At 56.7% G+C, this 56,057-nt stretch carries 58 protein-coding genes and 1 pseudogene (2 of these 59 cut by a window edge); 19 read left to right on the forward strand and 40 right to left on the reverse strand.

Annotation, left to right across the window (positions count from 1 at the left end; all coding sequences use genetic code 11):
• The 3 genes in view from KO1_RS17825 to KO1_RS17835 are tightly spaced (at most 22 nt apart) and all read right to left on the reverse strand, a layout consistent with a single transcriptional unit that may run on beyond the window.
• A protein-coding gene (locus KO1_RS17825) for a FecCD family ABC transporter permease (protein ID WP_004102247.1) crosses the window boundary here: on the reverse strand, positions 1-701 show its 5' portion. It extends 307 nt beyond the left edge of the window; the window shows 701 of its 1,008 coding nt (coding positions 1-701); it begins with the start codon at positions 699-701; its stop codon lies beyond the left edge, outside the window.
• The gene (locus tag KO1_RS17830) at positions 698-1,654 is read right to left on the reverse strand and encodes an ABC transporter substrate-binding protein (RefSeq protein WP_024274207.1); all 957 of its coding nucleotides are present in this window, start codon (positions 1,652-1,654) and stop codon (positions 698-700) included. Before KO1_RS17830 ends, KO1_RS17825 begins: the two co-directional genes overlap by 4 nt.
• Before the next feature lie 22 nt (positions 1,655-1,676).
• Positions 1,677-2,486: an ABC transporter ATP-binding protein gene (locus KO1_RS17835; RefSeq protein WP_004102250.1), complete on the reverse strand. Its 810-nt coding sequence runs from the start codon at positions 2,484-2,486 to the stop codon at positions 1,677-1,679.
• A gap of 289 nt (positions 2,487-2,775) precedes the next feature.
• Here KO1_RS17835 and KO1_RS17840 point away from each other — a divergent pair, with 289 nt between their 5' ends.
• Complete coding sequence (locus tag KO1_RS17840) at positions 2,776-3,069, forward strand: NIPSNAP family protein (protein WP_064407075.1); 294 nt, start codon at positions 2,776-2,778, stop codon at positions 3,067-3,069.
• A gap of 142 nt (positions 3,070-3,211) precedes the next feature.
• Here the strand turns inward: KO1_RS17840 and KO1_RS17845 are convergent, their stop codons facing one another.
• Positions 3,212-4,033: a hypothetical protein gene (locus KO1_RS17845; RefSeq protein WP_024274208.1), complete on the reverse strand. Its 822-nt coding sequence runs from the start codon at positions 4,031-4,033 to the stop codon at positions 3,212-3,214.
• A 154-nt stretch (positions 4,034-4,187) separates the two neighbouring features.
• On the opposite strand from KO1_RS17845, the gene celB reads away from it, so the two are divergent.
• From celB to KO1_RS17860, 3 genes are read left to right on the forward strand one after another with little or no spacing between them, the layout of a single operon-like run.
• Entirely contained in the window at positions 4,188-5,507 is a 1,320-nt protein-coding gene (gene celB, locus KO1_RS17850; protein WP_024274209.1) for a PTS cellobiose transporter subunit IIC, read from the forward strand.
• Positions 5,508-5,511: 4 nt separating this feature from the next.
• A complete protein-coding gene (locus tag KO1_RS17855) occupies positions 5,512-6,465 on the forward strand; it encodes a glycosylasparaginase (protein WP_024274210.1) in 954 nt (317 codons plus the stop codon).
• A 2-nt stretch (positions 6,466-6,467) separates the two neighbouring features.
• The gene (locus KO1_RS17860) at positions 6,468-7,925 is read left to right on the forward strand and encodes a leucyl aminopeptidase family protein (RefSeq protein ID WP_024274211.1); all 1,458 of its coding nucleotides are present in this window, start codon (positions 6,468-6,470) and stop codon (positions 7,923-7,925) included.
• Positions 7,926-8,214: 289 nt separating this feature from the next.
• Here the strand turns inward: KO1_RS17860 and KO1_RS17865 are convergent, their stop codons facing one another.
• Positions 8,215-9,414, reverse strand: coding sequence for an MFS transporter (locus tag KO1_RS17865; RefSeq protein ID WP_024274212.1), 1,200 nt, complete (start codon positions 9,412-9,414; stop codon positions 8,215-8,217).
• Positions 9,415-9,522: 108 nt separating this feature from the next.
• Between KO1_RS17865 and KO1_RS17870 the strand changes: the two genes are divergently transcribed.
• Entirely contained in the window at positions 9,523-10,479 is a 957-nt protein-coding gene (locus KO1_RS17870; RefSeq protein WP_024274213.1) for an AraC family transcriptional regulator, read from the forward strand.
• Here KO1_RS17870 and KO1_RS17875 read toward each other — a convergent pair.
• The 7 genes and pseudogenes from KO1_RS17875 to KO1_RS17900 form a co-directional block, all read right to left on the reverse strand.
• Positions 10,476-11,264: a pyrroline-5-carboxylate reductase family protein gene (locus KO1_RS17875; RefSeq protein WP_016807429.1), complete on the reverse strand. Its 789-nt coding sequence runs from the start codon at positions 11,262-11,264 to the stop codon at positions 10,476-10,478. The two genes, KO1_RS17870 and KO1_RS17875, sit on opposite strands and share 4 nt — an antisense overlap.
• Positions 11,265-11,276: 12 nt before the next feature.
• Positions 11,277-11,706, reverse strand: a pseudogene (locus KO1_RS28265) (VOC family protein).
• Positions 11,694-12,233, reverse strand: a complete 540-nt coding sequence (locus tag KO1_RS17880) for an L-2-amino-thiazoline-4-carboxylic acid hydrolase (protein ID WP_004102260.1) — start codon at positions 12,231-12,233, stop codon at positions 11,694-11,696. The pseudogene KO1_RS28265 and the gene KO1_RS17880 overlap by 13 nt, the downstream one beginning before the upstream one ends.
• 4 nt (positions 12,234-12,237) lie before the next feature.
• Entirely contained in the window at positions 12,238-13,080 is an 843-nt protein-coding gene (locus tag KO1_RS17885; protein ID WP_004102261.1) for a transporter substrate-binding domain-containing protein, read from the reverse strand.
• On the reverse strand, positions 13,070-13,822 hold the full coding sequence (locus tag KO1_RS17890) for an amino acid ABC transporter permease (protein WP_004102262.1): 753 nt from the start codon (positions 13,820-13,822) through the stop codon (positions 13,070-13,072). The genes KO1_RS17885 and KO1_RS17890 overlap by 11 nt, the downstream gene beginning before the upstream one ends.
• Positions 13,823-13,831: 9 nt before the next feature.
• Complete coding sequence (locus KO1_RS17895) at positions 13,832-14,530, reverse strand: amino acid ABC transporter permease (RefSeq protein ID WP_004102263.1); 699 nt, start codon at positions 14,528-14,530, stop codon at positions 13,832-13,834.
• A gap of 8 nt (positions 14,531-14,538) precedes the next feature.
• A complete protein-coding gene (locus KO1_RS17900) occupies positions 14,539-15,279 on the reverse strand; it encodes an amino acid ABC transporter ATP-binding protein (RefSeq protein ID WP_004102264.1) in 741 nt (246 codons plus the stop codon).
• A 333-nt stretch (positions 15,280-15,612) separates the two neighbouring features.
• Between KO1_RS17900 and KO1_RS17905 the strand changes: the two genes are divergently transcribed.
• Positions 15,613-15,822: a YdgH/BhsA/McbA-like domain containing protein gene (locus KO1_RS17905; RefSeq protein WP_004102265.1), complete on the forward strand. Its 210-nt coding sequence runs from the start codon at positions 15,613-15,615 to the stop codon at positions 15,820-15,822.
• Positions 15,823-15,893: 71 nt separating this feature from the next.
• The gene (locus KO1_RS17910) at positions 15,894-16,082 is read left to right on the forward strand and encodes a hypothetical protein (protein ID WP_004113223.1); all 189 of its coding nucleotides are present in this window, start codon (positions 15,894-15,896) and stop codon (positions 16,080-16,082) included.
• Positions 16,083-16,123: 41 nt separating this feature from the next.
• On the opposite strand, the gene KO1_RS17915 is transcribed toward KO1_RS17910, so the two are convergent.
• Positions 16,124-16,399 (reverse strand): VF530 family protein, encoded by a 276-nt coding sequence (locus KO1_RS17915; protein WP_004102267.1) that lies wholly within the window; start codon positions 16,397-16,399, stop codon positions 16,124-16,126.
• A gap of 271 nt (positions 16,400-16,670) precedes the next feature.
• Between KO1_RS17915 and KO1_RS17920 the strand changes: the two genes are divergently transcribed.
• The 4 genes from KO1_RS17920 to KO1_RS17935 are packed head-to-tail and all read left to right on the forward strand — an operon-like array spanning position 16,671 to position 19,979.
• A complete protein-coding gene (locus tag KO1_RS17920; protein ID WP_064407076.1) occupies positions 16,671-17,699 on the forward strand; it encodes an isopenicillin N synthase family dioxygenase in 1,029 nt (342 codons plus the stop codon).
• Positions 17,700-17,728: 29 nt separating this feature from the next.
• Positions 17,729-18,535: a MetQ/NlpA family ABC transporter substrate-binding protein gene (locus tag KO1_RS17925; protein ID WP_004134110.1), complete on the forward strand. Its 807-nt coding sequence runs from the start codon at positions 17,729-17,731 to the stop codon at positions 18,533-18,535.
• Positions 18,532-19,323 carry a methionine ABC transporter ATP-binding protein gene (locus KO1_RS17930; RefSeq protein ID WP_073971820.1) on the forward strand — a complete coding sequence of 264 codons (792 nt, stop codon included), beginning with the start codon at positions 18,532-18,534 and terminating at the stop codon, positions 19,321-19,323. The genes KO1_RS17925 and KO1_RS17930 overlap by 4 nt, the downstream gene beginning before the upstream one ends.
• Positions 19,320-19,979, forward strand: coding sequence for a methionine ABC transporter permease (locus KO1_RS17935; RefSeq protein ID WP_163561152.1), 660 nt, complete (start codon positions 19,320-19,322; stop codon positions 19,977-19,979). Before KO1_RS17930 ends, KO1_RS17935 begins: the two co-directional genes overlap by 4 nt.
• 31 nt (positions 19,980-20,010) lie before the next feature.
• Here KO1_RS17935 and KO1_RS17940 read toward each other — a convergent pair whose 3' ends face one another.
• The gene (locus KO1_RS17940; protein ID WP_047719811.1) at positions 20,011-21,057 is read right to left on the reverse strand and encodes an NAD(P)H-dependent flavin oxidoreductase; all 1,047 of its coding nucleotides are present in this window, start codon (positions 21,055-21,057) and stop codon (positions 20,011-20,013) included.
• 91 nt (positions 21,058-21,148) lie between these two features.
• Here KO1_RS17940 and KO1_RS17945 point away from each other — a divergent pair, with 91 nt between their 5' ends.
• Positions 21,149-21,985 carry a LysR family transcriptional regulator gene (locus KO1_RS17945; RefSeq protein ID WP_047719810.1) on the forward strand — a complete coding sequence of 279 codons (837 nt, stop codon included), beginning with the start codon at positions 21,149-21,151 and terminating at the stop codon, positions 21,983-21,985.
• Here KO1_RS17945 and KO1_RS17950 read toward each other — a convergent pair.
• The 7 genes from KO1_RS17950 to KO1_RS17980 form a co-directional block, all read right to left on the reverse strand.
• A complete protein-coding gene (locus KO1_RS17950) occupies positions 21,968-23,155 on the reverse strand; it encodes a YbfB/YjiJ family MFS transporter (protein WP_064407077.1) in 1,188 nt (395 codons plus the stop codon). The genes KO1_RS17945 and KO1_RS17950 overlap by 18 nt on opposite strands.
• Positions 23,156-23,363: 208 nt before the next feature.
• Entirely contained in the window at positions 23,364-23,984 is a 621-nt protein-coding gene (locus tag KO1_RS17955; protein ID WP_047719809.1) for a LysE family translocator, read from the reverse strand.
• Positions 23,985-24,099: 115 nt separating this feature from the next.
• A complete protein-coding gene (locus tag KO1_RS17960; RefSeq protein ID WP_016807421.1) occupies positions 24,100-24,621 on the reverse strand; it encodes a hypothetical protein in 522 nt (173 codons plus the stop codon).
• A 22-nt stretch (positions 24,622-24,643) separates the two neighbouring features.
• The gene (locus KO1_RS17965) at positions 24,644-25,696 is read right to left on the reverse strand and encodes a fimbrial protein (RefSeq protein ID WP_016807420.1); all 1,053 of its coding nucleotides are present in this window, start codon (positions 25,694-25,696) and stop codon (positions 24,644-24,646) included.
• Between the two features lie 20 nt (positions 25,697-25,716).
• Entirely contained in the window at positions 25,717-28,209 is a 2,493-nt protein-coding gene (locus KO1_RS17970) for a fimbria/pilus outer membrane usher protein (protein ID WP_047719808.1), read from the reverse strand.
• Between the two features lie 35 nt (positions 28,210-28,244).
• On the reverse strand, positions 28,245-28,958 hold the full coding sequence (locus tag KO1_RS17975; RefSeq protein WP_004102279.1) for a fimbrial biogenesis chaperone: 714 nt from the start codon (positions 28,956-28,958) through the stop codon (positions 28,245-28,247).
• A 55-nt stretch (positions 28,959-29,013) separates the two neighbouring features.
• Positions 29,014-29,565 (reverse strand): fimbrial protein, encoded by a 552-nt coding sequence (locus KO1_RS17980; RefSeq protein ID WP_004102280.1) that lies wholly within the window; start codon positions 29,563-29,565, stop codon positions 29,014-29,016.
• Between the two features lie 715 nt (positions 29,566-30,280).
• Here KO1_RS17980 and KO1_RS17985 point away from each other — a divergent pair.
• Complete coding sequence (locus KO1_RS17985; RefSeq protein WP_004102281.1) at positions 30,281-30,670, forward strand: VOC family protein; 390 nt, start codon at positions 30,281-30,283, stop codon at positions 30,668-30,670.
• 3 nt (positions 30,671-30,673) lie between these two features.
• Here the strand turns inward: KO1_RS17985 and KO1_RS17990 are convergent, their stop codons facing one another.
• Together KO1_RS17990 and KO1_RS17995 are read right to left on the reverse strand one after the other, a co-directional pair.
• Positions 30,674-30,892: a DUF7661 family protein gene (locus KO1_RS17990; RefSeq protein WP_004113236.1), complete on the reverse strand. Its 219-nt coding sequence runs from the start codon at positions 30,890-30,892 to the stop codon at positions 30,674-30,676.
• A gap of 57 nt (positions 30,893-30,949) precedes the next feature.
• Positions 30,950-31,396, reverse strand: coding sequence for a VOC family protein (locus KO1_RS17995; RefSeq protein WP_004102284.1), 447 nt, complete (start codon positions 31,394-31,396; stop codon positions 30,950-30,952).
• Positions 31,397-31,591: 195 nt separating this feature from the next.
• Here KO1_RS17995 and KO1_RS18000 point away from each other — a divergent pair, with 195 nt between their 5' ends.
• On the forward strand, positions 31,592-32,782 hold the full coding sequence (locus KO1_RS18000; protein ID WP_016807413.1) for an MFS transporter: 1,191 nt from the start codon (positions 31,592-31,594) through the stop codon (positions 32,780-32,782).
• Between the two features lie 193 nt (positions 32,783-32,975).
• Positions 32,976-33,266, forward strand: a complete 291-nt coding sequence (locus KO1_RS18005; protein WP_026055937.1) for a hypothetical protein — start codon at positions 32,976-32,978, stop codon at positions 33,264-33,266.
• 35 nt (positions 33,267-33,301) lie between these two features.
• Here the strand turns inward: KO1_RS18005 and KO1_RS18010 are convergent, their stop codons facing one another.
• From KO1_RS18010 to KO1_RS18035, 6 genes are all read right to left on the reverse strand, one after another.
• Positions 33,302-36,415, reverse strand: a complete 3,114-nt coding sequence (locus tag KO1_RS18010; protein WP_023329756.1) for an efflux RND transporter permease subunit — start codon at positions 36,413-36,415, stop codon at positions 33,302-33,304.
• Positions 36,412-37,881: an efflux RND transporter periplasmic adaptor subunit gene (locus KO1_RS18015; protein WP_023329757.1), complete on the reverse strand. Its 1,470-nt coding sequence runs from the start codon at positions 37,879-37,881 to the stop codon at positions 36,412-36,414. Before KO1_RS18015 ends, KO1_RS18010 begins: the two co-directional genes overlap by 4 nt.
• Complete coding sequence (locus KO1_RS18020) at positions 37,881-39,128, reverse strand: TolC family protein (RefSeq protein ID WP_023329758.1); 1,248 nt, start codon at positions 39,126-39,128, stop codon at positions 37,881-37,883. The genes KO1_RS18015 and KO1_RS18020 overlap by 1 nt, the downstream gene beginning before the upstream one ends.
• Before the next feature lie 13 nt (positions 39,129-39,141).
• Complete coding sequence (locus tag KO1_RS18025) at positions 39,142-39,510, reverse strand: copper-binding protein (protein WP_004113246.1); 369 nt, start codon at positions 39,508-39,510, stop codon at positions 39,142-39,144.
• A gap of 73 nt (positions 39,511-39,583) precedes the next feature.
• On the reverse strand, positions 39,584-40,003 hold the full coding sequence (locus tag KO1_RS18030; RefSeq protein ID WP_004102297.1) for a hypothetical protein: 420 nt from the start codon (positions 40,001-40,003) through the stop codon (positions 39,584-39,586).
• A gap of 234 nt (positions 40,004-40,237) precedes the next feature.
• Positions 40,238-41,044, reverse strand: coding sequence for an MBL fold metallo-hydrolase (locus KO1_RS18035; protein ID WP_016808762.1), 807 nt, complete (start codon positions 41,042-41,044; stop codon positions 40,238-40,240).
• Between the two features lie 183 nt (positions 41,045-41,227).
• Here KO1_RS18035 and tam point away from each other — a divergent pair, with 183 nt between their 5' ends.
• Positions 41,228-41,980: a trans-aconitate 2-methyltransferase gene (tam, locus tag KO1_RS18040; RefSeq protein WP_004102301.1), complete on the forward strand. Its 753-nt coding sequence runs from the start codon at positions 41,228-41,230 to the stop codon at positions 41,978-41,980.
• 249 nt (positions 41,981-42,229) lie between these two features.
• On the opposite strand, the gene KO1_RS18045 is transcribed toward tam, so the two are convergent.
• The 7 genes from KO1_RS18045 to sad form a co-directional block, all read right to left on the reverse strand.
• Positions 42,230-42,670 carry a GNAT family N-acetyltransferase gene (locus KO1_RS18045; protein WP_004102305.1) on the reverse strand — a complete coding sequence of 147 codons (441 nt, stop codon included), beginning with the start codon at positions 42,668-42,670 and terminating at the stop codon, positions 42,230-42,232.
• A 325-nt stretch (positions 42,671-42,995) separates the two neighbouring features.
• Positions 42,996-44,447: a tagaturonate reductase gene (locus tag KO1_RS18050; RefSeq protein ID WP_023329759.1), complete on the reverse strand. Its 1,452-nt coding sequence runs from the start codon at positions 44,445-44,447 to the stop codon at positions 42,996-42,998.
• A 292-nt stretch (positions 44,448-44,739) separates the two neighbouring features.
• Entirely contained in the window at positions 44,740-45,267 is a 528-nt protein-coding gene (locus KO1_RS18055) for a GNAT family N-acetyltransferase (protein ID WP_016808765.1), read from the reverse strand.
• Between the two features lie 91 nt (positions 45,268-45,358).
• The gene (locus KO1_RS18060; protein WP_016808766.1) at positions 45,359-46,771 is read right to left on the reverse strand and encodes a GGDEF domain-containing protein; all 1,413 of its coding nucleotides are present in this window, start codon (positions 46,769-46,771) and stop codon (positions 45,359-45,361) included.
• A 107-nt stretch (positions 46,772-46,878) separates the two neighbouring features.
• The gene (locus KO1_RS18065) at positions 46,879-47,253 is read right to left on the reverse strand and encodes a DUF4186 domain-containing protein (RefSeq protein ID WP_004102313.1); all 375 of its coding nucleotides are present in this window, start codon (positions 47,251-47,253) and stop codon (positions 46,879-46,881) included.
• Positions 47,253-48,179, reverse strand: coding sequence for a glutaminase B (gene glsB, locus KO1_RS18070; RefSeq protein ID WP_023329760.1), 927 nt, complete (start codon positions 48,177-48,179; stop codon positions 47,253-47,255). Before glsB ends, KO1_RS18065 begins: the two co-directional genes overlap by 1 nt.
• Positions 48,180-48,381: 202 nt before the next feature.
• Positions 48,382-49,767 (reverse strand): succinate-semialdehyde dehydrogenase, encoded by a 1,386-nt coding sequence (gene sad / locus KO1_RS18075; RefSeq protein WP_064407078.1) that lies wholly within the window; start codon positions 49,765-49,767, stop codon positions 48,382-48,384.
• 105 nt (positions 49,768-49,872) lie between these two features.
• Here sad and ptrR point away from each other — a divergent pair, with 105 nt between their 5' ends.
• Entirely contained in the window at positions 49,873-50,751 is an 879-nt protein-coding gene (gene ptrR / locus KO1_RS18080) for a putrescine utilization regulator PtrR (RefSeq protein WP_004102317.1), read from the forward strand.
• Here ptrR and KO1_RS18085 read toward each other — a convergent pair.
• A complete protein-coding gene (locus tag KO1_RS18085) occupies positions 50,705-51,187 on the reverse strand; it encodes a GNAT family N-acetyltransferase (RefSeq protein ID WP_004113275.1) in 483 nt (160 codons plus the stop codon). The two genes, ptrR and KO1_RS18085, sit on opposite strands and share 47 nt — an antisense overlap.
• Before the next feature lie 144 nt (positions 51,188-51,331).
• Here KO1_RS18085 and KO1_RS18090 point away from each other — a divergent pair, with 144 nt between their 5' ends.
• Positions 51,332-52,276 carry an L-lactate dehydrogenase gene (locus KO1_RS18090; RefSeq protein ID WP_004102319.1) on the forward strand — a complete coding sequence of 315 codons (945 nt, stop codon included), beginning with the start codon at positions 51,332-51,334 and terminating at the stop codon, positions 52,274-52,276.
• 13 nt (positions 52,277-52,289) lie between these two features.
• Here the strand turns inward: KO1_RS18090 and KO1_RS18095 are convergent, their stop codons facing one another.
• Genes KO1_RS18095 through dtnK form a run of 3 tightly spaced genes read right to left on the reverse strand, consistent with a single transcriptional unit; the run spans position 52,290 to position 55,270 of the window.
• Entirely contained in the window at positions 52,290-53,051 is a 762-nt protein-coding gene (locus tag KO1_RS18095; RefSeq protein ID WP_004102327.1) for a DeoR/GlpR family DNA-binding transcription regulator, read from the reverse strand.
• A 1-nt stretch (position 53,052) separates the two neighbouring features.
• Complete coding sequence (locus KO1_RS18100; RefSeq protein ID WP_004113279.1) at positions 53,053-54,039, reverse strand: D-threonate 4-phosphate dehydrogenase; 987 nt, start codon at positions 54,037-54,039, stop codon at positions 53,053-53,055.
• Complete coding sequence (dtnK, locus tag KO1_RS18105) at positions 54,032-55,270, reverse strand: D-threonate kinase (protein WP_004113281.1); 1,239 nt, start codon at positions 55,268-55,270, stop codon at positions 54,032-54,034. The genes KO1_RS18100 and dtnK overlap by 8 nt, the downstream gene beginning before the upstream one ends.
• A gap of 176 nt (positions 55,271-55,446) precedes the next feature.
• Here dtnK and KO1_RS18110 point away from each other — a divergent pair, with 176 nt between their 5' ends.
• On the forward strand, positions 55,447-56,057 hold the 5' portion of the coding sequence (locus tag KO1_RS18110; protein WP_024274228.1) for an iron-containing alcohol dehydrogenase. The gene runs 535 nt beyond the window's last position; 611 of the gene's 1,146 nt are visible here — the first part of the coding sequence; its start codon is at positions 55,447-55,449; its stop codon lies off the right edge, out of view.

Below are 56,057 nucleotides of genomic sequence, written 5' to 3' on the forward strand. Positions count from 1 at the left end.
CCCAGCGACTGCGCGGTCTGTTCTCCGGCCAACAGGCCATCCAGCGATCGCCAGCGTAACAGGATAAAAGCGCAGAGAAATAGCAGACTGAATACGGCATAAGGTAAATTATCCCACCGCGCCAGGCCTAGGCCGCCCAGCGACCAGAACAGCACTGAACTGGCGGCCCGCTGGTCGCCGGAGAAAATCAAATAGCTGGTCAGCGCGCCGAATAAAAAGGAGATAGCCAGCCCGCAAATGACTAAATGCTCGGCGCCGCGCTGCTTTTTAAAATGAAACAGCAGCATCACCGCCACCGCAGAGCAGATCCCGCCGACAAATGCTGACACCGGCAGCGTCAGCCCCCCTAGCCGCTCGCCGAACCGGGTAATCACCAGCACCGCCCCCGCCGATGCCCCGGAGGAGAGCCCGAACAGAAAAGGATCGGCCAGATCGTTGCGCGTGGTGGTCTGTAAAAGGCCGCCTACCATTGCCAGCACCGCCCCGGTCAGCACCGACAGCAGCGTTCGCGGCACGCGCAAATCAATGACGATACGGGCCATCATGTCCGAAACTGGCACATCAAGCAGCCGTAAAGCCCCCAGAACCTGCGTCAGCGATAGCGGTACGCTGCCTTTCGCCACGCTGAGCAGCATCAACCCGGCTAACACCGGTAGCGCGCCCCACGCGGCCCAGTAGTAACGATATGGCGTTGAACTCATTGGTTAGCCGCTGGATACATCGCATGGGCCAGCTTTTCGGCCGCTTTAATATTTGCCGGACCGGGCGTCAATTCAGCATACTGCAGCTTCAGATAACGCTGGTGTTTCACCGCCGGGGTCTGCTTCATTAACGGATGATTTTCGAGGAAGCGGCGCAGCGCGTCGGCGCCGCTTCCGGTCTGATAGTCGAGAAGAATAATAAAGTCGGGTTCCGCCGTCGCGACGCTTTCCCATGAGGTGGTGCCCCAGCTTATTTCGAGGCCATCCATGACGTTTTGACCTCCGGCCGCTTCGATAATAGCGGTCGGCATAGCATAGCGCCCGCTGGTAAAGGGCTTGTCTTCGCCGGAATCATAAACAAACACCTTCAACGGCTGCACGCCCTGCGGCGGCCTGGGCAGCGCATTGAGCGTTTTTTTCCAGCCGTCGACCAGCGCCTGCGCTTCCCGCTGTTTGCCGAAAATTTTGCCCAGCGTCAGCTCATCGTTATACAGCAGGTCCATGCTGGCTTTTCGTTTGTCCTTAGCGGTAAACACGCAGCTCTCACTCAGAACAAAGGTCTTGATACCGTATTTAGCCAGCACGGAAGGGGTGACTTCTCCGCCCACTTTCATGCCGTAATTCCAGCCCGCGAAAAAGAAGTCCGGATTAGCCGCCAGCAGCGTTTCCAGCGAGGGATACTTCGGCGCCAGCTCAGGAATCGCCCCCATCTGCTGTTTAAATTGCGGCGTCATTTTGTACCATCCGCTAATCCCGGTTAAACCCACGATACGGTCCTGTAAACCGAGAGCAAAAGCCATTTCAGACATATTTAGATCGTGTATGACCGCCCTTTTCGGCGCCTGGGTAAAGGTTACGGGCGTTCCGCAACTCTCAATGGTGACAGGAAAATCTGCTGCGTTCGCCGCTGTAATAGAAAAAACCGCCATCATGCCGGCAAGCCATTTATTCATTCTTCGTCATCCTCAAAATTGATTACGCATAGCCTGGAACTTCAAAAATCCGCAGCGCCTTCCCGGTCTCGGGATGCGGCACGGTAAAGCTGGTTAAGCCGAAGACGGGATAGAGCTGTTCCGAAATAAGGACGCGCTCGGGCACATCCCAGGCTGCGGCGCGCCCCTGCGATAAAAGCAAAACCCGGTCGGCAAAGGACTCCACCAGCGAAAGGTCGTGCAATACCGCGACGACCGTGATCCCCTGGTTTTTAACTAAAGAAAGAAGCTCAACCCGACCCGGGGGATCGAGATGGTTGGTAGGCTCGTCGAGCAACACCAGTTCTGGCGACTGGGCCAGTACCCGCGCCAGCGCGGCGCGCTGCCTCTCACCGCCGGATAATGCCGATAGCGAGCGCGTTCGCAGCCTCTGTAGTCCCGTATCATTAATCGCCCGGGTCACGATGATGTCATGGTCACGACGCGACATCTCCCTGGCGTGGGGGATCCGCCCGAGGGCGACATAATCCTCAAGCGCCAGCCGCATATCCGGGGCATCATTCTGCGCAAGGACCGCGATCTGCCGGGCACGCTGCTGGCGGGTTAACGCTGAAACCGAGCGGCCATTCAAGCGAATCTCGCCCTCCCGCGTCGTCAGCTGCTGATCTATCGCCCGTAATAAGGAGGTTTTGCCGCTGCCGTTAGGCCCAATCACCGCCAGGCACTCTCCTTTTCTGGCGTGGAAATGAATATCCGTAAGAAGCGCGCCGCCGCCAGGACGCGGTAGCGATGCAATATTGACGCTAAGCACCGCTTCACTGGCCCTACTCCCGTTTGTCAAACGCCTCTCCATTAGCCTCTTCTCCTGCTCTCTGCCGAGCGGCCTGGCAAAATGCGCTCGCAATCAATTATTCTTACCCGCATAGATGATAATCATTATCATTTAAAAAGAAAGGTTAATAGTCACATATTTTATAATGCTTTATTTGTTATAATATAACATATCAATTATTACCGGGCGTTGGCAACCCGCGATCGATAATACTGCCCGGGAGAGGCGTTAGGTTCTGGCGGAGTTGTATTCAGGCCGACGCTGTGTTCTATTGCCAGCCCACTCGGCGGTTTTGAAAGGAAAGTTCAGGATGAAAACGGTAGAGTTTTTGCTTTATACCCTTAAACCCGGTACCGGGAATGATTTTCACCGCATAATGCAGGAGCAAAGCGCCCCCCGCCATCGCGCCGCCGGGATGGATATCGTCTCCTTTGGCAATTCGGTGGAAGACAACGACGCTTATTACCTGATTCGGGCTTATGACGACCTGGCGCATTTAAACGCTTCCCAGGAGCGCTTTTACAGTAGCCCTGCGTGGCGCGAAGGCCCACGTCAGGCCATCATCGACATGATTGCCGTAAGCGTAAAATCGGTTATGGTTTAAGCGCCAGCGCGGTTGATGGCCTGCGAAACGGCTGACCGGCACAGGGGCAGACGCGGGCCGACAAGTAAAGGGCTTTGTTGCTGTCGGAGAAGGTGACGGTTCTCAGTCAATGCGGAGACCGCCCCTGATCCTGTCGCTGAATTTAGATCTGATTGAGCGAGGCAAGAAAGCCCTGCGGCGTATTGTCACCCAGTTTCTTTTGCGCCCGTCCCTGGTTCCACAGCGTGCACAGCCGCTGCAGCGTTGCGTCAGGCTCATCCAGCGCCGGGATAATATTGGCCAATCGTTCGCTAAGCTGTACCGCCCCGCACTCCTCCGCGATCACCGTTGTGCATGAAAAATCCGCGCGTATCGGTTCGAAGCCCTTATGAGCATAAGTCTCAAGACATTGTATCTGCGCCGGACAGGCTTCCAGCGCCTGGTTCAGCCAGCTATCCACCAGCGCGGGCGAAATGCCGGAATAGATACGACCAAAGCACCAGCCGCTGATCGGCTCCTGCGCCCACAGCAGATGATGCTCGCCGCCATCGTCCATCGACAGCGCGAGCTGCCGGTAATGCAGCATCAGAGTATCCGGCCTCATTCCCGCTTTTAACGCTTTCTTTCCCTGCGGCGCGGCGTTTTTTCGCCCTTCATGGGCCGGGCGAAGATAGCGGTTTAGCGTGGCCCGTGAAAGGGTGATACCCAGCCCTTCATTCACCATAAACAGCAGCTCGTCCAGCGGCGCACGCAGTATATCGCGCAGGGCGTTAATCAACGCCTCCTGCTCTTGTCTCAACACTTTGTGTATCAGATGTGGCGTGGTGTGATTATCTGAAATCTGGCTGCGGTTGCGCCAGCGACGAACCGTAGTGATTGATATACCCAGTTCCTGCGCCAGTTCGCGGTCGCTTTTCGTCGACTCCTGGAGATATTTTCGCGTTCTTGGGGTGGTGGTGGCGTTGGCATGCAGCTTGATTTCCATACAATCCTCGACGGAAAATATAACTAATCATATGAGATATATATAGTTACAGAGAAGACATTGTGAACCGCTTCACCTTTCAGCCCACCGCTTTCTCGCATAATCCGCCATAGATAACACACACAGCCCCTGTCGATCATGTACGGAGTTCACAATGAACAATGTTCTGGGATTTCTTGAAGCCAAACTGATGCCTCTGGCGGCGAAAACTGCCCAGCAGCGTCATCTCGGCGCTATTCGTGGCGCCTATGTTTCATTCATGCCTTTTATTATTGTCGGTTCAATTCTGCTGGTGATCTCGTCGTTTCCTAATCAGAGCTATCAGCAGTTTATGGCCAGCACCTTCGGCGCCAGCTGGAGTGCGATAATTGAAATCCCGTTCAATGCGGTATTTTCCACGATGTCGCTGTTTATCAGCTTCCTGGTGGCCTACCGCCTGGCGGAGCACTACGGGGATGACCGTATCTCCTGCGGCATCCTGTCGCTGGTGGGATTTTTGATCCTCACCCCCTTTATTAAAGTCGCTGAAAACGGCGGTATCACGGTGATCCCCGTTGAATGGATCGGTACCAAAGGTTTGTTCGTCGCCATGATCGGTTCGCTGCTGTGGACCGAACTCTTCTGCTGGTTAAAGCGCAAGAAGCTGGTGATTAAGATGCCTGACGGGGTTCCACCCGCCGTGCAGGAGTCTTTCGCCGCCCTGATCCCGGCCCTGCTGGTGATGATTCTGATCCTGGCGATTCGCATCGGGTTTGAACACACGCACTACGTCACTATTCACCAGTTCATTTATGAGGTCGTCGCCTCGCCGGTTCGCCATTACGGTACCTCCTATTTCGGCGCGCTGATGACCGTATTCAGCATCACTATTCTGTGGTCCGTCGGCATCAACTCCGGTTCAATGATCAACGGCATTATTCGTCCTTTGTGGATGGAAAATCAGACCGATAACATCGCCGCGATTCAGGCCGGCGTGACCCCGCCGCACATTATCACCGAGCAGTTCTTCGATATGATCTGGATGGGCGGCGCGGGCGCAACGCTGTCGCTGGTGATCGCCATGCTGATTTTCGCCCGCAGTAAAAATATGCGCGAGGTCGCCCGCCTCGGGGCCGGCGCTTCCATCTTTAATATCAACGAACCCATCCTCTTCGGCCTGCCGGTGATCATGAACCCGATCATGCTGATCCCCTTTAACCTCGTGCCGCTGGTGCTGGTCACGGTGCAGTACGCGGCGATGAAAATCGGCGCGGTGGCCGTCACCACCGGGGTGTTTATTCCCTGGACGCTGCCGCCGGTGATCAGCGGGTTTATCGTGACCGGACATCTTAGCGGCAGCGTAATGCAGATCCTCAATTTGCTGATTGGCGCCATGCTGTACCTGCCTTTCATGCGTATCGTCGATAAGCAGTATCGCGCGGCGGAGACAACCTCCCGTACCGAAACGGACAACACGCTTGCTAAACAGGAGTAAACCAATGTGGGGAATGATTGCCACCTGGCGAATGGCGCTGGAAGGGGTAACGGAAGCCGCGACGGCGCTGGCAGCCGGCGCTGATACCGCCAGCGCCGTGGTCGATGCGGTGGCGGCGGTAGAAGATTTTCCGCTCTACAAATCGGTAGGCTACGGCGGGCTGCCGACGGAAAACGGCGAGGTTGAGCTGGATGCCGCCTTTATGCATGGCGATACCCTCGCCTTCGGTGCGGTCGGCAACCTGGTGGATATTGCCAACCCGGTCAAAGTGGCCCACGCTCTCAGCCGCCAGCGCTATAACAGTCTGCTGGTTGGCCAGGGCGCCAGAGAGTGGGCCATCAGTCAGGGATTCGCCGCCAAATCCATGCTGACCGAGCGGGCCATGCAGCACTACCGGAAACGCTGTCGCGAAACGCTGGATAAAGGCCTAAGCCCTTACGACGGCCACGATACCGTGGGCATTATCGGCCTCGACAAACAGGGCTCCATGAGCGTTGCCACCTCGACCAGCGGCCTGTTTATGAAAAAGCGCGGGCGGCTCGGTGATTCTCCGATTATCGGCTCGGGTTTCTACTGCGACAGCGAAATCGGCGCCGCTACGGCGACCGGCGTCGGTGAAGATCTGATGAAAGGCTGTACCAGCTACGAGATTGTCCGGCGAATGGCTCAGGGCATGACGCCGCAGGAGGCGGCGGACTCGGTAGTCTGCGAGCTGGAAGACAAACTGATGTCGCGCTTTGGCCGTGCGGGCGATCTCTCGGTGGTGTGCATGAACCGCGGCGGCGAATTCGGCGCGGCCACCAATATAAAAACCTTCTCCTTTGTTGTCGCCACCGCGACGCAGCCGCTCACCGTATTCTGCGCCGAACGCGTGCAGGAGAAAACCCATTACCGTCCGGTGGACGACGAATGGATGCAGGCCTATGCCGCACGCATTCGCGCCCCCATCGAGGAGTAACCATGCTGGATTATCGCTTAATCAATCAACTGGATAGCGACTGTAACGGCGCGCACCTGGTGACCTGGCCGGGCAGCACGCTGTTAAAACAGGCCCCGCTCAACGACAGCACTCTGCTCACAGAAATGGCGGCGCAGGCCGCCCGCGGCGAGGTGGCTGACACCCGCTTCGGCTGTTCGCCCTTCGCGCGCATCACTCTTATCCCGCAGGCGCACTGGCAGGATGCGCTTAACGACGGGCTGAGCGAGGCGCTGCGGCCGCTATGTAAACAGCCGGTGAGCGAATCGCTTATCCTTGATTGTTCGCTGGGAAAGACCGCCGGCGCGTTAACCAAAGCGCTGCGCGAACTATTTAATCTCGACTGGCAGCTTGCTGATTTAGGTCTGCATCAGAATACAGCCGTCAGGCCACGCCTGCGTCAGCTGGTCCTCTACGCCTTACCTGAACAGCGGTCGACGCTGGATGCCCTCGCCCATCGTCAACGGGCCACGGCGCACGGTATGCTCGCCGCGCGGCGGCTGGCGGATCTGCCTTCGGAGCAGTGTACGCCGCAATACGTGGTGGAAGAAGCCCGTCGTCTGTGCGCCGATATTCCTGCTCTGCGCTGCGAAGTTCTCGATGAAAAAGCGATTGTCGATCAGGGGCTCGGCCTGCTGCATGCGGTGGGTAAAGGTTCCGAACGCCCGCCGCGCCTGCTGGCGATTCATTATGAGGGCGTCAGCGAGGGCCCGGTTCGCTGCTACGTCGGTAAAGGCATCACCTTTGATACCGGCGGGCTGTGGCTTAAGGAAGGCTCAGGAATGTACACCATGAAGTACGATATGTGCGGTGCTGCCAACGTTCTCGGCCTGATGCTGAGCATCGCCGAGCTGGCGCTACCGGTGCGGGTAATGGGGGTACTGGCGCTGGCGGAAAACGCGATTGGTCCCGGCGCCATGCAGCCGGGCAGCGTCGCCCGGGCCTGCAATGGCCTGACGGTAGAGATCAATAATACCGATGCCGAGGGCCGTCTGGTGCTTTCCGACGCCATTGCCTGGGCCAGCCAGCGGTATCCGCAGGCGCGCTATATTATTGATATTGCGACCCTCACCGGCGCGGTGGTTAAGGCGCTGGGCTATGATTTGAGCGGTTTGATGACCCAAAGCGACACGCTACGAGCGGCGTTGACCGAGGCGGGGTTAAAGAGCGGAGATGAGGTCTGGTCACTGCCGCTGGATAGCAGGCTGAAGAAACAGACCGCAAGCGCAATCGCCGACCTGTGCAACACGCCGGGCAATAACGCAGCGATCAGCGCTTCGGCTGCCTGGCTTTTGCAGCATTTCTGTCCGCCGGAGATCCCGTGGGCCCATCTGGACGTCAGCGGTACAGCGCTGTGGCGAGAAGGTGGTAAAAGCGTCGCTTCCGGTCGGCCTGTTCCGCTGCTGGTGCAGCATCTGCTCGACGATATCGGAGAGAGTTAACCCCTCCCCGGAGGCGATGCTGCGCATCTGTCCGGGCTACGTGTTCTCAGCAGTCAGCGATCCTGTAGCCCGGCTAAGCGCAGCGCGAGCCGGGAAGAAGCCGCAGCAATACCACGTCTCCGCACATTCCCCGGGTTGCGGGTTACCAGCAGCCTGCGGGCCGGTAGCCCGGGCAGGCGCTTTGCGCCGCCCCCGGGAAAAGAGCGCAGAGTGGCAGAATTTCCCGGAGGCGATGCTGCGCATCTGCCCGGGCTGCAAAATCCGCAGGCTCCCTGGCCCGGGAAAGGCCCTACTCCTCGCTCGCCACCGGTTTTACTCTCACCGCAAACAGCACAATCACCATCGCGCTGACCAACAACAAACCGCTGCCGGCGAAAACCCCGCTGGCGCCGTTAAGATCGAACACCGCCCCGCCGCCGGCGGCACCGGCGCTAATCGCCAGCTGGATAGAAGCCACCAGCAGACCCCCCGCGCTTTCCGCCTCATCCGGCACCGTGGTGGCAAGCCAGGTCGACCAGCCCACCGGCACCAGGCCAAAGGCGAAGCCCCACATTGCCACCAGCAGACCGTCCAGCAGCGCGAAGTGGCCGAACGTCACCATCATCAGCGCCAGCACGCTCATCGCCAGCGGTACCAGCGCCAGCGTCATGCGCAGGCTTCTGGCCAACAGATGTCCGGCAATCGACGTGCCGATAAAGTTCGCCACGCCAAAACCGAGCAGGATCAGGGAAACCCCTTCGACGCTGGCCTGCGCCACGGTTTCGAGGAACGGACGCAGATAGGTAAAGAAGGCGAAGTGGCCGCTAAAAATCAGGATTGTCGCCAGCATTCCGCCAACCATGCCCGGACGGCGCAGCACTTTAACCAGGGTGGCAAAGCTGCCCGCGCTCTCCGGCCGCATGGAAGGCAGAACCCACAGTTGCCAGAGCAGCGCAACCACGCTCGGCAGCGCACAGATAAGAAATACGTTGCGCCAGCCGATCAGCGCGCCGAAATAGCTGCCCAGCGGCGCGGCAACCACCGTCGCTATGGAAACGGCGGAAAAGATAATCGCCAGCGCTTTCGGCACCATCGCCGCCGGAACCAGACGCATGGTGGTCGCAGTCGACATCGACCAGAAGCCGCCGATGGCGATCCCCAGCAGCAGGCGTCCCAGCAGCAAAAACTCCAGCGAACCGGCGAAGGCCACCATCATGCTGGAGATAATTTGCAAAACGGAGAAAAACATCAGCACCCAGCGGCGGTCAATATTTCGCGTCGCGGTGGTGATCAGCAACCCGGTAACTAACGCTACCAGCGCCGTCGCGGTCACCGCCTGCCCCGCCATGCCTTCGCTAACGCCCAGGCTTGCCGCCATCGGCGTCAACAAACTGGCAGGAAGAAACTCGGCGACAATCAGGCCAAATACTCCCAGCGCCAGCGCATAGACGGCGCGCCACGCGGGCCTGGCGTTGGCCAGGCTCTCTTCAGCTGCAATGCAGGAACTCATAAACATCTCTCCAGAACAATTAACATTTCGTTAAGGTTAGGCGGTTCTGTTCGGACGATCTATGATACATACTCTGTGATTATTGATAATTCGTCCGGGAATGATGTTATGACTCAGCACGCCCTCGATCTCACCAGCGAACTTCTGCGCGGCATGCGCCTTTCCGGCGTCAACTACCGCCGCATCGAAACCTCGCGCCCTTTTGGCGTCGAATTCGGCTTCGTACCTGGTAAAGCGCAGTTCCACTTTATCAGCCGGGGACCGGTACTGCTGCGCATGGTCAGCGGCCAGCGCCTGATGCTGCAGAGCGGCGATGCGCTGTTTATTCCTAACGGCGATGGTCACGTGCTGCTCTCCGATGACCAGGCAACGGTGGTTAACGTCTCCAGACTGCCCAGCGAACCGGTTTGCGACTCGGTAAGCTGCGTCAAAAACGCCTGCGACGACGCGAAAAGCGACAGCGCCATTATCTTCAGCGCCTGTATGGACTTTGAGCTGGGCGGCATGCAGCCGTTAGTCAAAGCGATGCCCGAAGTGATGCTGGTCAGCAGCCTGCTGACCAGCCGTCCGGAGATCCCGCCGATGCTGGCAGCCATGGAACGCGAAAGCCTCACTCGGCAGGCGGGCTACGCCGGTATTCTGGCGCGGCTGGCCGATGTGGTCGCCGCGCTGATTGTCCGCGGCTGGGTGGAGTGCGGCTGCGGCAACGCCACCGGCTGGGTACAGGTGCTGCGCGATCCTAAACTGGCTAAAGCCATTTACGTTATGCATCAGCAGCCGGGCATTAACTGGAAAGTCGAGGATCTGGCCCGCGAAGCGGGAATTTCGCGTTCGGTATTTGCTGAACGCTTCCTCTCGGCCACCGGCACCACGCCCGCCCGCTATCTTACCGAGCTGCGTATGCGCCTCGCGGTGCAGTACATTTCCCATGAGGGTCAGGCGCTGGAAAAAGTGGCCTTCAGGCTGGGGTACAGTTCTCATGCCGCCTTCAGCCGCGCCTTTAAACGCATTATCGGAAAGGCGCCGGGCGCGCTGCGCGATCCGTCGCGGGAAGAAGGATTTTAGCACTGTCCCAGTTCACGGGTGCGCCTGACCGCCGCCTGTACGCTGCGCTGAAGCCCCGCGGCAAAATCGCTGTTGTTCAACTCATACAGACCATGGATCCCGACTCCTGCAGGGGAATTGTTGATATCCAGAAGCTGGCGCGGATGCTTCTGGCTTTGGCGCAGCATCTCGACCGCGCCGAGCAGGTTTTCCAGCACCACCTCCGTTGCCTGGGGTCGAGGCAGTCCCGCCAGTACGCCGGCATCGGTAAGGGACTCAATAAAGTAGTAAATATAGTTAGGTCCCGCGACGCCAAAGCCGGTAAAGATATCGATCAACCGCTCAGGCAGATACAGCACTTTGCCAAAGCCGCGCAGAAACGGCTCGATCTCAGCCGCGCTGGCGTGGGCGTTTAAGGTCACGCCGCTATAGCCAAATCCGGTATCGGTCAGGGTATTGGGGATCGCCCTGGCAATCGGCGTTGCCGCACCAAACAGGGAGGCCAGCTTTTCCAGGGTCACCCCCGCGATCAGAGATACCACCGTTGTCGAGCCGTTTAGCTGCGCACGCACGCGGTTCGCCACCCCCGCCAGATCGTCCTGCGGACGGATCCCCAGCACCAGCAAAGAGGCCTCGTTTACACCACCGTCGCCCGACAGCCGATAACGGGCGCGCAGAGCCTCGACTCGCGTGCTGTCGATATCCTCGAGCGAGATCGCGTCCGCCCGCAGCGCACCGTGGCTTAATGACGCGCGAATAATCGCCTCCGCCATCTGTCCGGCGCCAATAAAATGGATCCTGGCCATGAGTATTACTCCTTATTCAAAAAGATATTCGCCGTTGCCAACGCGAAAGCGTCGGCCTTTGAGCGCCGGGTCGGCAACGCGAAACCCCAGTTCAGTCAGTTGATTCGCCGCGCCCTGGAGGAAAAGTAACTCTCGACCGCCCACCGCCAGCCCCTGCGAATGGAGCGCAGCGCCACCCGATACAGCGCTTCATTATCCGGCACCAATCGTGACGCATCCCGGGAGAGTAAAAACGTCTCCGCGGCGGAAAGTAGCTCTGTATCATCGGCAATCGTCAGAAATTCGATCCAGGTCAGACCGAAATAGCTCAGCACATTTCAGGTCCCCAACCCGGGTGGCGCCCACCGGCCACCGCGTTGAGCTTTTGCCCGCATAACACCTGAACCGCCGCTTCCGGCTGATTAACAAACTGGACCGCGTGGTCCCACGTTAAGGTTGCCATTCGCCCTCCCGCTCCTCTGCCTGATAAAAACGCAGCCGACAGGCGGCATCGCCGCGAGCCAGCGCGGTCTGCACCTCTAAATGCAGCCCCGGAAACGCGTCGGTTAGCGCACGATCGCCTTCCATGCAGATATCGCACAGCGTCTCAATTTCGCTGGCGCCTCGCCCCTGCTGCCGCCAGCAGTTGACATAGGGACAGTAGTGAAACAGGACGATAAATTCGGCCCGGCTGGCGCTAACGGGCTCCATCTCATAAACCTGAGATTCCAGACCGCGGGTAAACAGCCCGGCAAACTCCTGCAAATCTTTTCGATCGCGCATTTGCGCGCGCAGCTTATGCCCGATATCGCGGCCATAGTGGCGTATTGCTTCACGGACAGAATCATCCGCGATATCGCGCTGTCGGCTTTCGTCCAACAGGTAACCGATCGTTGCCGCGCGTTTTTCAGTAATGGCGCGCAGCGCCAGGGTCACCTCATCGTTTAAGGTGGCGGCGTTATGCGCCGGTTCCGAGCTTATTTGCGTCATGCGCTTATTCCCAGTCGGTATTCACTTTCACGTCGCTGGCGCCCGGCAGGGCATATACATCTTCGGCGTACCATTTCCGCGAGAGGTCAGCGAGCGTGCCGTCCTTTTTCAGGGCAACCAGCTGCGCGTCAATCGCTTTGATTAGCTGCGGATCGGTATTTTTTTTATACAAATAGACGTTAGGAAACAGGCCGACGGAATCCGAAGCTTTCAGATTAAGATTTAGCGCCTTATTTAACGCCAGCAGCGCGCCAATAGGATAAATCGCCGCATCGTATTCCCCGGAGGCTACCGCTTTAAAGATATCGGCGGCAGACTGCTCGCCGTTGGGCTGCAGATTAATTTGTTGGCCTGGATGTTTTTTATTGTAGTTTTCAATCACCGTATAACGGGCGTCGGAGGTATGAATCGGCACCAGTTTTTTCTTACCGCTGGCGAGATCGCCAAGGTTATGAATATCGTTCTCATCGTTACGTACAATCAGGCGTAAATCGCTGATCCCGGTCGGCTCGCCGGAGTGGTCGTATTTTTCCGCCCGCTCTTTGGTGAGATAAAAGTGATCCGCCGCGAGGGTATAGGCGCCGGTCGATAGGCCGACGATCATAGCATCGCGAGAGACCGCATTAAAATGAAACGTATAGTCCGTTAACCGCTGGTCCAGCACCTTTAACAGGTCGCCATCGTAGCCTGTAATATTGTTGTTATCGTCAACAAAGCTAAAGGGAAAACCGTTAGCATTGACGACAACCTCAACCGTTTTCGCGTTTGGGCTTTTTTCAACCGCCTGCGCGGCGTCCATTCCCATTGCCAACACCAGCGCACTCACCAGTAAAATTTTATTTTTCAAAATACCTTCCCCAAAATGATAACCGTGGAACACTCTTTTCTGCGTTGCCTTGCCAGCGGACGCTCAGAAATCTTTCTGCCCTGCGCAATGCTCTGGCAATCGCCAGGCACAGCACGATATAAATCACCAGCACGACGCAGTAGGCTTCGACAAAATGAAACCCGCGCGCGGCGGCGATATTGGCTTTCGCCATCAGATCAACAACGGTGATGGTGTAAACCAGCGAAGTGTCTTTAATCAGATCGATCAGCACGCTGGTAAAGTTCGGCAGCGCGGATACCGCCGCCTGTGGAAAAATAATGCGTCGGAACTGCGTGAACCCGCTCAGCCCGATTGACCATGCAGCCTCGCGCTGCCCCTTATCAACCGCGTTCCATCCCGCGCGAAAGGTTTCGGCGAAATACGCGCTGAAGATCAGCGATAACGCGGTGACCGCCGCCGCCAGCGGCGAAAGTTTATAGCGGTACATCGTGTCCTGCGGGCCGCCGAACAGCCCGGCGGCAATCCACGGCCAGACGTAAAAAAAGAAATACAGCATCACCAGGACCGGGACCGAACGGCCAAAGGAGAGGAAAACCTTCGCCAGCCATTGAACGCCGGGTACCTGACGAATAATCGTCCACGCCAGCGCTGCGCCCAGCAAAGTGGAAAACAGTAAGGATAATAACGTTATCGTCAGGGTGACCGGCAGCGCGCTTAAAATAAACGTAAAATTGTCCCGAATGAACGCCAGGCTAAACATGTTAATTTATCACTCCAGCAGGAACTGATATTTCTTTTCAATACGAGTGGTAAAATAGAGAATAATACTATTTAGCACCCAGTAGACGATAATAACGCTAATAAATGCCGCGACTTGTTTAGCCCCGTAGCTATTTTGCGAAATCTTTTGTGCACGGCCAAAAACATCCACAATACCAATAATATTGACCAGCGAGGTCATTTTCACAAGATTAATTAAAAGATTGCCAAAGACGGGAATAGCAATAATAAGCCCCTGCGGGAAAATAATCCGTCGTATTCCCTGATGCCAGGGAATATTCAGGCTGATAATGGCCTCTTTCTGGCCGCTATCCACCGCGCGCCACGCTGAACGCATCATTTCTGCAAAGTAGGGACTGATGCTGACCGAGATAGACAGCACCGCAAAGGTGGTATCGCTAATCCACAGCGGCGGCAGCGCCAGCGCGGTCAAAATTAATTTGCCGCCGAAGAAAAACAGCAGGATCAGCAGCGCCAGAGGCGCGCCGCGCAGAATGTCGGTATACCCCTTTGCCGCCGCGCTGAGCGGCTTAAAGCGGCTAAACTGCAGCAGCACAATCAGCAGCGCGATCGTCAAACCAAGCAGCAGCGACGCCAGCGTTATGCCGAGAGTCACGGGTAAATTTTCCAGCAGTTTCGGCACTATTCCGGCGATATCCTGCCAGCTAAACAGCGGGTTATTGTTCATCATCAGCCTCAGGCATGATAGTGCAGTTGCGCAAGAAACGCCCGGGTTCGGCCCTGCTGAGCTGCGCCAAATATCTGTTCCGCCGGGCCCTGTTCAACGATTTCACCGTTTTCCATAAATACCACCCGGGAAGCGACCTGACGGGCGAACGCCATTTCGTGGGTCACGATGATCATCGTCTGGCCCGCGGCGGCAATGGTCTGAATAAGCTCCAGCACTTCACCGACTTTTTCCGGATCCAGCGCGGAGGTCGGCTCATCCAGCAGCAGAACGGCGGGGTTAATCGCCAGCGCCCGCGCAATACCGATACGCTGCTTTTGGCCGCCGGAGAGACTGTGCGGATAGTGGTCTTTTTTATGCAGTAACCCCACCTGCTTTAAGAGTCGTTCAGCAATAGCCAGCGCCTCCTGCCGCGGGCGCTTTTTAGCGTATATCAGGCCTTCGGTAATATTTTGCAGTGCGGTGAGATTATGAAAAAGATTCCACGATTGAAAAACCATAGCGGTTTTTGAGCGTAGTTTTTCAATCTCCTTTTTTCCCGCTTTTGCGCAATCCAGCGCCACGTCATCTATTCTTATTTGCCCGCTATCGGCAGGCTCTAAGAAATTAAGTGTACGTAATAGCGTGGTTTTCCCTGAGCCGCTGGGGCCAATAATGCAAATAATCTCGCCGGAATGAATGCTGAGGGATACCTCTTTTAGCACTCTTTCACCGGAGAAGCTTTTACTGATCTTATTGAGCGTTATCATAATGAGATATTCGTGAATAATGATTATTTGCCGCACACCGGCAATTATTGCTGTACAAAAACTATATTGCCGCCGTTCAGATGATAGCAAACAAGAAAATCATCTATCGAAAGTCAAAAAATAACTTTTTATATATTTGTTATGACAATGAGGCTGGATTGTAATCAAACTTTATTAGCAAAACAGGATAGCGTTAACCGATAATTTTTATTCAGATTTATTGAACAATGAGAACAAATTGTTTCGATTTTAATCATCTCGTCGCCGTCATATCATTTATCACATCGGGGCAACAACGCTCCAACACTGACAAAACGCTTAAGGAATACGACCATGAAATCCATCAAAACTTTCGTTGCAGTTGCCGCACTCTCTATGATCTCTTTCGGTACTTTTGCGCAGAGCATTAGCGCCAGCGCTTCCACACTGGACCGCGCAGAAGCCAAAATTGCCGCTCAGGCCGCAGAGCAAGGCGCGTCTTACAAAATCACCAGCGCTCAGTTCAATAACCGCGTGCATATGACCGCTGAGCTGACGAAATAAAATTTGAAACATTGCCGGGCCGCCGGAAGACACAGGCGACAGCGACAACACGATGAAATAAGGAACAAAATATGAAAAATATCGGCGTAGTCACCGCACTGCTGTTAGCCGCTACCCTTTCGTCCGGCGCGATGGCCGCAGAGAATAGCTTTGCGCGCCCGGAGGCAGGTTCAAATATCGATACATCTGTGCAGCAGAATCATATTGATGTCAGCCATGCCTTTGATAAAGAGAGCCTGACCGCAGGCAATCTTCAGTAAAACACTGCACAGGGCGCGCGCGGAATTATCCGCTGCGCGCCTTACTTTTTCTGCCAGTGTGCCCACGGATTATCCGCCGGCGCTTCCGCTTTTGCCGTATCGGTATCGGACAGCGAATCGATATACAGCGCTTCCACTTCTTTGCGCGCCCACGGCGTACGGCGTAAAAACTTCAGACTCGATTTAATGCTCGGATCGCTTTTAAAGCAGTTAATGTTGATGCGTTTCGCCAGTTCGGCCCAGCCATATTGCGCGACCAGCGCGTTTAACAGCGCCTCCAGCGTGATGCCGTGCAGAGGATCGTTTGGATGCTGCATTGCGTCTTGTTACCTGATTTAAAAATTTTGCTCACCATACTGTCTCCCGACGCTATACGCAACCTGCCTTATCGCCCCTTATCCAGAATTCGCAAAAGCACAGAACCCTCCACGGTCATAAATTAGAAAAGAACGTTATTGGTTGAATATTTTCGCTTAAGGCAAGCTGGCCTCAACCACCCGACTGAGGAATCGATCATGCGCTGTTGTTGTCCCCGAACCCTGAACCTGAATCGACGAAAACACCTGAATACCGCCTTCGGAGAAGACAATGAACGCGACAACCTTACCGATACTGGATCTTGCCCGCTACGCGAACCCCGCTGAAAAAGCGGCGTTTCTCGCCGACCTGCGCCACGCCGCCCGCGATATCGGCTTCTTTTATCTGATCAACCACGGCGTTGATGAGTCGCTGCAGCAGGCTGTGCAGCAGCAATCCCGCGCCTTTTTTGCCCTGCCCGACGATCAAAAGCAGAGGGTGGCAATGATTCACTCTCCGCATTTTCGCGGCTACAACCGCGCCGCTTCTGAATTAACCCGCGGTCAACCCGACTGGCGCGAGCAGTTCGATATCGGCGCCGAGCGCCCGGCCCTGCAGCTTAGCGAACGCGCTCCGCGCTGGCAGCGTCTGCAGGGGCCGAATCTCTGGCCAGAGGCGTTGCCCTCGCTCAAACCCACATTACTGACCTGGCAACGGGAAATGACCCAGGTTGGGATCACCCTGCTGCGCGCCTTCGCCGAAGCGCTGCGCCTGCCGCAGGATGCCTTCGATGGCCTGTATGGTGATAAGCCCAATGAACATATCAAGCTGATCCGCTATCCCGGCCAGCAGGAGACCCAGAGCGCCCAGGGCGTTGGCGCGCATAAGGACTCCGGCTTTCTCAGCTTCCTGCTGCAGGATGAGCAGAAAGGATTGCAGGTCGAAGTCTCTCCTGACCGCTGGATTGACGCGACCCCGCTGGCGGGCAGCTTTGTGGTGAATATCGGCGAGCTGCTGGAGCTGGCGACCAACGGCTATCTGCGGGCAACGGTGCACCGGGTCGTTTCGCCGCCCGCCGACCAGCAGCGGCTGTCGATCGCTTTCTTCCTCGGTGCCCAGCTGGATGCCGTGGTCCCCGTCTACACCCTGCCCGATGAGCTGGCCCGCGAAGCCCTCGGACCGGATAGCGACCCGCAAAACCCGCTGCTGCGCGAGGTGGGCTGGAATTACCTGAAAGGGCGTCTGCGCTCGCATCCTGATGTCGCCGAGCGCTACTACCAGGATGTTTTTCGCGAACGCGCCGAGCAATTGATCGTTTAAACATAACAACAAACACAAGGAATAAGATGATGAAATATGCCGCATTTAAACTGGCAGGGGTTGCACTGTCTCTCTCTCTGGCCTGGACTTCCGCTCAGGCCGCCGCGCTGCGCGTCGCCGCCGACCCGGTGCCGCACGCCGAAATTCTTAATTATATTAAAAAAATCGATCCCAGCCTCGACCTGAAAATCGTCGAACTCACCAGCGGCGTAAACGCCAACGAGCTGTTGGCTAACGGCGACGTCGACGCCAACTACTTCCAGCACGTCCCCTATCTGAAAGATCAGGAAAAAGCGCTGGGCAAAACCTTCGCCGTCGCGGCGACCGTCCATATTGAGCCGCTGGGGATCTATTCGCGCAAGCATAAAGATTTTAAATCGCTGCCCGAGAACGCCACCGTGGCGGTACCGAATAACACCACTAACCTGAGCCGCGCGCTATTCCTGCTGCAAAATCAGGGTTTGATTAAGCTGGCGGCAAAATTCACCGACCCGGCGACCACCCTGGCAACGCCGAAAGATATCGTGGAAAACCCGAAGCACCTGAAAATCCTTGAGATTGAATCCCCGCAGATCCCGCGGTCGCTGGATGATGTTGATCTGGCGGTGATAAACGGCAACTACGCGCTGGAAGCCGGGCTGGTGCCGGCGAAAGACGCGCTGGGTCTGGAGAGCGCCACCAACAACCCGTACGCTAATATTCTGGTGACAACGCCGGCGCTGGCGAACGATCCGCGCATCAAGGCGCTGGCCAAAGACCTCACCTCGCCGCAGGTCGCTGAATTTATTCGTAAGCAGTATAACGGCTCGGTGATCCCGGTTGCCCCTCAGTCATGATTGAGATTGTCGGGCTGAGTAAAACCTATGCCGGAACAGGCCGACCGGCGCTAAACGATGTCTCTCTGCATGTGCCGGGCGGTGCCGTTTACGGCATCCTTGGCCGCAGCGGTGCGGGCAAAAGTACGCTGATACGCTGCCTGAATTTGCTGGAGCGGCCCACGGCGGGCCGCATTATTGTGAACGGGAATGATATTACCCGGATGGATAAAAGCGCGCTGCGCGAATACCGGCTGCGCACCGGCATGATCTTCCAGCACTTTAATTTACTTCACGCCCGCAGCGTCGCTGATAACGTCGCGGTGCCGCTGGAGATAGCCAAAGTGCCGAAAGCGGCCCGCCAGGCTCGCGTGGCGGAACTGCTGGAGCTGGTCGGGCTGTCGGATAAAGCCGCCGCCTTCCCGTCTCAGCTTTCCGGCGGGCAAAAGCAGCGCGTGGGGATCGCCCGCGCGCTGGCCGCACGGCCGGATGTGCTGCTGTGCGATGAGGCCACCAGCGCCCTTGACCCCGAGACCACGGCCTCGGTGCTCAACCTGCTGGCGGACATCAATCAGAAGCTGAACCTCACCATCGTGCTGATCACCCACGAGCTGGAAGTGGTGAAAACCCTCTGCGACCACGCGGCGCTGCTGGAGCACGGTGAGATTATTGAAAGCGGCAGAATTGCCGATTTGCTGGTGGCGCCATGGTCGCGGCTAAGGCAGTCGCTGCTGCACGACCCGCAGGCGGAGCGGGACTTCCTCGCTCGCCACGGTTTACACGGGAGGCCCTTATGCGGAGTAGCATGAGTTGGGAAGATCTCTGGCCGCTGTTGTTTCAGGGCACGCTGGATACCGTTTATATGGTTAGCCTGGCAGCGCTGTTTACCGTGCTGCTCGGGCTGCCAACCGGCGTGCTGCTGTTTATTTCACGGCGTCAGGGTCTGGCGCCAATGCCGAAGCTCAACGCCATCCTCGGCGCAATCATCAACTTTGGTCGTTCGCTGCCGTTTATCGTGCTGCTGATCGCGCTGATTCCGTTCACCCGGTTGATTATCGGCACCACCCTCGGCAGTACCGCCGCGGTGGTTCCGGTCACCATTGGCGCCTTTCCGTTCTTTGCGCGGCTGACTGAAAATGCGCTGGATGAAGTGGACTACGGGCGTATCGAGGCGATTTTATCGATGGGCGGCAATATCTGGCACGTCATCTTTAAATCGCTGCTGCCGGAAGCGCTGCCGACCCTGCTGGCAGGCATCACGCTGACCATCGTCATGCTGATCGGCTTCTCTTCGATGGCGGGCGTGATTGGCGGCGGCGGACTGGGCGATCTGGCTATCCGTTACGGCTATCAGCGCTTTAATAACGAGGTGATGGTCGGCACGGTGCTCATTCTGGTCGCGCTGGTACAGGGGGTGCAGATGGCCGGCGACCGTCTGGTTCGCGGCCTCGCCCACCGCCGTTAACGATGAGCGGATGGCCGCGCGCCATCCGCGATTAAAACCCGCTTTCGCTCACCAGCTTTCGTATCAGCTCCGCTGCCGGCAACTCGCGAATCAGGCTAACGCCCTGTCCGGCCCAGTGGGCGCCGAATTGACGATTTCCCTGCGCTTTTGCCGCCGATGCCAGCGCTTTACCGGCATCATAAGCTACGGGATAAGCCGGAACGAGATGCGGATCGTTTATTTCACGCCAGCCGTTAACCAGACATCTTGCCGGACGTCCGGAGATCGCCGAGGTTAAAACCGTTAGCCCGTCAGGCGCGCCTTTGATGGCCTCACGATAGCCGGCATCCGTGGACGATTCCGGGCAGAGCAGAAACGCCGTTCCCAGCTGCGCGCCGTCTGCGCCCAGGTTCATTACGCAGTTGATTCCTGCGCCGTCCATGATGCCGCCTGCCGCAATAATCGGTAGATCAGTATGCCGTCTCATCGCCTGAATCAGGGTAAAGGTGCTCATCCGTCCGTCTGGCCCCAGGGGGTCAAAGATGCCGCGATGGCCGCCAGCCTCGTAGCCCTGGGCAACCACTATATCGACTCCCTGCGCCTCGGCCAGCAACGCCTCTGCCACGCTGGTCGCACTCGCTAGGGTAACGATACCCTTATCCCGCAGTCGGCGAAGCGTTTCACGATCCGGCACGCCAAAATGGAAGCTCACCGCCGCCGGGGCAAGATCGAGCAGCAGCTCGGCCATTCGCGGCTGCTGATTAAAACTGAGATAGATTTCCGCCAGCGTCTCCGGCGGATGGCTGGCGAAGCGGGCAAATTCCGGGCGCAGCCGAGCCAGCCACCCGGCTTCACGCTGCCGATCCCTTACCGCTGGTGCGTGGCAAAACAGGTTGACGTTAAACGGACGGCTGGTTAAGCGACGGGTCTGGTTAATCAGCGCCTCAGCCTGCTCTATGGTTGACGACCCCAGCCCCAGCGAGCCGAGCGCGCCGGCGCCGCTGACCGCTGCCGCCAGTTCCGGCGTCGACACGCCAGCCATCGGCGCCTGAATAATGGGATAATCAATAGCAAGCTGCTGCGTCAGCCGGTTTTTCATGGTTTGCCCTGTTAAATTTGTGCATTCGGGCCATTAAAATCTCTTTTAGAGATGATAAGATCAACATTATTTTCAATTTAAGAATAAAAATATGAACCACACCACATTAGAGATTTTTAAAACGGTGGCGGAAGAGCGCAGCGTGACTCGCGCGGCAAAACTGTTGGGACGGGCGCAGTCCAATATCACCACCCGCATTCACCAGTTGGAAGAGGAGCTGGGCGTTGAGCTGTTTTCTCGCGGCAATAAAAGGATGCTTCTGTCCCCCGCCGGCGAGCATTTTTTGGGCTACGCGCTGCGAATCCTCAGCCTGGCCGAGGAGGCCAGACAGGCGTTGCACCCGGCGACGCCGGGCGGTAATCTGCGCATGGGGGCGATGGACGCCACCGCCGCAAGCCGCCTGCCGCAGCTGCTTCCCCGCTTTCATGCTCAGTGCCCGGAGGTCAAACTGACCCTTAAGACCCAGCCAACCCGGCAACTTGCTCAACAAGTCCTGGACGCCGAGCTCGATTGCGCGCTGGTGAGTCTGCCGCAGGGAGCGCCTCCGCCTGACGATCTGGAATTTGTCCCGATCTTTCAAGAACAGTTGATGCTGGTGCTTCAGGCTCACCCGCAACCTTTTCGTTTTGCCGCCTTTGCGGAGGGTTGTACCTACCGGGCGATGGGGGAAGCGTTTCTGGCGCAATCAGAGGAGGCGGAGATCGAGATCCAGGATGTCGGCTCCTACCACGCGATGCTCGCCTGCGTTGCCTCCGGCGGCTATGCCGGCATCGTGCCGCTGAGCGTGCTTGAGACCCTGACGCTGCCCGAAGCCAGCCAGCTGCAACCGGTTGGCCAGGCGATCACCCAGCTTATCTGGCGCAAAGGCTACGCCTCCCCGGCCCTTGAGAAGATGCGCCAGCTCCTTGAATCAGCCTCCGACCTTTGAGGCTCGCCGCGCCCCCGCTGCCACCAGCGCAGCGGCAGCCAGCAGCGCTATAGCCGCCGCGCTGAGCGAAGGATTAAACGACCCGCTGCGGTCATACAGCGCCCCGGCAACCAGCGGGCCGACAATTTGCCCGATGCCGTAGGTTGCGGTCATAGCGGCAATCATATTGAACGAAACCAGATGATTCAGCCGCCGCCCCTGGGACAGCGCGATGGTCACGGTGCCCAAAAAGGTGCACCCCACCAGCAGCGCGCTCAATATGCAAAACGGCAACGTATGGCTCCACGCCGGAAGGATCACGCCAACGGCCTGTATCAGCAAATTAAGGGTAAACGCGCGGCGGTAGCCGAGCCTGAGGACCAGCCGATGCCAGAGAAAACAGGAGGGGACGGCGGCAAGACCGAAGATGGCCCAGATCTGCACCGGATCGATAGCGTTCAGCGAACCGCTGAGAAACAGCGGGAGATAGGTGGCGGTAATAATGTAGCCGAAGCCGGCCAGGCCATAAATCAGCAGCAGTTTCCATGCTTCGCGCACCGGCCCCTCGGCCTGCTCATGCTGTGCGGTTGCTGCGGGTTGATAAGCGATAAGGTAGTCTGCGGGGCTCAGCAATAGACGCAGCGCGAGGATAAAAAGCACGCCGGCGCTTAGCGCGCACATCAGCCAGATCTGCTGGCTGGAGAGCGCCAGCGCCTTCCCCAGGGAGATAAATTCCGCCGACAAAAATATGCCCATTCCGACGCCCGAAAAAAGCACCGGCGCACCGTTTGGGTGCTTCATATGCTGGAGCAGCCAGAGTGAGGCGGCAATCAGCGTCACCGCGCTTAATAATCCGGCAATACCGCGAACCGTGATAATCGCCAGCGGAGAAACGAAAACCGCCAGTAAAGCCAGGCACAGTAGCGTCAATAGCGCGGAAAGCAGGCTTAGCCATCTGGCGTCCGTGGGTCTGGCTTTCGCCAGCAGCAGCGCCCCCGCCAGATAACCGGCATAGTTTGCCGAAGCGGCGAGATTACCTTCGCGTAGCGTCAGTACCTGTTCATTAAGCATCAGCGGCAGGATCCCGGTATAGGCAAACCGGCCATAGCCCATACCGACGATCAGTACCACCGATCCGGCCAGCGCCAGCAGAAAGGCCTTCCACTCCGGCCTGAGTTGAAAAACGTTCACCCACTCCCCTCCATTATTATTCTCAAAAAGAGAATAATTTTTAATATTATTCTCTTTCCATTATGATTGCGGTTAACCCGACGCGCAAGCAACGCCACGCGACAACGCGCGGCCTCCAGGAGAAGAAATTTACGGCAAAGGTCGGTGGATGCTTCGGTAAGCAACGAAATGTGGGAGCGAGAAGCTGGGCATCCCTGCCCGGCAGGATTTAGCGGTGGCTAAAAGCCAGCCTGGCAGCAAACAGCATAAAGAGGCCGCCGGTCGCGCGATCCATCCACCGAATGAACAGCGGCGTTTTTAATAGCCGAGCGGCAGAGCGGCTGGTCACAATCAGCGTTAATGACCAGATTGTGCCGATCGCCACATGAATGGCGACCAGCAGGAACGTCCAGGCGATGGGCGAGTGCCCTGCCGGAATAAACTGCGGCAGGAAAGAGACGTAAAAGATCCCCATTTTCGGATTGAGCACATTCCCCATCATCCCTTTTACAAACCAGTTACTTGCCGGGGCCGCCGCCCTGTCCTGATGAACCAAATGACGACGCGGCTTGAGAATTAACTGAATGCCCAGCCAGCATAAATAGACGGCCCCGCACCATTTGAGCAGGTCATACGCCAGTTCCGATGCCGCCAGCAGCGCCCCAAGACCGAAGGCGACTGCAGCTCCCCAGATAAAACATCCCGTATCAATACCCAACGCCGCCTGAAAGGCTTTTTTTCCGCCTTCAACGGTCGCGGTTCGTAAAATTAGCGCGGTATCCAGGCCTGGGGTAAGGGTGAGCAACAGGGCAGCAAAAGAGTAAGCAAACAGGGAATCTGCAACGGACATTTTCTCTCTCCGAAAGCGAAGATTCTAGATAAAACATATCCCAGTGGCAAGCGAAGAATCCCCAATCCTGACGTGCTGTTTTTCAACAATGACGGAAGTCATAGATTAATTTTTGCTAATCCGCGCTTACGTTAAAAAAATGGGGTCGGCGCCTGGTCATATAGGTAATCCACCAGAGAAACCAACGCCGATTTGGAATACTCATCTTTTGCGTAAAAGTATAAACTTTTCGCCGCAGATTCTTTTCATTAATGTTAAGTTCATTTGCAGCCATTCGATAATTGCTTGTTTTACATAACATACTGAAAATTCTTCGCTCATCATCTTTTAAATTATTAAGAAAGTAGCAAAATTCACACCTGTCTTGAGAGCGATACTCTCGATATAAATTAAGTTTCTTAATGATAGTTGCCAGAGAATCCTTAAGGCTAATATGGCGTTTGAGAAACATATTCTCCGCCGGAGGCGAGACGCCTACAACGATATATTTGCGGGTTAAATGGCAATAGCATTCTGACTGCAAATGCATTGCTGGCAGATAGATAAAAGATCTACCTCGATAATATTTATCAAGTTCTCGTTCCAAAGCTTTAAGGCCGTTCAGCACCAGCGGACTCACTTCCCTTTCTTGCTGCATAACACCTTCCTGAAAAATGCTTTTATTTATACTGAACGGTATACAGAAGTTTACTGTTCGCCTGCCCGGCACTAACATTGCTATCAGTCTGGATATAACGAGCATAGAGGGGAATGTTAATCGTATTGGCTCCGGCTTTATTTTCCCCAATCCATGCCAGAGAGGACCATGCCTGTTCTGACCGGGATCGGGATATCTGTACGCCAAGACCGGTGGCGCCACCGCTGTCCAGCGCCATGATGCCTCGCGAGCTGTCAACAAAACCGTTAACGGACTCCAGAGATACGGAATAATAATTATCAGGTCTGGTGGTCGTAGTGATATTGCCCGTTATATAAGAATCCGAAACGTTGTTGTAAGCATTGCGGAAAGTCGCATCACAGGTCAGTACAATACTGGCATCCACCCACGGCGTCGTTGAGTTACCAGTGAAATCGCCGGTGGTATATTCTCCCAACCAAATATCTTTATCCTGAGCACTACAGCTGGGTACAACATAACTTACAGTGCCTCTGAAAGCCATTTTAGTAATTTGCACCGCGCTGCTGTTGAATGCACCGCTGCTGGATTCTGTTGCGTAGAAACTCACCACCGGCAGCGTCGAGGCATCTAAGACGCCGCTAATCGTAGAGTTATTTAACTTAATTAGGTTCATGTTAACTTCAGGAACCAGGACAATATCTGCGCCAGTTGAGCCTACCTCCATGCCGCTTGAATTACTACGAGTATAATATACCCCCAGGCCGTTAATATTAGTTTTATACACCGGCGAACCATTAACAAATACGCCGGTAGTACCGGAGGTATTTTCTATTTTATGGACCCAGTAAATCGTGCCCGTAGCGCAACGTACCGCTGCGGCATCAAAATATTTCCGCACACTCAATAAAACATTATTGTTATGGACATTAGGAGAGATCCGATTAATTGGCAACGAATACGTTTGCAGCGCAGCAGGTGCTGGCGTACTGGTTATAGTGCAGGCCGCTTGAGCATTGGGGGTGACAAAAAATAAGACGACCAGCCCCGAGAACACCCCAGCCGGGAGGCTATTTTTTTTGATAATTTTGCACATAATCACTTATTCCCTTTAGGCTATTCACAACGTAGAGAGAGCTGTTCCAGTGTCTCCGCTTGTCCGTTGCTCAGAACATAAGCCAGGCGGCAAGATTGTTCGCCAGCACGAACCGTTAACACCCCGCGGACCTGCTCGACCCGCGCGTAGATTTGCCCGCCCTGACCTACATAACCCACCGTACGTCCCGAAGCGTCATGAACTTCCGTTCCGAAAGGCAGTGGATGGGCGGCACCTGTCACGGTAATTAATAGCGGATATCCCTGACGGGCCTGATAGCTGATCTTCACTACCGCGCCATCACGCGGGGCAACTCTTTGCGATGTGTTATCCAGCTCTACGCCCCGAGTTGTTCCTTTCGGGTCAAGATGGATATCGTTCAACTGATACGGACTGAGATACGGCACCGCTGCATAGCCCCGTTTGTCAACCTGGATACCGCTATAGCCATTGACGCCAGCGCCCTCAGCGCCTTTAGCCTCTACCAGCGCGAAGGTGTCTCCCTGAAAGGGGCTCAGCGTCAGACCGCCGCTGTGGCCTATCACGGTCCCGCTTACGCCGCCCGAAACGCTGCGGTAATGTCGACCGCTGCCGAACGCCGCATTTAGCGAAGCGAAATTCGCCAGGTACTGCGCGCTCGCCGCCGCGCTGCTGCCGTTACCCTGACTGCTCGTCGTGCCAGACAGGCCGTAGCTGAAGCGGCTATCTTCGCCAAAAGAGCCATTTATACCGGTTCGCAGACTCTGCTCACCGTGACGAGTATGGTCATAGCTAAGGCGCCCCGTTACGGCCTGTCGGCTACTGCCTGGCGTGAAACTGAGATTCACGGAAAGCGTGTCCTGGGAACGTCCGTAGGCGCTCCAGCTGCGTCCGGCGTTAACCCCGTAGCTGAATCGGCCATAATTGTTGCTGTAGCCAAACTGATATTGCTTGTCTACACCTTTGGCGTTCCAGTAGTTCTGCACCGATGAACTCAGGTAAAACTGCCCCCACCCACCCGGCAATCCCTGGCTTGCCGTAAGCGTATAGCGGCTTTTATTACGCCGTATACTATCGGCATGATTCCCCAGGGTAATCGCTTCACGCGTCTGCATGGCGGTCAAATAGTCCATATATCCGCTGGTCGAAAAACGGTAGGCGGCCAGGGAAAAATGACTGGCCGTTTCGGTGATATTTTTGCTATAGCTGAGCCGGTAGCTCTCGCCACTGCGTATTTCGTCATCCTGGCCCCGCTTACCCAATTCCGTACGAGCGAGGGTGGCATCGGCGCTCACTGCACCTAAGGGGGTCGCAATGCCGATACCGCCCTGACCCGCCCGGTAACGCTCGCTGGCCTGCATTCCGCCGTAAACCGTTAGCCAGTTGGTCACGCCCTGCTGCCAGGTCATCTGCCAGAGTGAAGGGTCGGCGGGCAACGAACGATAGTTCAGTTCACCTATTGAGAGTTCATAACGGGACTGGCCCGGACGTAATAGCTGCGTAACGGAAGCGAATGGCACCTGAAAATGCTGTTCGCTGCCGTCGGCTTCGTAAACGGTGACGTCAAGATCCCCGCCATAGCCGGTAGGATAAAGATCATCAATGACAAACGCCCCCGGACTGACGGTTGTTTCATAAATCAGGTTACCGCTTTGGCGGACAGCAATCCGAGCGCTCGTACGGGCAATGCCCCGAATTTCCGGCGCGTAGCCGCGACGGGAGAGCGGTTCCATGCGCTCATCGCTCTCCAGCTTTAGTCCGCTTAGAGGCAGCGTGTCAAAAAGCTGCCCCGAGGTGTTGATCTGGCCGACAGAAATCCGGCCCTTTAAAGCAGGGAGATCCCGCTGAATATAGGTATTCTGTGTTTGATAATGGCCGCCAGCGTGATTATCCCGGCTCCAGTTGCCGTTATGGCGCAGGTACCAGCTACCAATATTGATGCCGCCGTTGAGACTGGCATAAAGGCTGTCATGGTTATAACCGTTGTTCTCACTGCTATATGCGCTAAGGTTGTAGCCCAATAGCGCGGCGGGAATACCGCTATCCCACAATGCGGGCGGTACCGCGTCGCGCGCGCTGCGCTGTTCCCAGACCTGCGGCACCTGAATATTGAGCGTTTGCGCATTACTGTCACTCATCACCGTCGCCCCAGGAATCAGCGCCGTCAGGTCTGTACAGACATCAGCACCGCTGTCCCAGGCGCTATCGGGCAGCATCTCGTGGCGAAGCGGAAGCTGCGTAATCAGCTCAGGCGTCAGGCAGGGCGTGGTACCATGTCCTTCTGCGACGTAACGGACATCCTGATTCACTACCGGCTTTTCGTTAAACCATATCCGCAGCCGATGCGTTCCCTCAGACAGGCTCGCGCCATGGCTAAAACGCGATAAATCCGGCGCTGGACCGGTGCCCAGTCTCAGGAATGAAGGATCAAAATGAATCTCAGCGTTTTCTTTAGCCCTGACGTTTAGCGCAAGGGCAGATAATACGGAAACGGACAGCAGCGCCGCTTTACCGGGGAGTGCGATTCCCTGCATGATGACTTCTCCAGGACAGACAGATAGCGAGTGGACTACTTAACGGTAAAATTCTGCGAACGAATGGCGCCGTAATCATCAATCCATTCAGCCTGTACCTGGCTTCCTCGTGAGGCCTTCACGTGGGGAAAAATACGATCGCTGAACGGGTCCACCATATCCACATCCGCAGTTTTTCCTGCCACGGTGAGGGTGGCGAGGGAAATAAAATAGGGCGTTGGATTGATGGCTTTCAGCCCCTGTTCCGTGGCGGCCCAGCTCAGCGCCTGAGGCGCTCTCGCTGCGCCCTCTTTCAGCGAAGCGGGACGCCAGAAGAATTTAATTCGTGAACGCACCGCCAGCTGCAGATAGTTTTCATTTTTGATCTCGCTACCGGGGCGCCCGGGGATTTCCAGCACGTTGAGCCAGTACAGGGATTCACGATCCTGCGGCAGCGCTGAGGTTGTCAGGCTGCTAATGCGCAAGGCCTGGGCCTTGCCAGAGTCAAGACGATTGATCGGCGGCGTCAGAATAAAGGGGGTGGTGATAGTATCAGGTGTAGCCTCACTATCGCCGGTATCCAGCCAGCTTTGCACCAATACCGGACGCTGCCCATTATTACTAACCTGAACGGTAATTTCTTTTTCATCGCCGGGATAGATAACCCGTGTACCATTAATTACCACGCCAGCCTGAACCGGAAAAGTACACAGCGCACTCATCAGACAACTCAGCGCAGCAGGCAAGAAAATAGTTTTCCTTACATCCATGTGATGTCTCCAGAAATTAATTGGGAAGAGAAAGTGTTCTCTCCCCGCAGAAGCATTACTTATAGATGAGGCTATAGGTCACCTGGGAAGCGACAGTACCGGCTACGACGGCGCCTTCAGCGTAATACTCAACATAGTACGGAAGTGAAGCAGTACCGGAAGATATATCAACATAACCAATAGCTGCGGAATCAAATTGTGCAGCATCGCCAACATTAATAACGCTATTGTTCTGACCATCGCGTAATTGTAGAGAAACATTCTCTGCACCGGACGTCTCTGTATTTATCAGACGTCCGGTCGCGTTATTTACTGTATTACCACCTTCAAAGAAGGCTTTCGCCTGAGTTAATGCACCGGTACAACCGCTCAATTCAAGACTGAAACGAGTTTTACCATTTGTTTTAGTCGCGCCATCAAGTGTATTCGCGCTGACGGTTGGCAGCACTACGGCCGCGTTTGCGCCTGCACCACCGATGTTGACATCACAGGTGGCACCGGTAATCAGGCCGCTGAAACTCACGGTACCGGTCTCAGCCGCCATAACGCTGCCAGACATTAATGCAGAAGAAATTGCAGCGGAAAGAATTACGCGTTTAATGTTCATAAATAAACTCCATTTATTAATAATGTGGGGTATTAATAGGGCAGCAAGCCCACACAACACTTTCAGGACATCTCCCGAGGAAATATAAAATATTTATATATCTCACCATGACCGACGGGGTAAATGTACGGTGTTAACTTACACGCCATACAAATTTCAAAAAAAGTTTAATTTCATCTTCTAATGAAATATCGCGGTAAATAATTTTTTTAGCGCAAATGAGATTAACTAATTATTTGTACTGCCGGTGAAATACGTGCAAAACGATACCTACATCGAAACCAACGATCAATACAAAATATTTAATTGCTATCGCTTATCAATAAATATTAAATCGATCGCTGAAACCGATCCATTCAGCAACAGCAGCGATATATCCATATGATTTACATGGATATGCTTTTTTTATTTTTTTCAAAAGCGCCCTTGCTTATCTTTCGAAATATCGCGTCGCATGAGAAAAATCTTAGAAAACGCCAGACCCTCGTTTAAGATGTGTTTAAGTTAAGGACAAAAAATGCCGCAATTATTTAATTAGCCACAATAATAATTAGCACACTTTTTATATTGGCTATCGCTAATTGGCACAGTAAGAGCCATCAAATGGCTGGCCGTCTGAGGGATGACGTTTATGCAAAAGAAAGCTCTCCACGACAAACGATCGGCGTAAAAACGGATACAGTCACCCGACCACCTTTTATTCATACAGGTTCTTATGACTTTTAACGCTATGCGCATCGCCCGGCCGGTCACCGACCTTTCTTTGAGCAGCAGCATGTACTGCACGGGCCTTGGGCTGGAGCAGATCGCGCAGTTTGCCGATCACGCTGGCTTCAGCGGTGTCATGATCGGACGCGGCGATCTCGGCTGGCATCTTGAGTTCACCCTCTGCCACCATCACCCGGTGAAGCCCTCCCCGAGCGAGGAAGATTTGCTGGTGCTCTATTATCCACACACCGCCGAATGGCAGGAACGGTGCGAGAGAATGCTGACCGCCGGCTTTACACCGGTCAGCGCGTTTAATCCGTACTGGAATGTGCACGGCAAAACCTTTGTCGACCGCGACGGTTACCGGGTGGTGCTGCAAAACAGAAGCTGGCGGTAGCCGCTACTCCATCAGCCGGACGTCAGGATGGCGCGGGCTTGCAGCTTCATGAAAAATATCGCCCAGCCAGCCGGGAATTTCTGCTTCCGTGAGGTCATCCGGGATGATAACCCCATGCAGCGGCGAATATTTCCGTTCGTTGAGATCGACGCGGAAGAGTAACCATCGCCCGTCCCGACGCTGGACGCCAATGTGGCGTCCGAATACGTCATAAATCAACATTCCATCACCCTGCTGGTCGCCGAAGTTGATGGACGGCTAATACATTCCATTTGGCTTTCATGCTTTGCCCTCGCGCAGCCACGGGGTTACGGTAATCCCTGCCAACAGCCCTTCCGGGCTCAGCAACCGCGTGACGGTCTGTCCCCAGGGCTCCACGCGATTATCCACCAGCAGACGATAGCCTCTGGCCTTCAGCGCGTCGGTGGCGGTGTCGATATCGCGCACTTCAAACTCCACCCACGCCTGCGGCACCGGCAGATAGTCCGGCCAGAGATCCGAGTCAAAACAGGAGCGCGCCGCCTGAGCCAGCGGCCACAGCGCAAAATGTTTTACCCCATCGAGGGCATGCTGTTCGGTCAGCAAATACTCTTCGTTGCCGGGCATCGGTTTGAGCGGCAGGCCCAGCGCCGCCACATAAAATTCCCTGCTGGCTGGCGTTGATTGGGTGATCGGTCCAAAGCCCGCGACAAAAAGAACATCCATACCGTCTAAATCGTATTCCATACCCTCTCCTGTCAATATCCATGATGCGTTAACAAATTTTATACTCTGCTGCGCACGACTTGCCCAGATTGCTCTTCTCTCATTACTATTTTTAGTGAGTTTGCCTGAATCATTGAAAAAGCGCATGGTCTGCTCGTCGCGCCCGACGACGCTGCGCTATGCTTAGTCTCCCTTTGGTTTCCAGTACTTAGCGTTATGGCCACATCCGTCAGCACCACCCAGCTTAATCTGCGTATTATTTCTATCGTTGTCTTTACCTGTATCTGCTATCTCTCCATCGGTTTGCCGCTCGCCGTGCTGCCCGGCTATATCCATTATCAGCTTGGCTATAGCACCTTTATCGCCGGCGTGGTTATCAGCCTCCAGTACATTTCAACCTTGCTCAGCCGCCCGCATGCGGGCCGCTATACCGATATCTGGGGGCCGAAAAAAGTCGTCAGCCTGGGGATTATTTGCTGTCTGCTCAGCGGGCTCTTCACCCTGCTCGCGGTCTTGCTGCAATCTGCGCCGCCGCTGGCGGTTGCCGCGCTGTTGGTGGGGCGAATTTTCCTCGGCGTCGGGGAAAGCTTCACTGCCACCGGCGCGACCCTGTGGGGGATCAAAACCGTGGGCGCGATCCACACGTCGCGCGTGATCTCCTGGAACGGCGTGGCAACCTACGTGGCGATGGCGGTTGGCGCCCCGCTGGGCGTCATGCTCAACGGCTATTTTGGCATCAGCGGATTTGCCGCCGTCGTGGTGCTGGCTGCGGCGGTTGGCCTGCTCTATGCCCGTACGCGCCAGGACGTCAGCGTGACGGCGGGAATCCGGGCACCGTTTCACGTGGTGGTACGCAAAATCTGGCCCTATGGGATGGGGCTGGCGCTGGGTACCGTCGGTTTTGGGGTTATCGCGACCTTTATTACCCTCTACTTTTCAGCTCATGGCTGGCAAGGCGCGGCGTTTACCCTGTCGCTATTCAGCATCGGTTTTATCTGCATTCGCCTGATTTTAGGTAACACCATTACCCGCTACGGCGGCGTGCCGGTATCGTTAATCTGTTTTGCGATCGAATGTCTCGGCCTGCTGATCATCTGGTATGCCTCCTCGGCATGGATAGCGGGTATTGGCGCCTTTCTCACCGGCTCGGGCTTTTCGCTGATCTTCCCGGCGCTTGGGGTGGAAGCGGTAAAACAGGTTGAAGAGCAGAATCAGGGCACCGCGCTGGGCACCTATTCGGCTTTTCTCGATCTGGCGCTGGGATTAACCGGACCGCTAGCCGGCTGGGTGGCAGGCTACTACGAGCTGGAGACTATTTATTTGTTGGCCGCAGCGGTGGTCGCGCTGGCATTTATCCTGGTTTTGCGCATTTACCTGCTACAACGCGCTGCTCTGCCGCGAACCTGAGGAATACTCTTCGCGCGACCCCTGACGCAAATATGGGTAAAAAAATAATCAATATTTGACTGCAATTCGGCTTCCGTGCCACCATCGCCCCGGCGCCTGGCAAGCGGCGCGATGGTGGCACGGGTGAATATCAGAGACCGCATGTTTAAGGTCCATGCCCGGCCGCAACCTGATTCTGGCGGGAATAAAAGACATGCACCAAAGTTTTAATCAGCGCGTTCATTTCTATTACTGCATTCTGGTGGCGCTGAAAATACACGCAAAATCGAAGAAATCGGGCGGTATCCGCGGGAAAAATAATTTCCTGCTCAAGTGGCTACGCAAAGCGCAGGACAACAATATCTTTCACCCGGATATTACCAGTGAGATCGAATGGCTGCGGGGCAAAATCATTCAGGCCGGCTACGATACCGACCTCGAGCCGATGCTGGACTTTGTCTACGCCACCGCCAAACGCGCGTCCGATCTCAAAAACGCCGACTGATTCACGCCCGAGCCGCCTGGCCCGGGCGTTGCACTTTAGGGTTTGTTGCGGTGCGTCAGAAGATAGACCGCCGGGATCACCAGCATCGACAGCAGCGGCGCGGTGATCATCCCGCCGATCATCGGCGCGGCAATACGCTGCATCACTTCTGAACCTGTACCGCCACCCCACATAATCGGCAGCAGCCCGGCCATAATCGTCGCGACGGTCATTACTTTCGGGCGCACGCGCAGCACGGCTCCTTCGTGTATCGCTTCGTTGAGCGTCCGGTCATTAAGCTCACCGCGCCGCTTCGCGAGCGCCTGGTTTAAATAGAGCACCATAATTACCCCGAACTCCGCGGCCACGCCGGCAAGCGCAATAAAGCCAACGGCGGCAGCCACCGACAGGTTATAGCCCAGCAGCCAGAGCAACCAGACGCCGCCGATCAGCGAAAACGGCAACGTGCCCATAATCAACAGCGCATCTTTAACGCGACCGAAGGTGACGTAAAGCAGGATAAAGATAATCATCAGAGTAAACGGCAGCACGATTTTGAGCTTCGCGGTAGCGCGTTCCAGATACTCGTACTGCCCGGACCACGTCAGCGAGATGCCATTCGGCAGCCTGACCTGTTTGCTGACCTCGCGCTGCATTTCATCAACCGCGGATTTCAGATCGCGCCCGCGAATATCGACGTAGATCCAGTCCGACAGACGGGCGTTTTCGCTTTTTAGCATCGGCGGGCCATCGGTGATAGCAATATCCGCCAGCTCGGCGAGCGTCACCTGCGCCCCGCTGCTGGTTACCACCGGCAGATCGCGCAGCTTCTGCAGCGAGTCGCGCATTTCGCGCGGATAGCGCACGTTTATCGGATAGCGTTCACGCCCCTCGATAGTCTCGCCAATGTTATCGCCGCCCACCACGCTGGCGACGACCGACTGCAGCTCCTTCACCGACACGCCGTAGCGGGCGGCTTTCAGACGATCGATAGCGATATCGATATAGCGACCGCCGTCAAGGCGCTCCGCCAGCGCCGAGGTCACACCCGGGACATGACGCACGATGCGCTCAATCTCCTCAGCGGTTTTTTCGATCTCCGCCAGATTGTTGCCGTTCACTTTGATGCCGACCGGGCTTTTAATGCCGGTCGCCAGCATATCCAGGCGATTGCGAATCGGCGGTACCCAGACGTTGGCGATGCCCGGCACTTTTACCGCACTGTCCAGTTCGCCGATCAGCTTATCCATGGTCATACCGGGCCGCCATTCGCTTTTCGGCTTGAACTGAATGGTGGTTTCCAGCATGGTCAGCGGCGCCGGATCGGTGGCGCTCTCCGCCCGACCGGCCTTGCCGAACACGCTTTGTACTTCAGGAATCGTCTTGATCAGACGGTCGGTCTGCTGCAGCAGGCGGGCGGCTTCGCGGCTGGAGATCCCCGGCAGCGTGGATGGCATATACAGCAGGTCGCCCTCGTCGATTTGCGGCAGGAATTCGCTGCCGAGCTGCGCCAGCGGCCATAGCGTGGCGACCAGCAGCAGGCCCGCCGCCGCCAGCGTTGCCTTCGGCCACTGCAAGACCTTATCTAGCAGCGGCTCATAGGCGCGTATCAGCCAGCGGTTGAGCGGATTAGCGGCCTCATCAGGGATTTTGCCGCGAATAAAGTAGCCCATCAGCACCGGAACCAGGGTGATCCCAAGCCCGGCGGCCACCGCCATCGACCAGGTTTTGGTGAAAGCCAACGGCGAGAACATCTTGCCCTCCTGCGCCTCGAGGGTGAATACCGGAATAAACGACAGGGTAATGATCAGCAGGCTGCAAAACAGCGCGGGCCCCACCTCCGATGCCGCATGTAGGGCAATTTGCCAGTAGTCGGCGGAAGACGGCTGGCGCTCAGGATGCTCATACCGCCACTGCTCCAGCACCTTATGCATATTTTCAATCATTACGATTGCCGCATCGACCATGGCTCCGATGGCGATCGCAATTCCGCCAAGCGACATCATATTGGCGCTGACGCCCTGATAGTGCATCACGATAAATGCGCCGAGGATCCCCAGCGGCAGCGTGATCATCGCCACCAGCGCGCTGCGGAAATGGAACAGAAACAGCGAGCAGACCACCGCCACAACGATAAACTCTTCGATAAGCTTGTGGGTCAGGGTTTCGACTGAATTTTTAATCAGCTGCGAACGGTCATAAACCGGCACTATTTCTACCCCTGCGGGCAGGCTTTTTTGCACCTCAGCCAGTTTCGCCTTCACCGCATTAATGGTGGTCAGGGCATTTTTGCCCGAACGCATAATGATGATTCCCCCGGCCACTTCGCCTTCACCGTTGAGCTCGGCGACGCCGCGCCGGATCGCCGGCCCCCGGCGCACGCTGGCAACGTCGGACAGCAGCACCGGCACGCCGTCACGCGCAGCGATAACGACCTGCTTAAAGTCGTCGATGGACTTCAGATAGCCGGTGGTGCGCACCATATATTCAGCTTCACCCAGTTCCAGTACCGAGCCGCCGCCCTCCTGGTTGGCGCTCTGAATCGCGCTGATAACCTGTTCGTGGGTAACGTTCAGGGCCCGCAGGCGGTCAGGATTAAGGATCACCTGATACTCTTTGACCATTCCGCCGACGCTGGCGACCTCCGATACGTCCGGCACGGTTTTCAGTTCATATTTCAGGATCCAGTCCTGAATCGCTCGCAAATCCCCGAGGCTATGCTGACCGCTTTTATCGGTAAGCACATATTCAAACACCCAGCCAACGCCGGTAGCATCCGGCCCCAGCGAAGCTTTCGCTTCCGGCGGCAGGCTGCTCTGGATCTGGCTCAGGTACTCCAGCACGCGGGAGCGCGCCCAGTACGGATCGGTGCCATCATCAAACAGTACGTAAACGTAAGCATCGCCGAACATGGAAAAACCGCGCACGGTTTTCGCCCCCGGCACCGACAGCATGGTGGTGGTCAGCGGATAGGTCACCTGATCTTCGACAATTTGCGGCGCTTTTCCCGGATAGCTTACGCGAATAATCACCTGGGTATCGGAGAGATCCGGTAGCGCATCCAGCGGCGCCTGCTGTATCGACCAGACGCCCCAGGCGGCCATAATCAGCGACGCCAGCAGTACCAGCAGACGGTTGCGTAACGACCAGCGGATAACGGCGGCAATCATGGCTGCTCCTTAGCGCCGTTCATCGGCATCATCGAGGTGACTCGCGCTCCATCGTCGGTCAGGACGAAGCTAAACATAACCGACTCGCCGGGGCGCATCTGTCCCTGCTGCTGCGGCGTAATGGCAAAATCCATGATCATCGCCGGCCACTTCAGCGCCGGCACCGGCTGGTGAGCGATGGTCACCGCCCCATCGGTTACAGCTTTGATGACCCCCTGCGTGGTATAGCTTTTTTCCTGCGGATCCTCCCCGGCCATTTGCGGCAGCGCGCTGCGCAGGCTCGCTTCGGAGTCAATCAGGAACTGTCCGGAGGTGACCACCTTCTGGCCCTCTTTGAGGCCGGATTTTATCTCGACCAGACCATTTTGCGTGCGCCCGACGATCGCTTCGACCGGACGGAAATGCCCCTCGCCATCGGCAATTAACACCCGATTGCTGCTACCCGTGGCAATCAATGCCTCTTCAGGGATGGTCAGAACGGCGCGCGCCTGATGCGCCTCGGCCAGCTGAACGTTCAGGTACATACCGGGTTTGAGCTGATGCTGCGGATTGTTCAAAACTACCCGGGCCTTTAACGTGCGGGTGGTCGCTTCCAGATCGGGAAGTAGCTCGCGCACGGAGCCCTGAAAAACGCTCCCGGGCCAACTGCCGGTGGTCGCCGTCACCCGGCTACCCACGCGCAGCAGGCTGGCCTGGCTTTGCGGATAATCAATCACGACCCATACCGGGTCGAGACGGGCCAGCTCGAACAGCGGCTGGGCTGGGGTGACCTGCGCGCCGGTGCGCACATCCAGCTTGCTGACATAACCATCGTGCGGCGCGCGTACCGTCATCCGGGTTTGCGGTTTCCCGCTGCGCTCAACGCTGCGGATAATCGCTTCCGGCATAAACTGCAGCTGCAGACGATCGCGAGCGGCGGCGGTCAGCCCGCTGTCGCCCAGCCGCCTCACCGCCAGATACTCCTGCTGCGCCGCCGCCCACTGCGGGATCCACAGTTCGGCCAGCGCCTCGTTCTTTTTCACAAACTGCTGAGAGGCGTTAACGTAGAGTTTCTCAATCAAGCCGTTGGCCAGCGCCGGCACCGTCTCGACGCCGCGTTCGTCCACGGCGACGGTAGCAAAAGCGTTAAGCTCCGGCGCCAGTGGCTGACGAGAAACGCTCGCCGTGCGTACGCCAAGATTTTGCTGCTGGCGGGTGCTAATCTTCACCCCTCCCGCATCATCGTCAGCCTCTTCATCGGCATAACGCGGAACCAGGTCCATATCCATAAACGGCGATTTGCCCGGTTTATCAAAACGGGTACCGGGGGTCATCGGGTCGTACCAGTAGAGCACTTTGCGTCCCGCAGCCGTTTCGGTTCCGCCCGGAGTGACAGTCGAGGCGTTCCGCGATCCCAGCCAGTATCCGCCCGCGGCGGCAAGAGCGACGGCCAGCGCCACAAGGGTAAAAGCAGTTTTCAGCTTCATTATTTAACATCCTGTGGAATAAGGTAGCGAACGGCGGCCCACGCGTCAGCGAGCGCTTTCTCGGCGTTGTTGCTGGCGATTTCCCCGTTCAGCAGGTCGCGACGGGCGGCGAGCAGTTCAGGCAGCGCGGAGCTGCCGCCCCGATACTGGGCATTGACGAGACTCACCTTCTTGCGCAGCAGCGGCAGGACCTCGCTTTGCTGGCGATCGTAAATGGCTTTCGCGGCGTTATACTGCGCGATCAGCTGATACTGCTGCGCCTGATGCTCGCGCATCAATAAGGTCAACCGATCGTTGGCTTCATAGGTTCGGGAGACATCCGCAGCGTGGTCTTTATCCTGACGTTTACCCTGAAAAACCGGCAAATCGACGGTAAACATAGCGCCGACCATGTCGTCATAGTCATCTCCGCGTCTGGCGTAATAGACCTCAACGCCCACGTCGGGGATCGCCGCCACTTCTGACTGCCCGGATTTTGCTTTAGCCAGGTCAGCCTCACGCGCGGCCTGAATCACTTCTGGATGAAGTTTTATCCCCTCAATTAAGGTCGCTTCATCGGCAGGCAGGCGCTCAATGCGCGGCAGCGGGCCGGAAATAACGCGGATATCCTTACCGGTTAGCTGCATCAGACGCGCCTGAGCGATCTGCACATCGCGCCGGGCGTTATCTTGCTCATTTTTCATAGCATTGAGCGCCAGTTCGACGTCGAGCACGCTGCCGGGGGTAGCGCTGGCGCTGCTGACGGCCGCCTTATGGACGCCAATTTGCCGGGAGGTTTCGCTAATCAGCGCCTGTACCGAGCGCAGCGACTTCTGCGCTACCGCCAGCGCCAGCCACGCCTGAGCGGTTTCCCGCTGTAGCCTGGCGCGGATAACATCGGCGTTGGCGGCGGTTCGCCGCGCGTCGGCGGTTATCGAGTCGGCTTTGCGCTCGCGCTTGGTGCTGCTAACGTAGTCCTGCATTACGCCAATCCGCTGCATGGTCATGCCCTCGCGGGTCAGGCGGCTGGCGTTACTTCCCCCCAACGGGACGTTTTCAAGACCAAACTTAAGCTTCGGATCGGGAAGCTCCATGGCGGAATCCGCCATATTCTTCAAAGCGTTAACCTGATGATCGTTGGCGGAGAGCTCGGCAGAGTAGCTTTCCGCCGCCGACAGGGCCTCAGAGAGCGTCGTCGCCCAGCCGCTGGTGGACGTCAGCGACAGCAAGAGCGGCAGCCCGCAGGCCGCCTTAGTTAAGATGTGCATAATGACTCCGGAATTATTGCGCGGTAATCGAAACGAGCGCGTAGCCGGAGTCGGTCTGGCGGAAGGTGAAATCGACCTGCTGTCCCACCGGCAGCTTTTTATCTTGATGTCCATCGAGCGCAAAGCTCATCGTCATCGCCGGCCAGTTCAGCCCGGGAACCGGAGAATGGGCAATCACCACTGCATCGTCGCGCCAGGCTTTAATCACCCCGCTTGCCGAATAAAGCGCGGCGGTATTCTCGGGCTTATTCATCCCCGGCATTTCCGCCATCGCGGACATATTATGCTGATGCATCGCGCCATCTTCCGCGCTGGCGGAAAATGCGGTGAAAGAAAAGGTCAGAACGCTGGTAAAAAGCAGAAAAATAGAGGTCGAACGCATAATTAATACTCCGAAAAAAACATAAAGTCGCCCGCAGAACGGGCAGTTCTGATGGATGTTTTTTAACGGAGCGTTATTCTCTGAAACGGCAGAAACGTATTTCAGCCGGCGGACCGGTGACCGGCGGCGTGTGCCAGTCCATACGTTCAGCGCAAATCTCCTGCTGCGGTGAAACCACCAGCAGGGTGGTTTCGGCGGGCAATGCATTCAGCTGTAGAGAGGTGGAGGTATTAGGTTGCGCAGTGTCGGGGTCGCAGTGTTTCTCACAGATGACTTTCTGCCCGACGTTATCCATGCCGGACATGGTCATCATGCCATCAACGATGTGATGAATTTGCACCTGCGGCGTGACCGGCTGCTGCTGGCCGCCGTGGTGCGCCGCGACGGCAAGCTGTAGATTGAGTAGCAACCAACAGGCAATAACAAGCCCGGCGCGGATGCGAAGCCGGCGTCGGGTGGCTTGTTTGAATAATGCCTGTAGTGACTGAATCATAGTAATATTCGCAATAGGACGACCGCTGAATTAAAGCACACCCGCCCAAAGAATTAAACGCTATTACATAATTAAAACCGCGAGTTAAATAGAATGAAGTTTCTCGATAAATATTTACACGTCATCGCAAAATTAACGTTTGACCTTCCCCCAGGGGGAAGGTGTATAGCGCGGCGTCGATGTATTTAATAAATAGCCAAAGTGTTATTTATATGTAATCAGCAGCCGTACACGTCATCCCTGATCCAGTACTAACGTATCGCCGGTCGCCGGGGCACTATCCGCCGATAACCACCAGCGTCCCCACGAACCGGTACAATGGCAGGCCATCACTTTCTCCACCTTCTGCTGGTGCAAAAATTGCTTTATCTGGCGTATTCTCCACGGCGGCGCGCGGCGCAGATGAAGTCCGCCGATGATGGCGTATATCTGCTGGACGCCGGTAACCTTCTGACAGTGGCGAAGGGTATTGATCAAGCCGCGATGTCCGCAGCCGCAAATAATGATTAAGCCTCGCGTCGAGCGGTAAATCAGTACGCCCTCATCGGCAATATAATCCTCCGCTGGGGATAGCCCCGCCAGCACGCCATAAGCTCGCGGCCTGGCAACCGCGATCTCACCTGACCACATCAGCCGCTCGCTGATAGCCAACGGCTGGCGACTGTATTCCATGCGGTGGCGGGAATAGTCGATCTCTCGCGACAGCTTTTTGACCTTTACGCGATGCCCGCCGATCGATAACGCCGAATAGCGCGTTTGCCCGACCTGCGGATGGCAAATAATACGGCTATTGTCCGGCAGCCACGGCACGCCGCCGCAGTGGTCATAATGACCGTGAGAAAGTACCGTGGCGGTCAGGTTAGATAAAGAAACCCCCATGCGCTGCGCATTATGCAAAAAGCTGCCGTCAGGGCCGGTATCAAACAGAACCCGGCAGGTTTCATCCTCAACAACAAGGCTTAGCCCAGGTTTCACCTGCAACAGTTTATCCTTGTCCTTACCAAGCCGGTTCTCAAGTAACATCTTAATGATTAAAGCCATTTCATACCCATTGACAAGAGAATTGCGCGCATACTCTAGCCTGTTGTCTACAGGAGTACCGTGACCCGCCCGGCACATGCAGAAGTGACAACGTCACAATATGGCTCAGCCGAACTTGCTGCTTTGCCAGATGCGCATTGCCGTCTATGCTGTTGGACGAGTTTCTCGCAACCGGAGCGTACTATGGCAGACTGGAATCCCTCACTCTATTTGCAATTTGGCGCTGAGCGAACGCGGCCTGCCGCCGAGCTTCTTGCGCGCATTGCCCATCATCCCGTGACGCTGGCCGTTGATTTAGGCTGCGGGCCAGGCAACAGCACCGCTCTGCTGCAAGATGCCTGGCCGGACGCGACGATTATCGGCATTGATAATTCCCCGGCAATGCTGGAAGAGGCCTCACAAAGGTTGCCGAACTGTGGGTTCGTTGATGCGGATATTGCCGCTTATCGCCCGGAGCGTCCGGCGGATCTGATATACGCCAATGCTTCGCTGCAATGGCTCCCGGATCATCAGCGGCTGTTCCCTTTTCTGGTGAGCAATCTTGCAGAAAACGGCGTACTGGCGGTGCAGATGCCCGTTAACTGGCAGGAGCCGTCCCATACCCTGATGCGTCAGGTTGCAGAAGAGCTTGGGCACCCGGCCAGCGGACGGCATCCGCTGCCAGAGGTACAGGAGTATTATGATATGCTCACTGCCTGCGGCTGCGAGGTGGATATCTGGCGCACCACCTACTATCACCCGCTGGCATCGCATCAGGCCATTATCGAATGGCTGCAGTCAACGGGCCTGAGACCATTTTTACAGCCACTTGATGAGCCACAGCGCGAAGCGTTTCTCAAGCGCTATCTGGAAGAGTTGAAGCGGCACTATCCGTTACAGTGTAACGGAAAGGTATTGTTATTATTTCCGCGCCTGTTTATCGTCGCGCGCCGTTAGCCCGGCGGCTGAAAGTAAAGGAATAAAGGGAGTCAGAACGAGAATACTACGGCGTCAGGAGCGGGCGCCGTAGGGTCTGATTTACCAGGCAAGGTGATGAACCAGGGAGAGATCCCACGCGGTGGCCAACAGCGAAAGAAACATGATTAAATTCACCACCGTTTCTATGCGTTTTTCCATATTTGTTTCTCCTGAGCCGTTTCCCCTGTTTTACAGGGAAAAGCTTAACAACTTCTTAATCTCAGATTGTCAGAGCGTCACGCGGTAACGAACATAGTCATCGGCTGGCGTGAATTCATCATACAGACGCCGGGCCGGATTGTCGGTGCGAGTGTGCCAGTACAGGCGCGACCACCCTTTTTCTTTTCCTTCCGTTTGCAGCGCCTGTATTAAGGTTCTGGCGATGCCTTGCCCGCGCATCTGCGGGGCGACAAACAGATCTTCCAGATAGCAAATGGGCGTCTTAACCCATGTTCCTTCGTGGAGGATACAAATCGCAAAGCCCACCACATTGCCATCCACCACCGCGAAACGACCCAGCATCGGCGAAGCGGCATCGAGCATCCGCTGCCAGGTGTATTCTGTGACCTCCGTTGGCTGCGGGCTACCGTAGAAACGGGTATAACCCTGCCAAAGCGATAACCACTGTGCTTTATCCTGCCGATCGGGTTCGCGAATCTCAATGACCATGGGCCGACTCCTCGTTTTGATAAGGCATTATTTTCCGGTGCAATAATTAGTTCAAGCGCCCGGCACACAATTCATCTTTTTCTCTTAATTGCCCCACCTTTGTTGCCGGACCCATTTTGCACGATCTGCCAGACCTGCGTGAAAGAAAAAACTAAAAGTATGTTGTAACTAATTAAGGTTCAAAAATAACCCGGCGGTGGCCGGGTTGAAATTAATGCTAATTCTGCTCAGGCGTTGCGCCCGGATGACGAGCGGACGGCGGCTGGCAGCTTATCTGGCCGATAATCCGTCCTTATCTGCTCGTCGGGCGGCGCCCTGCGCTATATCAGCACAGCGGCTGAACGGCGGCGCGCATGCCGTCGCGCAGAATCGCATCCAGATCCTGCGTCACCTGCTCGACCAGGCCTGAAACTTTGCTCAGGTCCTGCTCCCAGTGGGATTCAACGGACAGTACGGCTTTTACCAGCTCGCCGGTGGTGATTTGCGCATCCCGATGCTGGGCCCATAGCGCCTTGTAGCGCTCCATCCATTCAGCATCATCCTGAACCGGATAGCTCTCACCGTTACGTTCGCCGCGATAAAACGCGATCAGCGCTGCCAGTGCGAAGGTCAGGCGCGACGGGAGCTTGCCCTCTTTCTTCTGCGCCGCCAACAGCTGCGGCAGAATGCGGGTGCGATATTTGGTCATGCCATTAAGCGCGATAGACAACAGCTGATGCTTAATATACGGGTTGCGGAAACGGCCGGTGACCGCACTGGCGAAGGACTCCAGCTCATCGCGCGGCAGGTCGAGAACAGGAATGATCTCCTGGTAAATCGCTTTCTCAACGAAAGCGCAGATTTCCTTATCGTTCATCGCCTCGCCAACGGTATCGAGACCCGCCTGGAAGGCGACCGGCACCAGCGCGGTATGTGCGCCGTTAAGAATCGCCACTTTACGCTCTTTATACGGCTTAATATCGTCCACGATCAGGACGTTAAGCGGCAGCTTATCCAGACGCAGCTCTGCGGCCAGGGACTTCGGCCCCTGAATAACAAACAGGTAGAAATGTTCAGCGGTATCGAGGAAACCATCTTTATACCCCAGCTGTTTTTCAATCTGCGCGGCTTCATCACGCGGATAGCCGGTCACGATACGGTCTACGAGTGTAGAACAGAAGGCGTTCGCCTCATCCAGCCAGGTGATAAACGCTTCCGGCAGCGCCCACTCCTGGGCATAGCGCAGCACCAGTTCACGCAGCGCCTCGCCATTGTAATCAATCAGCTCGCAGGGAATGATCACCCAACCTTTATCCGCCGCGCCGGAGAAGTGGCTGTAGCGTTCAAACAGCAGGCGAGTCAATTTTGCCGGATAGCTTACCGCTGGCGCATCGTCAAAACGGTCGCCGGCGTGGTAGCTGATCCCGGCCTCAGTGGTATTGGAAAACACAAAGCGCATATCCGGATTATGCGCCAGACGCAGCAGCTCCTCATAATCGGCATAGGCGCTGATTTCACGATTTACCGATCGAATCAGACGCGCATCGCTCACCGCTTCGCCCTTCTCATTCAGGCCGCGAACAATCGTGGTATAGAGGCCGTCCTGGGTGCTGAGAGACGGCGGGAATGCGCTCTCAATCGGACGCACGATCACCACGCCGGAATTCAGGTCGGTATGCTCGTTCAGCAGATCGATCTGCCAGTCGATAAACGCGCGCAGGAAGTTGCCTTCGCCAAACTGAATGATACGTTCAGGGTACTGCGCGCCCGGGAAATCGCGACGGTTTAGTGTTTTCACAATGGGTTCCCTCATAGAGTAGTCATACAACCTGAGTAATTGGTCCAATAAGTTATCAGGTTTTTAGCCAGGTGAAACCCCGTTTTGATCAAAGCTGTATGCAATATCAAATTTGTCGCCGAAATATTTCTCTCTGCACGACAAAACGGTGAACCGTTTGTACAGCGCTTAGTCGGGCAATAGTCGGAGCGAGGACGTGGCCGGGTAACGCGGCGAGGGAGACAAGCCCCGGCGGCTTATCAACTCAGCTGCCGGGGCGTGTGAATGAGGCAGGTTGCAGTATATGATGAGATTACAAAAGTTTATAGAACAGCGATGTCGCCGTCAGTTCGCCGTCCGGCATCAGCGCATAGCGGGGAATTTCCCCGGCCTTTTCCCAACCGCATTGCACGTAAAAATTCTCGGCTCCGCTGCCGGTCGCCGTATCCAGCACCAGAACGCTCTTGCCCTGCTCGCGCGCGATCGCTTCCAGCCTGGCCATCAGCGCATTCGCCAGACCCAGGCGACGCGCATTTTGGTGAACCAGAAGTTTAGCGACGTCGGCGCGGTGCGGTTGGTTTTCCGGCTGGTCGATAATGAGCTGCACCGTACCAACGAGCCGCTGCTGCTCATCCGCCGCGGCGATGACGACCCGCTCCCCGGCTGCCACGCTCTGCGCCATTCGCAGCCAGAACGCCGTCGCGGTTTCAGGGGCGAAAGGCAGCATAAAGCTCACCGAGGCCCCGCCGTTGACGCAGCTGACGAGGATATCGGTTAATTCAGGAAGATGTTCGAGAATATCGTCACGCGACAGCGTGCGCAGAGAAAAGGATGTGGTCATCGGTAACTCCTTGAAATTGACCACATCACTATATTTTTTAACTTATATTTAACACAAGTGAATCTATCATCGTATTTTCTTATCGTAGGATTCAGGCCATCTTTTGCGTAAAAATACGATTGCGCCCGGCATTTTTCGCCTGAATCATATAATCGTCGGCAGCCATCAGCAGCTGGTTGAAGAGATCCGTAATTCTGGCGGCGCCAAGCGGCTGGCTCTCGAGCCCCATGCTGATGGTCAGCTGGATTTTGCTCTGACCCCAGGTGAAGGTTTGCGCTTCAATACCCTGGCGAATTTTTTCTGCCAGCAGCTGCGCTTCCTGACCGGATGAGGTCAGCGCTGCGACGGCAAACTCTTCCCCGCCGATACGCGCGACCATGCCCTCTTCTCCCACCAGCTGCCGCACCTGCTGCGCAAACTGGGCCAGCATACAGTCGCCGCATTCATGTCCCCAGCGATCGTTGACCTGCTTGAAGCCGTCGATATCCAGCACCATCACCGTTAGCAGCGTATTTTCCGCGATCGGCTGGCGCTTCAGCGCTTCGCTTAACCCAGAGCGGGAATAGACCCGAGTCTGGAAGTCAAAGTCGGCACGCAGGGCCAGCTGTTTGACCAGATTGTTAATCGCCTCAACGCTGGAAGCGACGATAACGGGGCTTATCAGCATCGCAGCGATCCCCAGACGCGTCGAAAACAGCTGCCACGGCTGCATCCGGCTATCGGGCGAAAGGTGGATAAGCGAGTTCGCCACCAGCAGAATTTCGCTAATGCCGGTAATAAAGGTCAGCAGACAGGTCAGCGGCAGCGGGTAGCGAATAGCGCACCAGATCAGCGCCGGTAACGGGAAGGTGATGCTCCCGGCGCCGCCAACCGCTACGCCGAGCACAATCGACAGCACCAGCGCAATCGCCGGCAGCAGCTGGCGCAGGCGAAAACGCCCGAACGCCGAAGGGAGCGTGAGGGTCAAGATAAACGGCAGGATCAGCACGGCGGTTGAGAACTGTTCGCTAAACCAGTCCGCCAGCTGCGGGATAAACGTTGCGCGCTCGACATCTACCGACCCCAACGCGCCCACGGCGGCGCAGAGCAGCGCCGCCAGCAGGCAGTAGCAAAACAGGCTAAGCGCGTTAATCGGTCCCGGCATCGAGTCCGTCCGGCGCTTGTCCCATAAAATGAGCTGCGCCAGAGTGACAATAAAAACGAGATTGGAGAAGTTGATCAGGAAGGAGGCGAAGCCCATCCCCCAGCGCGAGGTTAAACCGTCATATACCAGCATGGCGGCAAAACAGATGGCGTAAAAATAACTGCGATTTAGCCAGATATAACGCGCAAAAATCCCCGCCATTACCGCATTCAGCGGCCAGAAAAACGACAGTTCTTGTACCAGACGCAGCATCGCGCCAAAGAAATGCAGGAGTAGCGTTAAAGTGAACAACACCAGCGCATCACGCACGGGTTGTTCCTCACGAAACAGCGTGAATGACCGAATCGACAGTGGAGACATTCATGATTATCCGTCTAATTGTTTCAGGCAATTATTATGTTAATAATTAGTTAGCGGTTCATCATATCATGAGAATAATTATCAGGCATATACCGACGCCCGATGAATTATGCTCTGCCGCGGTCCGGCGAGTTCATCTGGATCACCAGCCAGTGGTGAATCACCTGCACCACGTAGCGCTGTTCTGCCTCGCTGAGGCCCCGCCCCCGAGGGATAGCGTGCCACTTTTCCAGGCAGCCGCGACAGCAGGTCGCGGTGGCGTGCTGGGCGATGAATACCGGGTGTCCGCGCATCGGAGTCTGTTTGCCATCGTTAGGAATTTGCGCCGGAGCCAGGCGCCTGGCGATAAAATCCGCCGCGTGCTGGTCGATAACTTCCGCCCCCTTATCATAGCAATACTGCCGTTCCTTTACGCCGAGGCGAAAGCGGGAGCGAAAAGTGGAGCGCTGCAGGCGGGCGAACAGATTTTCTATGGGCACCATCAGAATACCGACCTCCCCAGTTTTTGCGTCAGTTTTTCCAGTAAAGCGATCCCGGCCAGCGAGTTCCCGGCGTCATCGAGCTCGGGGCTCCAGACCGCAATCGCCATCTCCTGCGGAACGATGGCCACAATCCCGCCGCCGACGCCGGATTTCGCCGGTAAACCGACGCGCCAGGCAAACTCACCGGCGTTCTGGTACATGCCGCTGGTCATCATCAAAGCGTTGACCTGCCGCGACTGAATCGGCGCGATAACCGGCGTCGCAAGATGCGGGGCGATACCCCGGTCGGCAAGGAACAGAAAGGTACGCGCCAGCTCTACGCAGCTCATCTCCAGCGAACAGTAGTGAAAATAGTTTTGCAGTACCGTGGCAACATCGTTGTGAAAGTTGCCGAAGGATTTCATTAGCCAGGCAATGGCGGCATTACGCGCCGAATGATCGAACTCCGAGCGGGCGACCACCGGATCGTAGGCAATATCGCTCACCCCGCTCAGGCGCCGCACGATTTCCAGCATCCGCTGACGGGGCGCGCTAAGACGGCTTTGCAGCATATCGCAGACCACCAGCGCCCCGGCGTTAATAAACGGGTTACGCGGTTTGCCTTGCTCAATTTCCAGCTGCAACAGCGAATTAAAAGGCTGGCCGGAGGGATCTTTACCCACCCGCTGCCAGATCTCCTCTTCCTGATAGTGGTTCATCGCCACCACCAGACTGAGGACTTTGGAGATAGATTGAATCGAGAAACGCTCGTGGGCGTCACCGGCGCTGTAGTGCTGACCGTCCACCGTACAGATTGCCACGCCGAGCTTATCGCCGCTGACCCTGGCCAGGGCAGGAATATAGTCCGCCACTTTACCGCGGCCAATCAGCGGCCTGACTTCAGCCAGAATGGCATCGAGCATTGCGTTATTAATTACCGTCGCCACGCGCGGCTCCTTGCCAACATCAAAATTCGGGCGGTAATTATAGGCGCAGCTGGCGCGAAGAAACAGCCTCTTTGTTGCTCCTGCATCGCCAGGGTGAAGGGTCGCTCGTCAGCGGGGCCTGTCAGGGCGACCAAACCGGCAAATCGCACGAATCGGTAGCCCGGGTCAGGCGTTAGCCGCAACCCGGCGATTTTTCCGCAGTCTAGCGGCGATCTCTCCAGACGGTCTGCACGTTGCAGAATTCATGCAGACCAAAATGGGAGAGCTCGCGGCCAAATCCGCTTTTCTTCACGCCGCCGAACGCCACGCGGGCATCGCTGGCGCAGTAGCCGTTAATAAACACGCCGCCGCACTCCAGCTCATCGGCAAAGCGTTGGGCCTGTGCTTCGCTGGTGGTATATACCGTTGCAGAAAGGCCAAACTCGCTATCGTTCGCCAGCGCCAGCGCGTGGTCGGCATCGCGAGCTTCGGTAATTGTCGCCACCGGGCCAAACAGCTCCTGGCGGAAGCCGGTCATCTCAGCGGTGACGTTGCCCAGCACCGTCGGCGCATAGTAGTTGCCCGCGCCGGCGATTTTTTCCGCGCCCAGCAGCAGGGTCGCTCCTTCTTTTAAGGTCGCGCGCACCTGCTCATGCAGCTCATCGCGCAGATCGAAACGCGCCATCGGCCCGATGTAGTTTTGTTCATCGCGCGGATCGCCCATTTTGAGCGCGGCGACGGCGGCGACAAATTTCTGCGTAAAGGCCTCGGCAATGCCCGCCTCGACGATAAAACGCTTCGCCGCGGCGCAGACCTGCCCGGTGTTCTGGTAGCGGCCGATCACCGCCGCTTTCACCGCCTCGTCGAGGTCGGCATCGTTGAGCACGATAAACGGATCCGAACCGCCCAGCTCCAGGACGCATTTTTTCAACGCCGCGCCGGCCTGCGCGCCAATCGCCTTCCCGGCCCGCACGCTGCCGGTAACGGTCACCGCGGCGATACGCGAATCGTTGATCATCTGCGAAACGCTATCGTTGGTGGCATTCACCCAGCCAAACACCCCGGCCGGAACGCCGGCTGCGGCAAAGATTTCACCGATCATCGCCGCGCTTCCCAGTACGTTTGGCGCATGCTTAAGCAGATAGCTGTTGCCCGCCAGCAGAATCGGTACCGCGCCGCGCAGCACCTGCCACACCGGGAAATTCCACGGCATGATGGCGAGGATAGCGCCCATCGGCCGGTACTCAATGACCGCTTTATTATCTTCAACCAGCGTCGCTTCGGTTTTGAGCATCGCCGGTCCGTGCTCGGCATACCAGTCGCAGAGATTTGCCGATTTCGCGACTTCCCCGCGCGCCTGAGCGATCGGTTTTCCCATCTCCAGGCTAATCATTTGCGCCAGCGCTTCGCCGCGCGCGCGCATCGCGTTACCGATATGACGCAGCGCTGCCGCGCGTTCCGCAACGCTAACGTTGCGCCACTGACGATAAGCTTGTTCCGCAAGGGCAACGGCCGAATCGACTTCTTGCTCGCTCGCCCAGGGCAGAGACGATATGGTTTCACCTGTGGTCGGGTTCACGGAAACCGCATGAGTGGCAGATACATTCATCGTTAATCTCTCTGTGTTGATTGCGAAGTGACCTTATTCTGGCTTACCCTACCCTTCATTAAAAATGAATAATATTAAGCAACCTGTTCACAAAAGAAGAATGCCATGGACCTGACCCAGCTTGAAATGTTTAACGCCGTCGCCAGCACCGGCAGCATTACCCAGGCCGCGCAGAAGGTGCATCGCGTGCCGTCGAACCTGACCACGCGCATTCGCCAGCTGGAGGCGGATCTCGGCGTAGAGTTGTTTATTCGCGAAAACCAGCGTCTGCGCCTGTCGCCCGCCGGGCATAGCTTTTTACGCTATAGCCAGCAGATCCTCGCCCTGGTAGATGAGGCGAGAATGGTGGTCGCCGGAGATGAACCTCAGGGGCTGTTTTCCCTCGGCTCGCTGGAAAGTACCGCCGCCGTGCGCATTTCACCAACCCTGGCGCACTTTAATCAACGTTACCCCAAAATTCATCTGGCCCTCTCCACCGGCCCTTCCGGCACTATGATCGACGGCGTCCTGGAGGGAAACCTGAGCGCGGCGTTTGTTGACGGCCCGCTGGTGCATCCGGGGCTTGAGGGGTTACCGGTATTTCCCGAAGAGATGATGATCGTCGCGCCCTTTGGCCACCCGCCCATTGCGCGCGCCAGTGAAGTGAATGGCGCCAGCGTCTATGCTTTTCGCGCCAACTGCTCCTACCGCCGCCATTTTGAAAGCTGGTTTCATGCCGATCGCGCCACGCCGGGACGCATCCATGAAATGGAGTCCTACCACGGGATGCTGGCTTGCGTCATTGCCGGCGCCGGTCTGGCGCTGATCCCACGCAGTATGCTGGAGAGCATGCCGGGCCATCAGCAGGTTTCTGCCTGGCCGCTGGCGGAAGAGTGGCGCTGGCTGACCACCTGGCTGGTCTGGCGGCGGGGGGCGAAAACCCGTCAGCTCGACGCGTTTATAGCGCTGCTGAACGAAGATCGGCAAGCAGCATCTTCTCCATAAAGATGCTTAACGGATCCGGCTGATACGGCGCAAAGGCGCTGCGGGTCTGGTAGCCATTGCGCGTATATAACGCAACGGCGGCGTGCTGATGGATGCCCGTTTCCAGGCGCACGGTATGGCATTCGCGATTTATCGCCTCTTCCTCCAGCGCGGCCAGCAGTCGTTCTCCCAGCTGCTGCCCGCGATGGGCCGGGTGAATAAACACCCTTTTCATCTCGCCAACCCCCTCTTCGCCGAGCACGATCGCCCCGCAGCCGACGGCGTGGCGCTGCGTATCGCGAATAAGAAGCGCAATAACCGACTCCGCCGGTAACGCGCTCAGGTCGATCAAATGGTTGCTCTCCGCCGGATAGAGCGTCTGCTGATACGCGTCCAGTTCGGCAATTAAGGCCATCAGATCCGGGTGGTTTTGCGGGGTTGGGGTGATTGTGTACATAGAGAAGCTCCTTTTTGACCATACTTTAGCGCGGAGCGTCTCGCAGGCGGCCATAGCATTAACTTATCGCTTCACACCTCGCTTGCGCTTCCCCCTAAAGTGGCAGTAATTTTGCGTCATGACGACATTTATCAGGAACAAACCATGAATACCAAAGCGCGCAAGGTCATGATTATCGGGGCAGGCAACGTCGGCGCCTCTGCGGCCTATGCCCTGTTGAATCAGAATATTTGCGAGGAGTTAATCCTCGTGGACCTGAATAAAGCCCGCGCCGAAGCGCACGCCCAGGACCTGAGCGATGCGGCGGCCTACATGCCGGGGATGATGACGATTTCCTCGCGGGAAGCCAGCGACTGCGCCGATGTTGATATTGCGGTGCTCACCGTTTCCGGCGGTGCGCTCAAACCGGGCCAGACTCGACTGGACGAACTGACCAACACGGCGACAATTGTAAAAAGCCTCATTCCGCAAATGATGAGCGGCGGTTTCAACGGTATTTTTTTGATTGCCACCAACCCCTGCGACATCATCACCTGGCAGGTATGGCGGCTTTCAGGTCTGCCGCGCAGCCAGGTGCTGGGTACCGGCGTCTGGCTGGATACCACGCGCCTGCGCAGAGTGCTGGCTCAGGAGCTGGATATCGGCGCGCAGAGCATCGACGCCTTTATTCTCGGCGAGCATGGCGACACCCAGTTTCCGGTCTGGTCGCACTCAGCGGTTTACGGCGCCGCCATCGGCGATGTGTACCAAAAGCATACTGGTCAAATTCTCGACCGGGAGCGGATTGCGGAAAAGGTGCGCAGGCTGGGATTTGAAATTTACGCCGGTAAAGGCTGCACCGAATACGGCGTCGCCGGGACTATCGCCGAAATCTGCCGCCATATTTTCACCGGCAGCCATCGTGCGCTGGCGGTATCGTGCATTCTGGATGGCGAATACGGCATCACCGGCGCGGCGGCAGGCGTACCCGCGGTGCTTACCCAAAGCGGCGTACAGCAGATCATTGAGCTGCAGCTGGCCGATGATGAAGCAGAGAAGTTCCGCCGCTCTGTGGAAGTGATTAAAGCCAATATCGCCCGCCTACCGTAACCCGCTTTCCCGGCTAGTCGGCAATGATCAGCCGGGGATGGATATGCCCCAGCAGTTCACGCGTCTCTTCCGGCAGATGATTATCGGTGATGATATCGGTGAGCGAGTCAAGATGGGTGATGTTAAACAGCGACCAGGCGCCGTATTTTGAGCTGTCCGCCAGCAGAATGCGCCGCCGGGCGTTCGCGATTAAATCCCGCTTCAGCGCCGCTTTCTCTTCCGTTGGCGAGGTTACGCCCTTCTCCAGATCCCAGCCGTTGCAGCTGACGAACGCCAGATCGGGCCAGATATTTTGCAGCAGACGGCGTCCGTGATCGCCGATGCAGGACTGGCTGCTGTCGTCGATGCGTCCGCCGATGATGGTAACTTCAATTTGCTTAAATTCCGAGAGAAACAGGGCGATATGCAGATCGCTGGTGATCACCCGCAGCGGCAAGTGGGTTATCTGCCGGGCAAGTTCGATCATCGTGGTTCCGGCATCGAGGACGATGGCGTCCCCGGCCTTGACTAACGCCGCCGCCGCGCTGGCGATGGCGTATTTTTCCTGCAGACTGCGCTGGGACTTCTCTTGGGTGGTGGGCTGTGAAGGAATAAACCGGTTGAGCGTGACGCCGCCGTGGGTACGGCTGATGACCCCTTCCTGATCGAGCTTAATCAGGTCGCGGCGAATCGTCGCCGGCGAGGCGTGAGTCGCCGCCACCAGCTGGTCCACTGTCACCAGATTATGGCTCTTCAGAAAATCCATAATCTGCTCTAACCGGTTATATCCCTTCATGTTATTCCTGTGCGATTTGCATGGCGAGCTCAATAGAGGTTGCCATGCTGTCAGACTTAGCTTTACCTGTCCAGGCAATATCAAACGCCGTGCCGTGGTCTGCGGAAGTGCGGATAAACGGCAGTCCGGCGGTAATATTTACCCCATCATAAAATCCAAGTAATTTTAGCGGAATATGCCCCTGATCGTGATACATCGCGACCACCATATCAAACAGACCTTCGTGACACTGCATAAATACCGTGTCCGGCGGGCATGGCCCGGTCACGTTGAGCCCTCTGGCCTTCATCGCTTCAACGGCCGGACCCACGATACGAATCTCTTCATCGCCAAACAGACCGTTTTCCCCGGCGTGAGGGTTCACTCCGGCAACGGCAATGCGCGGATTAGTGAAACCCACCCGGCGCAGGAAGCTATCGGCGATGCCGATCACCGTTTCAACTCGCGGCTGGTTCAGATTATCAAGGAATTTTCGCAGCGCCACGTGGGTAGAGATATGGATCACTTTGAGCTTATCGGTATATAACACCATCGCAAAATCTTTGGTTTGCGTCAGATGGGCGAGCATTTCGGTATGTCCCGGGAAGTTGTGCCCGGCCAGATGCAGCGCTTCTTTATTGAGCGGCGCGGTAGCGATCGCAAACACCTCACCCGCCATCGCCAGCTCGGTCGCTCGCTTGATGCAGCGGTAAGCTAAATCCCCCGCCTGCGCCTGCACTTCCCCCGCGCGTAGTCCTTGCGGATCGGCTAGCGGTTCGTCGATAACGTTAATCGTGCCCGCGCTGAACTGCGCCTGTTCCGGACGATCAATGATACGCAGCTCGGCGGGCGGGGTTATCCCCATCGCCAGGATCCGCCGCAGCGTCTGCGCGCAGCCCACCACCACGACCGGCGCGCCGTTGAGTTTCCCCTCAACCAGCGATTTGATAATAATTTCCGGGCCAATGCCTGCCGGGTCTCCCATCGTTACCGCAATGATGTTAGTCACTCATTTTCTCCTCAATAAAATTCACAACCTCCAGCAGGGTGGTTTCCGTTCCGAATCCGCCTGCCTTGGTCATTACCGGCCGCTGCCAGCTACTACCCAGAAAATTGCCGAACGGCACGCATTGCGCCACCCGGCCTGTAATATGAAATCCGCTGGCGCCCAGCGCCTGCGCCACGGCGATCGCCACGTCGCCGCCGGATAAATAGAGCGCTCCCGGCTGGCTCTGCGCGATGGCCAGCGCGCTGACCCGCGCCAGGTATGCGCAGATGCGCTCGCCAAGGGCGGTGCGATCGACCCCATGCCGACGACACAAGGCTTCAACCGCCTTTCGCGCCTCGCTATCGGGTCGGGTGGTGATAACGCAATGATTATTTTCGCTCAATACCGCCACGATACGCCGGGCATCAAGGGCGGCATCGCCGTCAAAGGCCATAGCCACATCAATGTCGACCCGCCGGACGCGCGGATGCTCATTAAGACGGGCAACCTGCTGTTGCGCGATTTCGCTCATTGAACCGACCACCGCCAGCAGCGGGCCGTGCGGCATAGTCGCCAGCCGACGCGCCAGGGCGTCGCATAGCCCAGCAGACCCCACCAGCAGCACCCGCTGCTCGCACAGAGCGACCGTGGCGATAATGGCGTCCAGCTGCTGGTTTTCTTCGGCATCGACGATCAGCACCCGCGGCGTCTCAACCGTTTGTTCCAGCTCTGCCGCCAGCCCGGGGACCGTTGTCCCGCGGCACAGCAAATCGCTTTGTTGAGCGACCACGGCGGCGATATCCGCGCTGCTGACCGGCGTTTTCGGATCGGTCGCGAACTCGGTTTCATTCACCGGCGAGCCGTGCACATAGCACACCCCCCGGCGCGTCACCCGGCCAGCCGCCGGAAAAGCCGGCGCCAGAACTGCTACGGCGCAGTTTAGCGCGCGCATCGTTGCTTCCAGCTCGGCGCCGAGATTGCCGCGCAGCGTGGAGTCGATTTTTTTCACCGTCCAGCGCGGCTGAAAACGCGGCAACACCGCCTGTAAAAGATGCGTGATGCGCCGTGCCGCCTCTGCGGCGGGCTGCGCGCGGCTGTCGCTATTGAGGATCAGCGCCTGCGCCTCTCCCTGGTAGCTGGCGCTAAACGCCACTTCCGCCCGCATCCCCGTCTCCGCCAGGCTGACTCCCGCGTCATTTGCGCCGGTAAAGTCATCCGCCAGAACCAGCACCTTGTTATCGCCGCTGCCCATCATGTTCCCTTTTCAAGCTGTTCGAAATTGATAATGATTATATTCAATCACAATTGATTAAATGTGAGCAAGCTCAAGTTATTAAATCTCGCTATAAATTATAACTTCATCCCACAATGTGAGTGACCCGAACAATAGATGATTAAGTTTAATCATCCATAAGACAGGAGAAAGAAGTGGCAACCATTAACAGCACCCTGATTAGCGGCGCGGGCGCGTTTACCGCCCTGCTACCGCTGCTGACCGGCAAACAGCGCATTTTGCTGGTCACCGATGGCAACGTTGGCAAACTCGATGCCGCACGGCAGATCCGTACGCTTCTGGAAGACGAAGGGCGTCAGGTTCAGATCGTTGATTCCGTACCCGCAGAGCCAAGCCAACATGATATGACGCAAATTCTGCGCCTCGTCAGCGCTAACCAGCCGGAGCTAATAGTCGGGATTGGCGGCGGTAGCGTTCTGGATGTGGCCAAGCTGCTCTCGGTTCTGCTGCATCCCGACTCGCCGGGGCTTGAGGCGCTGCTGGCCGGCGAAAAGCCGCAGCAAAAGGTGACCTCGTTATTAATTCCCGCCACTGCCGGCACCGGTTCCGAAGCCACGCCGAACGCGATCCTGGCAATCCCGGAACAGAATACGAAGGTGGGGATTATCTCCCCGGTTCTGCTGCCGGATTATGTTGCCCTGCTGCCGGAATTAACCACCAGCATGCCCGCGCATATCGCCTCCTCTACCGGCATTGACGCGCTGTGTCATCTTATTGAGTGCTTTACTTCGACCGTTGCCAATCC

The sequence above is a fragment of the Klebsiella oxytoca NBRC 105695 genome (assembly GCF_001598695.1).
Lineage (GTDB): Bacteria > Pseudomonadota > Gammaproteobacteria > Enterobacterales > Enterobacteriaceae > Klebsiella > Klebsiella oxytoca.

Excerpts from the sequence above, each read along its gene's own strand:
- KO1_RS17915 (WP_004102267.1), bottom strand. The coding sequence starts at position 16,399 with ATGCAGCATCCAAACGATCCTCTGCACGGCATCACGCTGGAGGCGCTG.
- KO1_RS18095 (WP_004102327.1), bottom strand. The coding sequence starts at position 53,051 with ATGAAGGGATATAACCGGTTAGAGCAGATTATGGATTTTCTGAAGAGC.
- KO1_RS17905 (WP_004102265.1), top strand. The coding sequence starts at position 15,613 with ATGAAATCCATCAAAACTTTCGTTGCAGTTGCCGCACTCTCTATGATC.
- tam (WP_004102301.1), top strand. The coding sequence starts at position 41,228 with ATGGCAGACTGGAATCCCTCACTCTATTTGCAATTTGGCGCTGAGCGA.
- KO1_RS17865 (WP_024274212.1), bottom strand. The coding sequence starts at position 9,414 with ATGAGTTCCTGCATTGCAGCTGAAGAGAGCCTGGCCAACGCCAGGCCC.
- KO1_RS18010 (WP_023329756.1), bottom strand. The coding sequence starts at position 36,415 with ATGATTGCCGCCGTTATCCGCTGGTCGTTACGCAACCGTCTGCTGGTA.
- KO1_RS18020 (WP_023329758.1), bottom strand. The coding sequence starts at position 39,128 with ATGCACATCTTAACTAAGGCGGCCTGCGGGCTGCCGCTCTTGCTGTCG.
- ptrR (WP_004102317.1), top strand. The coding sequence starts at position 49,873 with ATGGACCTGACCCAGCTTGAAATGTTTAACGCCGTCGCCAGCACCGGC.
- KO1_RS17970 (WP_047719808.1), bottom strand. The coding sequence starts at position 28,209 with ATGCAGGGAATCGCACTCCCCGGTAAAGCGGCGCTGCTGTCCGTTTCC.
- KO1_RS17840 (WP_064407075.1), top strand. The coding sequence starts at position 2,776 with ATGAAAACGGTAGAGTTTTTGCTTTATACCCTTAAACCCGGTACCGGG.
- KO1_RS17855 (WP_024274210.1), top strand. The coding sequence starts at position 5,512 with ATGTGGGGAATGATTGCCACCTGGCGAATGGCGCTGGAAGGGGTAACG.
- dtnK (WP_004113281.1), bottom strand. The coding sequence starts at position 55,270 with ATGGGCAGCGGCGATAACAAGGTGCTGGTTCTGGCGGATGACTTTACC.
- KO1_RS18085 (WP_004113275.1), bottom strand. The coding sequence starts at position 51,187 with ATGTACACAATCACCCCAACCCCGCAAAACCACCCGGATCTGATGGCC.
- KO1_RS17910 (WP_004113223.1), top strand. The coding sequence starts at position 15,894 with ATGAAAAATATCGGCGTAGTCACCGCACTGCTGTTAGCCGCTACCCTT.
- KO1_RS17845 (WP_024274208.1), bottom strand. The coding sequence starts at position 4,033 with ATGGAAATCAAGCTGCATGCCAACGCCACCACCACCCCAAGAACGCGA.
- KO1_RS17975 (WP_004102279.1), bottom strand. The coding sequence starts at position 28,958 with ATGGATGTAAGGAAAACTATTTTCTTGCCTGCTGCGCTGAGTTGTCTG.
- KO1_RS17990 (WP_004113236.1), bottom strand. The coding sequence starts at position 30,892 with ATGTTGATTTATGACGTATTCGGACGCCACATTGGCGTCCAGCGTCGG.
- KO1_RS18015 (WP_023329757.1), bottom strand. The coding sequence starts at position 37,881 with ATGAAGCTGAAAACTGCTTTTACCCTTGTGGCGCTGGCCGTCGCTCTT.
- KO1_RS17930 (WP_073971820.1), top strand. The coding sequence starts at position 18,532 with ATGATTGAGATTGTCGGGCTGAGTAAAACCTATGCCGGAACAGGCCGA.
- KO1_RS17945 (WP_047719810.1), top strand. The coding sequence starts at position 21,149 with ATGAACCACACCACATTAGAGATTTTTAAAACGGTGGCGGAAGAGCGC.
- KO1_RS17995 (WP_004102284.1), bottom strand. The coding sequence starts at position 31,396 with ATGGAATACGATTTAGACGGTATGGATGTTCTTTTTGTCGCGGGCTTT.
- celB (WP_024274209.1), top strand. The coding sequence starts at position 4,188 with ATGAACAATGTTCTGGGATTTCTTGAAGCCAAACTGATGCCTCTGGCG.
- KO1_RS17955 (WP_047719809.1), bottom strand. The coding sequence starts at position 23,984 with ATGTCCGTTGCAGATTCCCTGTTTGCTTACTCTTTTGCTGCCCTGTTG.
- KO1_RS17830 (WP_024274207.1), bottom strand. The coding sequence starts at position 1,654 with ATGAATAAATGGCTTGCCGGCATGATGGCGGTTTTTTCTATTACAGCG.
- KO1_RS17900 (WP_004102264.1), bottom strand. The coding sequence starts at position 15,279 with ATGATAACGCTCAATAAGATCAGTAAAAGCTTCTCCGGTGAAAGAGTG.
- KO1_RS17880 (WP_004102260.1), bottom strand. The coding sequence starts at position 12,233 with ATGACGCAAATAAGCTCGGAACCGGCGCATAACGCCGCCACCTTAAAC.
- KO1_RS17890 (WP_004102262.1), bottom strand. The coding sequence starts at position 13,822 with ATGTTTAGCCTGGCGTTCATTCGGGACAATTTTACGTTTATTTTAAGC.
- KO1_RS17965 (WP_016807420.1), bottom strand. The coding sequence starts at position 25,696 with ATGTGCAAAATTATCAAAAAAAATAGCCTCCCGGCTGGGGTGTTCTCG.
- KO1_RS17895 (WP_004102263.1), bottom strand. The coding sequence starts at position 14,530 with ATGAACAATAACCCGCTGTTTAGCTGGCAGGATATCGCCGGAATAGTG.
- KO1_RS17870 (WP_024274213.1), top strand. The coding sequence starts at position 9,523 with ATGACTCAGCACGCCCTCGATCTCACCAGCGAACTTCTGCGCGGCATG.
- KO1_RS18090 (WP_004102319.1), top strand. The coding sequence starts at position 51,332 with ATGAATACCAAAGCGCGCAAGGTCATGATTATCGGGGCAGGCAACGTC.
- KO1_RS18060 (WP_016808766.1), bottom strand. The coding sequence starts at position 46,771 with ATGTCTCCACTGTCGATTCGGTCATTCACGCTGTTTCGTGAGGAACAA.
- KO1_RS17860 (WP_024274211.1), top strand. The coding sequence starts at position 6,468 with ATGCTGGATTATCGCTTAATCAATCAACTGGATAGCGACTGTAACGGC.
- KO1_RS18055 (WP_016808765.1), bottom strand. The coding sequence starts at position 45,267 with ATGACCACATCCTTTTCTCTGCGCACGCTGTCGCGTGACGATATTCTC.
- KO1_RS17940 (WP_047719811.1), bottom strand. The coding sequence starts at position 21,057 with ATGAAAAACCGGCTGACGCAGCAGCTTGCTATTGATTATCCCATTATT.
- KO1_RS18030 (WP_004102297.1), bottom strand. The coding sequence starts at position 40,003 with ATGATTCAGTCACTACAGGCATTATTCAAACAAGCCACCCGACGCCGG.
- KO1_RS17920 (WP_064407076.1), top strand. The coding sequence starts at position 16,671 with ATGAACGCGACAACCTTACCGATACTGGATCTTGCCCGCTACGCGAAC.
- sad (WP_064407078.1), bottom strand. The coding sequence starts at position 49,767 with ATGAATGTATCTGCCACTCATGCGGTTTCCGTGAACCCGACCACAGGT.
- KO1_RS17835 (WP_004102250.1), bottom strand. The coding sequence starts at position 2,486 with ATGGAGAGGCGTTTGACAAACGGGAGTAGGGCCAGTGAAGCGGTGCTT.
- KO1_RS17875 (WP_016807429.1), bottom strand. The coding sequence starts at position 11,264 with ATGGCCAGGATCCATTTTATTGGCGCCGGACAGATGGCGGAGGCGATT.
- KO1_RS18000 (WP_016807413.1), top strand. The coding sequence starts at position 31,592 with ATGGCCACATCCGTCAGCACCACCCAGCTTAATCTGCGTATTATTTCT.
- KO1_RS17925 (WP_004134110.1), top strand. The coding sequence starts at position 17,729 with ATGAAATATGCCGCATTTAAACTGGCAGGGGTTGCACTGTCTCTCTCT.
- KO1_RS18065 (WP_004102313.1), bottom strand. The coding sequence starts at position 47,253 with ATGGTGCCCATAGAAAATCTGTTCGCCCGCCTGCAGCGCTCCACTTTT.
- KO1_RS18045 (WP_004102305.1), bottom strand. The coding sequence starts at position 42,670 with ATGGTCATTGAGATTCGCGAACCCGATCGGCAGGATAAAGCACAGTGG.
- KO1_RS17960 (WP_016807421.1), bottom strand. The coding sequence starts at position 24,621 with ATGCAGCAAGAAAGGGAAGTGAGTCCGCTGGTGCTGAACGGCCTTAAA.
- KO1_RS17935 (WP_163561152.1), top strand. The coding sequence starts at position 19,320 with ATGAGTTGGGAAGATCTCTGGCCGCTGTTGTTTCAGGGCACGCTGGAT.
- KO1_RS17985 (WP_004102281.1), top strand. The coding sequence starts at position 30,281 with ATGACTTTTAACGCTATGCGCATCGCCCGGCCGGTCACCGACCTTTCT.
- KO1_RS17980 (WP_004102280.1), bottom strand. The coding sequence starts at position 29,565 with ATGAACATTAAACGCGTAATTCTTTCCGCTGCAATTTCTTCTGCATTA.
- KO1_RS18005 (WP_026055937.1), top strand. The coding sequence starts at position 32,976 with ATGCACCAAAGTTTTAATCAGCGCGTTCATTTCTATTACTGCATTCTG.
- KO1_RS18025 (WP_004113246.1), bottom strand. The coding sequence starts at position 39,510 with ATGCGTTCGACCTCTATTTTTCTGCTTTTTACCAGCGTTCTGACCTTT.
- KO1_RS18035 (WP_016808762.1), bottom strand. The coding sequence starts at position 41,044 with ATGGCTTTAATCATTAAGATGTTACTTGAGAACCGGCTTGGTAAGGAC.